This is a genomic window from Marseilla massiliensis, from assembly GCF_016899855.1.
GTDB lineage: Bacteria > Bacteroidota > Bacteroidia > Bacteroidales > Bacteroidaceae > Prevotella.
The window spans coordinates 57,672-115,342 of the sequence record NZ_JACJJG010000003.1; the positions used below are offsets into that span (position 1 = coordinate 57,672).

The following is a 57,671-nucleotide window of genomic DNA, read 5'->3' on the forward strand; positions in this document are numbered from 1 at the left end:
AAAGAGGAAGAATATACTGAAATGTTTGCAAATCCATACCAGGCTGCAAAATATGGATATATTGACGACGTTATAGAACCTCGAAATACACGCTTCCGTATTTGCCGTGCATTGGCTCAGTTGGCAACCAAGAGAGACGGACTGCCAGCCAAGAAACATGGCAATATCCCGATGTAATTGTTTTCAATCATTTTAAAGCAAAGAACAATGAACAAGAACGAAGTGTATGCAGCCATTGCACTGGCTTTGCATGAGTTCAACGGAAATAATGTGCATGACAAGGAAGCGGGAATCATCACCATCAAGAGCAAATATAGCGAATGGGAGATGCACTCGTTAAGCATGACACCTCATCCACAAAATATTAAGCAATGAAAGAATACAAATATACAATCAACGGCAATAAGTATGAGGTTACTATTGCCGGCATAGAAGATAACATCGCAAACGTCATAGTTAATGGCGAGGAATATAAAGTTGAAATGGAGAAAGAGCCGGAACCTGAAAAGAAGAAAGTTGTAGTAAAACCTGTGGCTCAACCGACTTCAGAAACCCAACCCGCAACTGGACACAGCGCAAAAGTAAATCTCAATAATGCAGTAAAGTCACCTTTACCTGGAGTTATAACCGAAATAAAGGTAGCTGTTGGAGATGAAGTTAAAGCCGGTGACACAGTTGTTGTACTCGAAGCGATGAAAATGGCCAACAATCTTGATGCTGAACGAGGCGGAAAAGTTACGGCTGTACTTGTAAGCGAAGGTGAAAGTGTCATGGAAGATACTCCATTGATTGTCATTGAATATTGAATAATCTAATTACACAATAAAAAGAGGCCCCGGAATAATTATTCTGGGGCCTCTTTTTATTTCTTATGATAATAAAGATTTAGCAAAATTATTTATCTTCATTATAAGGTTGTCTCTTTACTTTAGATTTAGACAAATGCTTTTTCTTGCGTAACCATTCAGCTTTACGTTTTTCATATTCTGCCTGATGTCTTTCAAGAAAATTATCTGCCATCGTTATGATTAAATTTACTATATACAACAGTCAAAGTTATCGGTGCATTGGGGTTTGCGCTTCCACCAACAAGACGTGTACTCGTAAGACTCATATCATGGACAACTTTAACAATCTGGCTTGAACTATTCGTTGTCACTGATACAGGAATTATTACTACCTTATTCCAATTCTCATGTTCATCAATCCAATTGGGATTATCTGCCAATCCCGTATTTTTCGCATTATACATTGACGATATCATGCCGGAAATATTATCAAATGTATAAGTATTGTAATTATGTGCGGAAGATGAAGATGCACCGTCATAAGTGGCAATGAACGATCTTTGGTAATCAACAATATCCTCGTTCTCAAAGAAACTGTTAATACTGTCACTTGGTATCATCAACAATGTAGTCGGGACATCCAAGGCATATTCACTGTGGGTCTTATTATTGAGTCGTGTAAGTACAAGTTTTGCAGTATTCAATGTATCGTTCTCGTGTCCACGTCTGACCTCATCCACTGGCAAAGTAAGTTCAGTGAATATTGCTGACGGTGTCTTAAGGTATGTACATGTGTTATCTTCGGCCAGATTATCTAATGATTTATCATCATTAACTATATTGGTTGTCTGCAGCACTTCTTCAGTACCTGCGAACGTAGAGGTACCTATATATGTTGAATCACTCTTGTATTTAAAATATATGTTCAACTGACTGACCGATACATATGCCATTGAACCCAATCCATCATTAATTTCAAAATAAAATCCGGGGCATACATTATGTATAAAATTATACGAATTCTTAAAATATTCGGGATTCTCATAATACTTGCGCATTATGTAAGTACCAAAATTATTATATGTCTTTCCGTTTTTGTCTGTGTACGGCTGATTTAAATTAATTTTGATATTTGGGGTATAAGAACTTTCGTCAGCCCTTTCATCGTCACTAATGCTGAGGTCAACAAGAGTATAAGTTTTGTTGATTTTCATGCCGTCATTACCGACATATTCCTCTTTAGGATCGAAATTAGAATAATATTTCTTATTCTCCTCCATTGGCTTGGACATCTCATAAGCCGTCATATTCATTGTGGCTAAAGAATCACCATAGTAGCTGGTATAAAAAAGGCGGATATGGCATGAATCTGCAACAATTTTATTTATCATATCCTCCCTTGAGTCATTTTCATTAAATGCTTCAGAAAGACTTGCGATGCTGTCAATTTCGGGCAGTTCATAATCCTCAAGTGTTCCAAATTGAGCCATAAAATCGCAGGTAATATAATTACCTGTTTCCGGATCCTTGATTTTTCCAAGATAGCCCGTCGTATTACGAGATAAAACAGAATCGACAACAACTGATTTTGAGGTGAGCTCAAAAGTATCAGTACTAACCTCAAGCATATCCATGTTATCCGTCAACGATGTACCTATTGTATCTGTAGTTTCGTCACATGCAGTAAACATCATCGCTGAGACAATTGTGACGACAGAAAAAAACTTTAACTTCATCTGGATTATTTAAATCTAATGAACTAATATAATTTATTTTCTATTTACCTTCAATTACCTTATCATAAAAATCATCATAAACTTGACATACTTCGTCATCTGCAGGATTCGTCATCACTGGTAAACCTTTTTCTTCTGCATACTTAATTAATTCAGGATTAACATTTTTACCAGCATTCACAACCCCGTCAGAATAGTCTATTGCAAGTTTTTCCAATTCCATAAAACCAAAATCACTTCCATACTTATCAAGTATTTCAGGAGTTACATTCCTGAATGCAATGCTCTGTCTGAAATTAGCTCCAAGACTATCGTGCAATTCTTCAGAAAACAAAGACGTGACCACTTTTGTATTGGCAAAAGAAGGTTCATCCTGATATGCAGTCTTTATGTATAAAGGTATTATTGAACACATCCATCCCTGACAATGTATGACATCTGGAATCCAACGAAGTTTTTTTACAGTTTCAAGCACACCACGCGCAAAGAACACAGCCCGTTCACCGTTGTCATCATATTCTTTGCCATTTTCATCAAAAGCCATGAGGCGCTTGGTGAAATAATCTTCGTTATCAATAAAATAAACCTGTATGCGAGTTGAAGGAATGGAAGCTACTTTAATAATCAGCGGATGGTCAGTCTCGTCAATTATAAGCATCATTCGTGATAAACGGATGACTTCATGCAATTGTCCGCGGCGCTCATTAATATTGCCCCATTTAGGCATGAATGTCCTTATCTCGTACCCTTTATCCTGAATAACTTGAGGTATCAAACGCCCTAAGTGCGACATCTCACTTTCAGGGACATAAGGGATAATTTCTTGATTTATAAATAATACCTTCTTTGCCTCCATGATATAATTTTTTATCCTTGCAAAGGTACGAAAAAAGTTCGGAAAATAGGTACATTTTTTTGATAATTAGACAAAACCAACACCTTATTGGCATATTTTTTTAATTATTCTTCTTTATTTAAGAAAATTGTTGTTATTTTGCACGCCAAAATCAAAAGCATCGTAACATATATTATAATGAAGCTTTTTCATACAATAGTCGAACTTCAGAATGCATTGTTTGACGACAGGAAAGAGGGTAAAAGCGTTGGACTTGTACCTACAATGGGGGCTCTCCATGAAGGTCATGCCTCATTAGTAAAAAAAAGTGTTGAAGATAATGACGTTACCGTTGTCTCGGTTTTTGTCAATCCGACACAATTCAATGATCCAAAAGATTTAAATTCATATCCGAGAGATCTTGATGCAGACTGTAAATTACTGGAGAGTGTGGGAGCAAATTACGTATTTGCACCATCTGTAGACGAGATGTATCCATCACCTGACAATCGACATTTCGAGTTTCCTCCAGTTTCAACCGTGATGGAAGGTGCACATCGCCCAGGTCATTTTAATGGAGTCTGCCAAGTTGTAAGCCGTTTGTTTTATATTGTCCATCCTGATAAGGCTTATTTCGGAGAGAAAGATTGGCAACAAATTGCAGTAGTAAAAGCAATGGTAAAGTCACTTGGTATAAATATAGAGATTGTTGAATGCCCTATTATTCGTGACAGTGACGGCCTCGCTAAATCATCCCGCAACACGTTGCTTTCTGCTGATGAAAGACGAATTGCACCGTCCATTTATAAATCATTGAAGGAAAGTGTTGATTACGCAAAAAATCATAGCGTGCAGGAAACGCATGACTATGTAGTCAATAAAATCAATGCGGTTGACGGACTTGATGTCGAATATTTTGAAATAGTTGACGGAAACACTTTACAAGATATAAAAAATTGGGAAGACTCTGATTATGTCGTTGGGTGCATAACCGTATATTGTGGGGCACGGCCTGTCAGGCTTATTGACCATATAAAATACCAATAATTTATACGTTACTGATATATAAATATAATAAGATGCTGATAGAAGTTTTAAAAAGCAAATTGCACTGTGTCCAAGTTACGGAAGCAAATCTTAATTATATGGGCAGTATAACTATTGATGAAGACTTAATGGATGCAGCGAATCTTATTGCCGGTGAAAAAGTGCAAATAGTCAACAATAACAACGGCGAGAGATTTGAAACTTATATTATAAAAGGCACACGCGGTAGTGGTTGTATATGCTTGAACGGTGCAGCAGCAAGAAAATGTCAGGTTGGCGACACTGTTATTATAATAGCGTATGCACTGATGGATTTTGAAGAAGCAAAAACATATAAGCCAACTGTTGTTTTTCCGGAAAATAACAGAGTGGTAAAATAACAAATGTAAAGTTTTAACACGAAAAAGACGGTTGTAGACAATCTACAACCGTCTTTTTTTTATAAATTGACTCAAACCTGAATTTATCTGTATGTATTCGGAAGATGGAATTCATAAGAACGGTCAAAAACGTCTTTCACTGTATTTATCTCCAAGAACGTAGTACCGCCACCTTTACCGAAACTTCCACTTAAATAAGCTATTTTATCTTCCATACGCAAATATCCTTTTTGACGAAGCATGCGTAGTGCTGCCAAAAACTGTTCCTGTGGACCTATCTGTTCATGCTGTGCAACAGGAATTACTCCATAACTCAGCGCTAACCACCTTTGCGTCTTTTCTTTATAGCATATTGCCAAAACCGGATTAGGCCCTCTAAATGCAGCCAGGTTTCTTGCTGTGAGTCCTGTCTTGCTATCTGTAATGATTCCTTTTACGCCAAGAACCTCGGTTGCTTCAATGGCATTTCGTGCCAAGAATTCAGTAACATCACAATTTTCACTAAGCTTAAAGTCAAAATCGTGATCATACATTTTGTCTTGCTCTGCCTGTTCCGCGATTGAAGCCATTGTCTTAACAGCTTCCACAGGATATTTGCCGGATGCAGTCTCACCACTCAACATTAATGCATCAGTTCGATAATAAATTGCATTTGCTATGTCGGTAACTTCAGCACGCGTCGGCCGAGGGTTGTTTATCATCGTATGCAACATCTGTGTAGCAACGATAACCGGCTTCTTTGCAAGTCTGCACTTGCGGATTATCATTCGCTGGATTCCTGGAATCTTCTCTATCGGCACCTCTATTCCCAAATCCCCACGGGCAATCATTATTCCATAAGAAGCCTCAATAATTTCGTCTATATTGTCAACCCCTTCCTGATTTTCAATTTTAGATATAATCTTGATGTCGCTATTATGCTCGTCAAGAATCTTCTGCACAGCGAGCACGTCTTCTTTATTGCGGACAAAAGAGTGTGCAATGAAATCTATATCCTCTTCTATTGCAAGCAATATATTGCGCTTATCTTTTTCCGTAAGCGCAGGAAGATCTATATGAACACCAGGTACATTCACGCTTTTATGCGATCCTAATTGGCCATCATTCTGCACTTGGGCAACGACAGCCGGGCCATTGATCCCAATGACTTTCATATCAATAGCACCGTCGTCAAACAGGATATCATCGCCGACATGTATGTCATCGGCAAAATTCTCATACGACAAATTGATAATATCGTGCTCAGTGTCCATTTCCGGACGCCCGAAAATCTTGACTACGTCTCCAGTCTTGTAATCTATTGGTGCGTCAGCTCCTGTTGTACGCACCTCAGGACCCTTGGTGTCGATAAGTATTCCCAAATGTCGGCTTACGGAACGTGTGTTTTTTATAATTTTACGGATTCCGTCGGGTGATGCATGGGCCGTATTCATTCTGACTATGTTCATTCCGGCATCAAACAACTGACGTATGAACTCGACGTCACACCTTTGGTCACTGATTGAAGCTACGATTTTTGTTTGTTTCATCTTATGGATTTATACTGTTCGCATTAAACTTGTTGCAAATTTACAAAACATATTCTATAAACACAAACTATTGTTATTAAAATCACACTAATCCTTAAACTCAAGCTCTCCTTCAATCCATTCTCCGCATCGTATGTCTTCGGGTGGATTAGATATGGCAAGCCCAATCAGTCTTATTGGTTTCGACGAATAATCTACTTGTGACATAAGTCTTTTTACAACAGGCAGAATATCCTCCTTGCCTTCAAACACCTTAGCCTGCGTAATGCTTCGTGTTATCTGGGAAAAATCATAAAACTTGATTTTCAGCGTTACTGTACACCCTCGGAAATTACTTTTACGCAATCGTTCAACCAATTCCGTAACAATATGATACAGCTCGATTATAACCGCTGACTTTTTGTTTAAATCATCAAGAAAAGTCTGTTCACATCCAACAGATTTGCGTAGTCTTACCGGTTCTACCGGCCTGTTATCAATACCACGGGAAAAGTCATAATATACCTTACCCATCTTGCCGAAAACCTCGGTCAAATGTGTCAATGAGCACATACGCAACTGTAAGCCGTTGAATATACCCATTTTATGCATTATCATAGCTGTTTTTGGACCTACGCCCCAAAACTTTTCAATAGGAAGCGCTGATAAAAACTCATGAGACTGTTCTGGAGTTATAACATATAGCCCATCGGGTTTGTTCATGTCTGAAGCAATTTTTGCTAAGAATTTATTGTATGAAACTCCCGCAGAGGCCGTTAACTGCAATTCTTCATGTATCTTAGCCCTAATTTCCTCGGCTATTTCCACAGCCGACATATCATTCCGTCCGTCCGTAACGTCAAGGAATGCTTCATCAATAGACAACGGTTCGATAATATCTGTATATCTGCTGAATATTTCATGCACCTTGGCAGATACTTCTTTATATCGCCGGAAATCCGATGGAACAATTATCAACCCTGGACATAGCCGTTTGGCTTTTGCAATGGACATAGCCGAATGTACTCCATATTTCCTTGCCTCGTAACTGGCGGTTGAGACGACGCCTCGCGGCCCGTCAAAACCAACGGCTATCGGCAGACCGCGAAGTTCAGGCTTGTCTCTTTGCTCTATTGACGCAAAGAAAGCGTCCATGTCAATATGGATAATTTCCCTTTCCGGCATTAATGTCCTTTTTGCTATGTCGTCATTTCCATCTCCAATGCTTGATTAACACTCTGCCGAACTTGCCAAGCACCACCGTTATACGGTTTAATGATATTGAGCCACCAAGTACTATCAGGATAACTGCTGAAAGAATCATCATAATACCGCAGCCCAAACGTGAAGTAAACTGTTCACCAAACAGCGTAACTCCAAGAACAACAGCCGTTAATGGCTCCAATGCCCCCATTACAGCTGTCGGTGTTGAGCCTATTTCGTGGACTGCGACCGTCATTAGGAGTAATGATATGACTGTGGGAAACAACGCCAGCATTGAGGCAAAAGCCCAAGTCCTCACGGTGGAAAGCATCTGAATACGCGCTGAATCACCTCCAAAAATAGAGTTTATTATAATCAAGATAATGCCAAAAGAAAGCACGTAAAACGTAAGTTTCAATGATGACATCCGTAGAAACGACTTGTTTAGAATAATAATGTACAAAGCATATGTCAAAGAAGACACCATCACAAGAAATACTCCTAATGTGTTTAGTGACACTCCGTCTCCCCCACGATATAACAGCGCAATACCGAAAAGTGCCATAACGATTGAAAAAGATGTCACTAAAGTAACTTTTTCCTTAAAGAATACGGCCATAATCACTGCGACCATTACGGGATATACAAACAACAGCGTACACGCAATGCCGGCATCCATGTAATGAAAACTGTCGAACAACGTAAGTGATGACATTGAAAATAATATTCCTAATGGCGCAAGAACTGACAGTTCTTTCAACGATACGGCAAAAGACTTTTTAGTCGACAACATAAACAGAGCCAGCAATATTACGGCTATGCCGTATCTGTAGAACAATACAGAATTGGTATTTATGCCGTCAGCATATAGCGGCAATGCACCTAAAGGATTCAGTCCGTAACTTACAGCTGCCCCGATACCGCACAAGGTCCCTTTTACTTTAGAATTCATGTCGTTATAGAACTTTTTATGTACCTTTATGAAAAGCGGTGCAAAAGTACGAATTTTACTTTGAATTAAAGACAATATCATTCTAAAAGAGAAAACAAAATGAGAACAATAACGTAACATTAAGACAACATGTTGATTTTCAACATGTTAATGATTTACGGCATTTTATCTGATAAAACAGCGTGTATTGGATGACAAAACACCGTATATCGGACAACAAAAAAGGCTCATTCTATAATTGAACAAGCCTGTTATATAAATCGGACAACTTATATTTACTCACTACCAATGCAATGGATCATTCATTCCCCGCAAGCTATTATCTTTTCTTTCGTTTTTTTCCTGCTGCCATTTTGAACATCTGTCGATGAAACCTATCTTCAGCATTCAATATATCATAGACTTTTTGTGCCGGCAATATCTGCATGAACTTTTCATGATAAGTACGTTGAATTTCCTTGATTTCGATTTCATACTCATCACGCTTCTTTATATTCTTTTTGCATTCAGAATCAGTTGTTGGCTTTATTCTTTTGAGATTCCTCATTTTTTTATGTATAGCACGTTGCTTGCTAAGCATTTCGGAATATACCGGAAAAAATTTTGAGGCCTCTTTAGGAGTTAGGCATGCCTTTTTCGTTATATATTGCTCCAATTCCGCCTGAAATCTCTCAGGAGTGAATCCATTGCGTTTATGTTGGGCTACAGCCTCCTGCATAACGAATAAAAGACAAAATACTAATATCAGCTGTTTCATGTCAAATACTTTATTCATCAGCCATTAATGAATATAAATCATCATTGTCCAACATTGCGAAATCTGACAATTCATCAACGATATTGTCATTATACGCCGGAGATAATTCGTCTGCATGCACACTTGCTACAACATCCGTCCCGACATTTGCATTTCTAAAATATACAAATGCTGATACAACTGCGATAGCGGCACAAGCTGCCCATGTTACAGGGCGCAACCATCTCCTTATTGGACGCTCCTCAGCAAATTTTTCAGCAGAGAACTTATTTATGATTTCGGCTTCAAACTGCTCAAAATATCCATCAGGAACGTTGAACGGTCTCGGCTTGCCGAATTTCTGTTCTAACAAATATTCTTCTTTCATAGTTAATCATCATTTACACTTATGACGTTTACTCGAATAAAAAGTTTAATCACAGACATTAATAAAATCATTCGTGTAAATGAAAATAGTCTGATATTTTTTTTACTGCAATATGGTATGAAGCCTTCAATGCCCCTTCAGACGTATTGAGGATGGCGCTAATCTCGCTATATTTCAGATTGTCAAAATACCTCAAATTAAAAACTGTTCTTTGCACGTCCGGCAGCAGGGCAACGGCCTGCATGAGCATAGCATGTATCTCATCGCCATCGAAATACTCGTCAGCCATAAGTTTATGGGCAATATTCATGTCATCAGTATTGCCTGCTCCTATAGAGTTCTTGCTTTTACGAAGATAATCAAGGGCTTCATTTATGGCAATACTATAAAGCCACGTCGAAAGTTTGGAATTTCCACGAAACGAGTCTATGTTACTCCAAGCTTTCAGGAATGTATTTTGAAGCACATCGTCTGCATCCTCATGTGTAAGCACTATATATCGGATTTTCCAATACAAGCATTTACTATATGATTTTACAATCATTTCAAATGCTTTTTTCTTGGACTTACCGGAAGCAAGCAATTCGCATATTTTATCATCATCGCCCATCATACTACTCAACAAAAGGTTTCAATTGTTTTTCCAAGGCTGCATCATAACCATAAACATCCTGATAATCAACAATATGGCCTGATTCATCGTAATAAATTGTATAATATGTAATGAATATTGGAACTGGCGGTTTCACATAAAGTGTCCTAACCATCTTTTTTTTATCGATATTCTTATTCGGGATTGAATCATTATCCTCAAACAAATTAACTGTCATCGAATATTTCAACTTATCAGCCAGTTCGTCATCCTCATCCTTCATTAAGAACAATGCAAGTTCATATGGCTTTTCAACCCTTATGCAACCATGGCTTACTGCCCTTCCGGCACGCTTGAATACACCTGGAGAAGACGTATCATGAAGAAATACTGAAAATCCGTTGTCAAAACGGAAAATAATCCTGCCGAGAGAATTTTTAGGGCCACCGGATTGGATGATATACTGTTCACCGTTCATCATTCTTTCATATGATGCTTGCTCTGGCGATAACCGCCCCTCTTTCTTGTCATAAACAAACATCCCCATCCTATGCATGTACTCCGGCCTATGTATAAAACCTTTGGCAATGCTTTTAGGAACAATCCACTGTGGGTTGATATCCATACGCATTACGTTGCTTGCCAAAAGTGGTGTCTTATGCTTTAATGCCCCACATGCCATACGCATATATAAAACATTGCCGTTATCAATGGCACGCACTGAATATGACGGAATGTTAGCTTCTATTCTTCTTTCGATTTCATTATCTGGAAATTTCGTCAACCTCCATCTGCAACGCTCAATATTACAAAGAAGCTTCATCCTGTATGCCGGTTTAAGATTTTGTTGTCCCAACAAATTTAAAAGACTTCTATATAATTTACTTTTAGGTTGAAGCGTAACGAAAAAATCATTAATACTATCATTTAAAGCTTTTGCTAAAGCTTGTTGGATGAATTCCGCATTAGGGCGTTCTATCTTCAAATCTGAAAGCTGACGATAACGTTCTGAAACAGAATCATTTTCGAGTTTCTCAAAATTATTGTAAAGATAATCCGGATTGGATATGCCAAACCGCAAAATAGATGAATAGCGTAAATACGACTTGGTCAGATTATATTCCAATCGTGCCATAAGCATATTTATATCACCACTTTCTGCATCTATTTGAAGGGTTCGCATGCGATACAAATCATCCTTAAGTTGCTTGACACGCAATATTTTTGTATTAACTCCACACGTTCCGGCGTTTTCCAATATTACGAGAAGAGAATCGGCACGCTTTTGAATCCCTAAACGATTGATCCATATATATGGTTTTTCAGATAAATAATAACCTCTAATCAACCTGTCGACAGGCAGCATTATGCCGTCAGCCTCAATAAGGCGAGCGATATTTTTGCGTATTTTTCTTGAATCCAGCTTAAATCTGTCGTCGCTCAATTTGGAGAAATCATCCAAAGTAAGTCCCTTATTTGGATTACGCACATTGTCAAGGCAAGAAGAGCACGTAATTAAAACAAGTATCAGAAAAAAAACTAGTCGTGGCAAAATAAAAGTCACTTATTTTATAGATATCTTTCTTGTTGTTTTACCTCCGACTTGAACTATATAGCAACCTTTCGGCAGGTTAAGCTCATAACGGCAGTCTTGGCCTGTTACTTTAACGCTCATAACCCGCACTCCAGCTACATTATAAATATTCAGCATCAAACCATTTGCTCCGGTTACATGCAATGTGGAAGCCTTGACGGATATTGTTATTTCCTGAAACTCTGTATCAATGATTTCAACAGCCATATTCGTACGGCTTACAGCTGGAACTGTAAACAGCATAACCAAAACAAAAGGTATTATAAGTAAAATCCTTGCCATACGCTCATCTTATTTATGCAAAGATACATCTATTTTATTACAAAACAAAATTATATAATATTTTTTTACTTATTCGACATCAAAAACTGACATTTCGTTAGCTAAATAAGTATTAGGAAATATATTACGGGCTTCATTGAGTATTGCGTTCTCGTTATCATAACGCGCAGAAAAATGACCGAGCAAAAGTGATTTTGCCTTAGCATTTAAAGCAACTGTAGCAGCTTGTTTTGCCGTACTATGGTAATATAACGATGCTCTGTTCTCGTTTTCACTACAATAAGTAGCTTCATGATAAATTAGGTTAACTCCATAAACAAGCTTATATAACTCAGGTAAATATTTTGTGTCAGAGCAATAAGCATAAGAACGAGGTGCCGCTGCAGGTTCTGTCAACCTATTATTAGGAATAACTTCGCCTTCAGGTGTTATCCAATCAGCGCCATTCTTAATATTGTTACGATAGCATTCAGGAATCCTGTAAAAATCTATCATATCACGCCTGATATGTGGCAACGTTGGTTTTTCACTGAACATATATCCACAACAAGCAATACGATGGTTAAGCGGGATTGATTTTACTATTACACTTTTATCTTCATAAACAATCCCCGCAACAGACGTGTCTACCTCATGAAAAGTAACTTCATATTCTAATCCGTTACAAAAAAAGTCCATTTGCAATTTTAATATAGGCCCAAGCTCTTTAGGAGCATATATATGCAAAGGAGCAGTACGCCCCAACATGCCCAAAGTCGAAATCAAGCCTATTAATCCGAAACAGTGGTCACCATGCAAGTGCGTTATAAAGATAGCAAAAATCTTGTTGAAATGTATCCTTGCCCTTCTTACTTGTATTTGCGTCCCCTCACCACAATCGACCATAAATGTTTTGTCCCTCACCTCGATGATTTGAGATGACGCAAAATGTTTTAATGTCGGCAATGCACTTCCACATCCTAAAATACGAATCTTAAACGGCTGCATGCTTATGGATGAATTTAACTATTTATTTGTATCATCAATTTTGTTGTCTATATTTTCATTGCGCACACGTTTATATCCGTATATTCCCTTGTCATTCTCCAGATACAATGAATCCGGGCCCAATGAATAAATATCAAACGTATCTGATGAAAGTACAAGCTTTCCGTTAAGTATTTTCCATTCTGTATATGGCTTTGGTTCTCCTGTATTGCTGACAACAGCGCCACCTTCACGTATTTCAAATCTTTTGTCAAGACTACTCCATAAGCCTAAAAGGGAGGTAAGATTAATAACCTTCTTAGCATACATTGCCTCGTTCAAGCCATTAACACGTTCACCTATTACAGCTATTCGGTCGCCGACGAATAATCCGCCCTGCACATCTGTACAAGTATCAACACCTTCAAGAGTATAGACAATTGTGTCATTCTTGTCTGTAACAAGTTCTAACGTGTGCATGGCCGTACCGTCACCACATCTGCCATAAACTGTTGTATCTACAACCGCACTATCAGCTGGTAAAATATCTATTACCGGTGCAGATCTTTTATTATTGCAACCTGCGATAATAAGTACACATAAGAACAGCAATGTGCTATTAAAGCTTTTCATAAAAATATGATTATTTATTATTCTCTAATCCTTTAGCTTCATTCCATAGTTCGTCCATTTCAGATAACGTCATATCTGTCAATGGCTTACCCGATTTTATTGAATGTTCTTCAATATAATTGAAACGTCTGATGAACTTTTGGTTTGTATGTTCCAAGGCATTGTCTGGATTCAAATGATAAAGACGTGCTGCATTTATCACGCTAAACAAGAAGTCGCCAAGCTCTTTTGTAGATTTCTCCTTATCACCCTTCTCCAATTCCGTTTCGAGTTCGTCTAATTCTTCACGCACTTTTTTCCAAACATCAATTCTATCTTCCCAATCAAATCCAACATTCCTCGCTTTATCTTGTATTCTATAGGCCTTAATTAATGAAGGCAAGGCATCAGGCACACCTGAAAGAACACTTTTATTGCCATCTTTTTCTTTCAATTTGATTTGTTCCCAATTCTCTGTTACTTGCTCGGCTGTTTCAGCTTCAACATTTCCGTAAACATGCGGATGCCTGAATATTAATTTATCAGCCTCACGATTACATACATCTGCTATGTCGAAATCTCCGGTCTCACTACCAATCAGCGAATAGAAGCACACATGCAATAAAACATCTCCCAGTTCTTTGCATATATTCTTCTTGTCATCTTTCATCAAGGCATCACACAATTCAAAAGTTTCTTCTATCGTATTAGGCCTAAGGCTTTCATTTGTCTGTTTTCTATCCCATGGACATTTAACACGCAATGTATCGAGCACGTCGATTAGTCTACCAAAAGCCTCTAATTTTTCCTCTCTTGTATGCATAAATAAGTATTTTAATATGCAAATGTAGATATTTTCCATGAATATTTTGTAAATTTGCAACGTTTTTTATTGAATAAAATAAAAATAATATAGGAAATGGAATTAGCAAGCAAATACGACCCAAGAGAAGTTGAGTCTAAATGGTATCAATATTGGCTTGACAACAAGCTTTTCAGCAGTAAGCCGGATGGCCGTGAGCCATACACGATAGTAATTCCCCCACCCAATGTTACGGGTGTACTCCACATGGGGCACATGCTTAACAACACCATCCAAGATATTTTAGTAAGACGTGCACGTATGGAAGGTAAAAACGCATGTTGGGTACCAGGTACTGATCATGCGTCAATTGCAACAGAAGCGAAAGTCGTAAACAAACTGGCACAGCAGAGAATAAAGAAAACCGACCTCTCACGTGAAGACTTCTTGAAGTATGCATGGGACTGGACAAACGAACATGGAGGAATCATCCTGAAGCAGTTAAGAAAACTTGGCGCAAGTTGTGATTGGGAACGCACAGCTTTCACCATGGACGAAAAAAGGTCTGAAGGAGTTATTAAAGTATTCTGCGACTTATATAATAAAGGACTTATTTATCGTGGTGTGCGTATGGTCAATTGGGATCCAAAAGCCCAAACGGCATTGAGCGATGAAGAAGTAATATATAAGGAGGAGCACAGCAAATTATATTACCTTCGGTATATGGTGGTTGAGGAGCCTGGTAAATACGCCGTAGTAGCAACCACGCGACCAGAGACAATCATGGGTGACACAGCAATGTGCATCAATCCTGATGACCCGAAGAATACATGGCTTAAGGGTAAGCATGTGATTGTTCCGTTAGTAAACAGGCAAATACCTGTTATTGAAGACACCTATGTAGATGTCGAATTTGGTACCGGTTGCTTAAAAGTTACGCCAGCGCATGATGTTAATGACCATGCACTTGGCCTGAAACACAACCTTGAGACTATTGACATATTCAATGATGACGGCACGATATCGGAAGCAGCCGGACTGTACGTAGGCATGGACCGAATGGACGTCAGGGAGAAAATCGAGCAGGACCTCAAGGCTGCCGGACTTATGGAAAAAGTTGAAGACTATACAAACAAGGTTGGATTCTCTGAAAGAACGAATGTCCCGATTGAACCTAAGCTTTCTACGCAATGGTTCCTGAAGATGCAACACTTTGCAGACCTGGCGCTTGCACCTGTCATGAACGACGACATCAAGTTCTATCCTGTTAAGTACAAGAACACTTACAGACATTGGTTGGAGAATATAAAGGACTGGTGCATTAGCCGTCAATTATGGTGGGGACACCGCATACCTGCATATTATCTACCCGGCAACGGCGGTTATGTAGTAGCCGAGACGGCTGAAAAGGCGTTGCTATTAGCAAAAGAGAAAAGCGGTAACGATAAACTCACGCTTGAAGATTTACGCCAGGACGACGACTGTCTTGACACTTGGTTCTCATCATGGTTATGGCCGATTTCCGTATTTGACGGGATAAACAATCCTGAGAACGACGATATAAAATATTATTACCCGACGTCAGACCTTGTTACCGGTCCAGACATCATTTTCTTCTGGGTTGCCAGGATGATTATGGCAGGCTACGAGTATCGTGGCAAAATGCCGTTCAAGAATGTATACTTTACAGGTATTGTTCGTGACAAACTCGGACGGAAGATGAGCAAAAGTCTCGGCAACAGTCCTGACCCGATTGAATTGATAGATAAGTTCGGCGCTGACGGCGTGCGCATGGGTATGATGCTGTCTGCCCCCGCCGGTAATGACATATTGTTTGACGAGAGCCTGTGCGAGCAAGGACGCAATTTCAACAACAAGATATGGAATGCGTTTCGTCTTGTTAAAGGCTGGGATGTTGCCGAAATAGAGCAACCCAACGCCAACAGAACGGCCGTAAAATGGTTTGAGGCTAAACTGAGAATCACTAATGCCGAACTTGACGACCTGTTCAGGAAGTACCGTATATCCGAGGCGCTTATGGTTGTATACCGCTTGTTCTGGGATGAATTCTCAAGTTGGTATCTCGAAATGATTAAGCCGGCGTATGGTTCACCGATTGACAGAACAACGTTCGACATGACACTAAGTTTCTTCAACGACCTGCTAAAAATGCTCCACCCGTTCATGCCGTTCATTACTGAAGAACTATGGCAGCACATTTACGACAGGAAGAGCGGCGAGAGCATAATGCTTGACAAACTTGCAATAGAAGCTCCGGACACATCTGACGTTTCTCTCGTAAACGACATAGAAACCGTAAAGCAAATTATAGGTAACATCAGGACGATACGTAACCAAAAGAATATTTCACCGAAGGAGACGCTTGAGCTTCATGCTGTAAACGCTAACAACTATGCCGCTTACGACGACGTAGTTATGAAGATGGCCAACCTGTGTGCTATCAGCGTTGTTGAGGATAAACCGGCCGACACAGTGCAATTTATGGTAGGCACCGACGAATACGCCGTGCCTGTAGGCAACCTCATCGACATAGCCGCAGAGATTGAGAAGCAGGAAGCCCAACTTAAGCACCTTGAAGGTTTCTTGACAGGGGTAATGAAGAAACTGTCCAACGAGAAGTTCGTGGCCAATGCTCCGGAGGCCGTTGTCGCGCTGGAAAGGAAGAAGCAAAGCGACTCCGAGGAGAAAATTGCCGCATTGAAAGAGTCGCTTGCCGAACTCAAGAAGAAGCAGAAGTAAATACACACCTAACGGTGCCGGAAAAGCATGTGCTTATCCGGTGCCGTTTTTTTAGTTATCCAAACAATACATCATGAAACTCCTTTCATCATTGACGCGCAAGCTTTTCGTGGCGCTGATAGCCGTTTCGCCGATTGCCATGTCTTCATGCGACGACAGCGACGATACACCCGGCGGCGGCACGGACCGATACAAACAAACCGTGATAATGTACATGCCTTGGTCCGGCAGCGGTATCTACAGTTATTTCAAGCGCAATATAGAGGCGTTCGAGACTGCCATAACGGACAACAGGGGACTGGATGGCAACTCACTTGTTGTGTTTATATCTGAGAACGGTTCATCGTCGCACCTCATCAAGATATCGTATGACGACGGACAATGCTTGCGCGACACGCTGAAAAGCTACGACTTCGCCACATATGACTATACTGCTCCAGACGGCATTGCGCAGGTGCTCGGCGACGCTATGGCATGCTCGCCGTCAGACACGTATGCATTGGCCATAGGCTGCCACGGCATGGGATGGATACCGGCAGGTACAAACGTGGAGACACGGGCCGCCAGGGACGCCGCAGCGGCTGGACAGGTGCACCAGACAAGGTACTTCGGACACTCGAGCGACGTGACCTACCAGACGGACATAACGAGCCTGGCCGAAGGAATAAGCCGCACGGGGGTGAAGATGAAATACGTACTGTTTGACGACTGCTACATGTCTAATATTGAAACGGCATACGACATGCGTGGCGCGGCTGACTACCTGATTGCCTCCACCTGTGAGATTATGATCGAGGGCATGCCGTACGCCGAGATTGGCATCGACCTGCTTGAGAATGACCTCCAAGGCGCTGTGCAGGGCTTTTACGATTTTTATTCGGCCTTTAGCGTACCCTGCGGCACCATAGCCGTTACCGACTGCAGCCAAGTGGAGGCCATGGCACAGGTAATGCGTGACATTAATACGGCGTATCCCGACGGGATTGACGGCACGGACGGCTTACAGGACCTTGACGGATACACGCCCACCATATTCTTCGACTACGGCGACTATGCAGCCCATCTGTGCCGCGACGAGTCACTGCTGGCCGCCTTCAACGAGCAGCTGGACAGACTCGTGCCATACAAGGCCTGCACGCCTACTTACTACTCGTCGATTACGGGAAGGCAAACGGCTATCGATACATTCTCGGGGCTCACCATAAGCGACCCTACGGAGAATCCCGCCGTTACGGCCGCCAAAGCCACGACGGCATGGTATAAGGCTACGCATTAAGCACGCAACGGTACTGCCGCAATAGGCACAAGCCGTCGCCCATATTCCGGGCGGCGGCTTTTTTCATGTCGGGAAACGATTTTACGCAGTATGGCAGATTATCATGCAAAAGCATGTAAATGGTTACAAAACGTCATAATGAAAAGTTCATGCTCCCGGCGTAATCTGGAAAAGGATTTCCGGAAAATGCCATGCAGACTTAGCAAAACGGCTCTTCTGTTTGTAAAGAATTATTTGTTAAATAGAGTAAGCTATGCTTTCTCGTTGAGAAAACTATCTTTCCTCAATGAAAAAGCTATCTTCCCTCAACGAGAAAGCATAGCGGACTCAACGAAAAACATGGCTTTTCTGCATAAAAAAGGCCGTTTTTCATTGCACAAAAAACGTCTGGCGTGTATAACCGCAAGTACTGTAATGATTTATGGCTGCACACGCCAGATTGGCGTATTTAAGTTGACGGAAAGAAATTTTTGGCTGCGCCCGTTCTACGGCGTCAACGTTTTTCAAAGTGCAAGCGGTTAGGCCGTTATAGCCGCCATAGTGTCAATCACGCACATCCAAGGCGCACGCAGTCCTGGCCGTTGCAGCCCATGCCACGCGCAGACCTTACGCCGTAGGTAGTCAATGGCCGAGGCGTGCGAGAAAGTCCATCGACATATCCCTATAACGCGACAGTCTGCCGTTTACTTCATCCCATTGTATTCCACCGCTTACGAGCGCCTGCACGTCAGGCGAGGCCTCTTCGTCCAGCAGGCGGGACTCAAGCCCGAACATAGACAAAAGCGAGCGGAAACGCGACACACCGCGCCCTCGGTTGGCGACGGCAATGAAAGGCTTGTTGAAAATAATCGAGAAAACACAAGCATGGAACGAATCGGTTATGACGAAGCGTGAGTCGATAAACCCTCTGAGCCATTGCTCTACGGGCGGCTGCACCCGCTCGGCCAGCGGAGCGTTGATGTCCTCCACCCTTGAGTTTACCCTGAATGGCTGAAGATTCAGGCTTTCTGCCACGCTGGCGGTAAGCGCGGCCTTCCACGGAGTGTCGTCGAGAATGTAGCACATCATGCCTCGTTTGCCATCATGCATGCCGCAGCTGCCGGCCAGCAAAGCATAATCGTCGGCGTGGAGCAGCATTGTAGGATCAAGTACGTGCTCTGCCTCCACGCCGAAACGTTCACGGCACAAGTCTACACCTGAGTCCTCGCGCACCGATACATAGTCAAAACGCTTCAACAGCCTTGCGCATTGAGCCGTGAGCAGCCTGCCGTACTCCCATCGGTCCGTACCGAAAGAGGCGGCATAAGCCATGCGCCGTATCTTCCACCCTGACGTAAAGTCGAGGTAGGCGGTGCGTATGTCGTCGAAATACTGTGGCCGCCACACCTGGTCACTGCCCACCACGATTGCGTCGAAGTCGCCTTCGCGTATCGAACCATAGCCTTCGTAAACGGCCGGCTTTATATACCGCCTGATGAACTTATCCGTGTGCTGTCTGACGATGGGTTTCTCACGGTTGAACTTACGCTCGTAAAATATAGGATAAGGGTGGCCCTTCAAGTTTCTCAACAACCTTCTTGCGTACTTTACGGGCATTCGCCAGACTGGTAGCCGTAATGGTTTGTCAGCCAAGCTGATGACATAGGCATCATGCCCCATGCGCTCCAACACGGTCTGGAGCGCGTACGCCTGCAGTATCCCACCGTAGTTAGTGTGTAGCGGAAGCGTCAATATTCCTGTCTTCATCATTAGTTCGTTTAAAGATTATCCGCCTTACAGCCTTCCTCAAGCCGTGCAGTGCGGTATTGTACCATGGCTTTGCCAGCGCGGAATTCAACGCTGCTGAAAAGCTCCGACCATCACCAAGCTCATGGAAAAACGTCCGTCTTCGCCAGCCTTCGCGCAACACGGCCTTCATTCCACCATTGTAACGCTCAAGCCCATTGATGTTGGCCGCGCAAAAGTCCATGTCCAGCCTCTCGGCGGCAGTCTTTCCCTTGTCTGTATTCACGAATACAAGGCTTACGCCCCTGTTGTCCGCAAAGTCGGGCAACAAAGTCTTCACGCCCCAATAGTCGGCCAACGTAATGTCACTGCCGCTCACCCCACCCTTGCACTTGCAGCGGTAACAGCTCGGGCGCAGATAAACATCATTGAGAAACCCCTTCATAAAAGGATTGTCCACATAAACATCGGACATCAAAACCGCGCTTTCTCCTGTCACGGCAGTGCTTCCCCTCACAACAAAACAGTACTTATCCCAACCGTATATACGCTTATCCCTAAAACTTATGCCCGTAATCACCATACGGTTCGTATCTTCGCACGGTCTTGTCGTACCGCCTGCACTACGGCGTATCTCGTCCAGATACATGTGCCACACACCTGGCCCCGGTACTCCATGACAAAGAAAATCAACCGATAAAAGATTCGGGTAGCTTTTGCGTAAGTAACGGTTCAACCCCGCAACCTGGCACGGTGTACCGGTGAACAGAACTATGCGGCCATCCTCCAAGAAGCGTTCCGCCTTGATATATGAATCATTAATGTCGCTCTGAACATACTTGCTGCCCATCATAGCCCAGACTCCATCAATTGAATCGGCATACGTATGGACGACGTTCCAGCTCCCGTCGAACACTGCGCCGAACACTATTCCACCTTCAGCAATGACATTACGGGCCAAATTAATGAACACCCCTCCTGAAGAACTGCCAAGAAGCTCATCCTCATTACGGTTCTTTGCCCCGATAACCTCCATCCAGTGCTTTGGGTTGCCAGGGTTTGCCAACGGGCATACACGTTCGCATAATCCGCAGTCCACACACGCATCTGTATCGACCTCGGGATAAAAGAAACCTTCGGAATCCTCGCGCATGGTGATGCAATGCCTCGGGCATCTCTGTTGGCAAGCGGAACAGCCGCAACAATCATGCTTGTCCTTTATCTGTATCATCGCCTAAACTTATTTCTTAACGTTTTCAACCTATCGACAAAAAAAGCTCGCTCTTTATCAACCAATCCGAATATATATACAGAAACAACGACCGAGATGAACGAGACCACACACACAGTAACGAAACGTGACAATGACTGCAACATACAGACACGTATCACCATAGGTATAACAAGCGAGAAGACCGTCACCAAAAACATTGGCAATAAGGCTTTACGAAAATACTCCGACAACGAAAGATTTACCAAAGTACGCAGCATCCAGACACGTGCGAACAAGGCGACACAAAACACTATAAGCTGAATAATGAACACACTCTCAGGAGTAGAGCCGCATTTCAGCGCAATGTAAGATATCGGTAAGATCATTATTAACATCGTACCAACTACCGATTGGTACTTTCTTATCTTGCCTGTAGCCGAGGCTGCTTGTATTAATGGGTTTGCCAAACTGTCTATCATTGATATCACAAGAATCAAACGAACGAACACTACAGTATGTGCAGGCACGACTTTAAGCCACCATTGGAGTATCAAGTCAGTCTCAAACATTACCGGCAACGAGATAAAAAGTAACAAAAAGTATGAGAATTTGGAACTTGTAAACACCAGGTTGTGCATATATGGCATGTCACCGGATGCATACGATTTGGTTATCTGGGGATTAAGTGCCGTCTGGAAATTTATACAAAATCCCTTGATTGCATTCTGAACCTGCACGGCAATCCCTCGTGCCGCATTCAGCGCCGGTCCGAAAAACATGTTCAGCAGCACGTTGAGGCCTTGCGTAAACGCAACGGCGGCAATATTGCCGAAAAGGCTCCATCCTGCAAACCCTGTCATCTCCTTGAACAAGTCCTTGTCCCATATCCAACGATAACGTGTTTCAACAAAATGGCGGCCGCTATAATTACCGTATATAAAACGTATCAGCAATTGGATAAGCAACATCAGGATTGCATATAACTTCAATTTGTCAATATCGGAAATAACGAGCAGATATACGATAAGAAGTTTCAACACTACCTCCAATACGGATATATACGCAAAAGCGCCCATACGCTCATGTGCTATTATCACGGCATTATATGGTATGCTCATAACCATAACTATAGTTGCCAACACTGAAGCATGATAAACCCATAATGCGGCCAAGAACCGGTCAGGCGGAATATTCAAATGAGTATATACGAACCACAACCCGATTGTTTCAGAAAGTAACAGTATGATAACGGATATTAAGGCATGTATGTTAATGCTGGTACAAAACACCTTGTGTAACCGTTCCTTGTTACCACAGCCTAACTCGAAATTAAGAAAACGTTGCGTGGCTGACGCCATAGCGCCATTAAGAAACGTAAACATCGACACAAAACCTCCAACAACATTATATAAGCCATAATCCTCAATACCAAGCGTATTTAATACAACACGGCTGGTATAGAGGCTTACGGCCATGGTAAACAGCATTCTTACATAAAGTAAAAACGTGTTCTTGGCAATGCGTTTGTTTGTTTCCGATGTTTTCTCCATCAGCAATCCTTTGTGCCGCTTCTAAATCATCGCAACTGTAAGACCTGCCATTACAATACTAACCATCGACATCAATTTAATCAAAATGTTAAGAGATGGTCCTGATGTATCTTTAAACGGATCGCCGACAGTATCACCTACTATCGCCGCTTTATGACAAGACGAGCCTTTGCCTCCAAAGTTACCTTCCTCAATCATCTTCTTAGCGTTATCCCATGCCCCACCAGAATTTGCCATGAATACCGCAAGCGTGAAACCTGTAGACATTCCACCGACCAACAATCCTAACACTCCTGCTACGCCGAGTATCATACCGACTACCACAGGAATTACTATTGCCAATAACGAAGGAAGCACCATTTCATGAAGTGCAGAGCGAGTAGATATACTAATGCAACGACCATAATCCGGCGTTGCGTTACCATCAAGGATTCCCTTAATCTCCCTGAATTGGCGCCGTACCTCTTCTACCATTGCTCCGGCAGCACGCCCTACGGCGCCCATCGTTATGCCACTGAACATAAACGCCGCCATAGCACCTATAAAGACACCGACAAGAACATTGGGATTCATTAAATTTACCTGGAAGAAGTCTATCATATCCAGCAATCCAGCATTCTCAGGATTAAACGTGTTGCCAAGATTGTCTATGAATGTAGCACCTTCATTAGCGGCTCTTACCATATTGATTTTTATCTCTTCAATATATGAGGCTAACAAAGCTAATGCGGTAAGCGCCGCACTACCAATGGCAAATCCTTTTCCAGTAGCGGCCGTAGTGTTGCCGAGGGCATCGAGGGCATCTGTACGCTTACGCACTTCAGGATCTAAACCGCTCATTTCAGCATTTCCACCGGCATTGTCAGCAATAGGCCCATAAGCATCGGTCGCAAGTGTAATGCCAAGCGTCGAAAGCATGCCTATCGCGGCAATGCCTATTCCATAAAGTCCCTTAGATATGCTTTCTGAACTCATTGATAAATCAAAACCATTGGCACAAAGATAGCTTGCCATTATTGCCACTGAGATGGTAACGACAGGGACCATTGTAGATATCATACCTGTACCAATACCTTTGATTATGACTGTGGCAGATCCTGTTTCCGAGGATTTGGCGATGCTTTTCGTTGGCTTATAGCTTTGACTGGTATAATACTCCGTTGCCATGCCTATAATCACACCAGCCGCAAGTCCGCTGATAACAGAGAATGAAACTCCGACCCAATTCTCAATACCGAGCAGATAAAGTATTATGAAAGTAGCAACTGCTATCAATCCGGCAGAAACGTTCGTTCCAAGGCTTAACGAATGTAACAAATCACGCATTGAAGCACCATCTTTCGTCCTGACCAAGAATATTCCAGCCAACGATGAAAAAATTCCTACCGCGGCGATTAGCATAGGCGCTATGACGGCTTTCAGCTGCATGTCTCCATTAATGGCAAAAGCCGTTGCGCCAAGGGCTGCAGTACTGAGAATACTTCCGCAATAACTCTCGTACAAATCGGCTCCCATACCAGCAACATCACCTACGTTATCTCCAACATTATCTGCTATCGTGGCAGGATTACGCGGATCATCTTCCGGAATGTTGGCTTCCACTTTTCCGACAAGATCTGCGCCTACGTCAGCCGCCTTTGTGTATATACCTCCGCCGACACGGGCAAACAACGCTTGTGTTGACGCCCCCATACCAAAAGTAAGCATAGTTGTTGTTATTGTAACAAGGGCTGTATTCTCTCCTTCATAAAACATGCTGAGCAAAATAAACCATAAAGCTATGTCCAACAGGCCAAGACCAACTACAACCAATCCCATCACTGCACCACTTCTAAATGCTATACGCAGCCCTCGGTCAAGGCTTTTACTTACGGCATTTGCCGTTCGGGCTGACGCATATGTTGCCGTCTTCATACCAAAGAAGCCACAAAGCCCAGAAAAGATACCGCCTGTCAAAAACGCGAACGGGACCCATGGATTCTGCACTTTCAAAACGTATGACATAAAAGCGAACACCAGACACAATATAACGAAGATTATGGCAACAACTTTATACTGTTGCTTAAGATAGGCCATAGCTCCAATACGCACATACCCGGCAATCTCTTTCATACGAACCGTACCTTCGTCTTCCTTCATCATGTATTTAAAAAAATACCAAGCCATTGCCAAAGCGCATAACGAAGCAAACGGCACCAGCCAAAATACTACTGGAATATTCATAGTTTATGGTTTTAAAGTTAATGTACTTTCTCTTTATTCAATCTTTCATGATTTATCAGTTTAATACTGTCAAAACCTGAACGACAGCTGTGTATCTATCATGTTATAGTTTTGATGTGCCAATGAGCGGTCGTTTACAAAGGCGTATTCTACATTTACTTGCAGATTTTTCGTAAACAGATAGTCCATGCCCACTTCATAAAACGTCTTGCTTGTATTCCATTCTGCTTGTGGCCGATATAAATCATAACGTGCCTTTACATGCAGTTTTTTCTTTATTATCGGAGCAATAGCCAAGGCGTAGAAGCCGTCAGCCTTATCACCTGCCGAATAATTTATCTCATCCGCTTTAGCATCTTCATCGGAATTATAAGTCGTCTTGAAACCGAAACCTGTTGAATGGATATACTCTGAACGGAACGTCCAGTCGTCAACGACATACTCACCGCTTATTGCATACCTGCGTTTTGGCAGGCTTACCACTCCGTTTTCACCCTTACGGGCATATGAACCGGTCCATCCAAAAGCTCCGATACGCAAGCCTGCAACAGGCATAACCCATAAACCGCCGATAACATCCTTCTGGTTATCGACATCCTTAGTATTGATACCTTGCCCATTGAATACGCCAACCTGGTAATGAACAAGTGGACGGCCGGATGATGTCTTGAATAAATCACCCTGAAGCTGTACGCCTATATCCCGGCCATTGGAAGAATGCTCTCCCACCCTGTCCGTAAATCCAGACAGTTTCATTATGTTCTGGCCATATCCCATAAATCCCTGGTCTATAGGATTCATTGGGTTTTCAAACGTAAACGGGCGCTTAAACTGGCCGACCTTAATCTTCAAAAACGGCAGCTTCTGCCATTCGATATACACATCTACCATTCTCGGACTTTCTCCCAATGTCGATGTGTTGCCGTTAATCTGGCCCTGCAGTTTATAAGCGAAGTCTCCAAGAATACGTCCATCGAGAGAAACGCGCACCATGCGCAAGTTGAAAGAGTTGCTTTCCGCATCATGCTGGCTGCTATACTGATATTGTCCTATGGCATAACCGCTGAACTTAGGTTTACTGAACAACGGCTTTTTCTCCTGTGAATACAGACTTGAAAAACTGAAGAAACACAATAATAAGGCACAAATACTCTTTACCTTTAAACCTTTAGTCAATATAAAATCCAACATTTCTATAATGTAATTTACATAAATCCAATACCAACGATTAGGTAGAAACTAATTGTACGTTCCCGTAATAGTATCAAGTCAGTCATTATCCTTGTCCCTCAATTCCAAAAGTACAACGTTCTCCACATGAGGAGTATGGGGGAACATGTCTACTGGCTGCACGGCCATAACTTTGTAATACGAATCAAGCAATGCCAAATCGCGTGCCTGCGTAGCCGGGTTACAACTAACGTAAACAATCCGTCCAGCCCCTGTCCGTATTATGGTATTGACCACATCCTGATGCATTCCTGCACGCGGAGGGTCGGTAATAATAACGTCTGGCCTTCCGTGTTCCGCAATAAATCCATCCGTCAGAATATCCTTCATGTCGCCCGCGAAGAACAATGTATTGTCTATTCCATTAATTTCAGAATTTACCTTGGCATCTTCGATAGCCTCAGGCACATATTCTATGCCGACCACTCGCTTTGCGTATCTGGACACGAAATTGGCAATGGTTCCCGTGCCGGTATACAAATCATAGACAAGCTCGTCTCCGGTAAGCCGTGCAAAATCACGTACTACCGAATAGAGCCTAAACGCCTGTTCTGTATTTGTCTGGTAAAAACTCTTCGGACCAACCTTGAACTTTAGACCGTCCATTATCTCATATATATAGTCATTACCTTTAAATACCTGTATTTCAAGGTCATTGTAAGTATCGTTAAACTTTTGGTTGTCAACATACAACAACGAAGTTATTTCAGGGAACATATCCGCGATATGCTTCATTAATGCTTTTGCCTGTTCGTCGTCTCCCGGTTCGTCATAATGGAACTGTACTAAAACCATCCATTCTCCTGTATCTGAATTGCGTATAACAATATCACGCAAAAGGCCATGTTTATTCCTCAGGTTGAAGAATGTCATGCCGGTTTCATAAGCATAATCACGTATGGCGTTACGGATACGGTTGTGCAGGTCGTCCATAAGCCAACATTTTTCTATCGGAAGGATTTTGTCGAATGCCCCGGTAATGTGGAATCCGATGGCATTCATCTGCGTATAATCCGTATCCATGGATATTTCGTCTCTAGTCAGCCAACGCTTGTCTGAACACCCGAACTCAAGTTTGTTACGGTATCCGAATATTTTTTCCGAGCCAAGAATCGGCATTATTTCAGGCAATTCCACCTTGCCAATCCTCGTAAGCTGGTCATACACTTGGCGCTGCTTCATCTTCAGCTGCTCCCCGTAGGGTGTATTCTGCCACTTGCAACCGCCACATATGCCGAAATGTGCACATCGTGGCTCAACCCTTATTTCGCTCGGTTTGACCATTCTTATTATTTCAGCCTCGCAATAACTGTGTTTCTTTCGCCGTACCTGCAAGTCAACAACATCACCAGGAACGGCAAAAGGAACGAATATTACCATGTCGTCAACTCTTGCAAGAGCCTTTCCCTCGGCCGCATAGTCGGTTATAGTAACGTTCTCCAATATTGGCAACGGTTTTTTCTTCCTGCTCATATAAAGTATTTTGTCATTATTTATCGTTGCATGAAACAACTGTCAGACATACGCCACACAGCATAATGTCGTACGCATACATCCAAGCTTGCTGTTTCATGAATAATTTGGTACAAAAGTAATATAAAAAAATGAATCAGTAAGGATAATCTGCTGATTTTAAATCGAAATGTTTGTGAAAATAAAACATGACATTATCCTTGTAAGCCAGATAATAATCTGAATACAATAAAGCATGGGCACACACGCAAAAATATTGTCTGCGTGGACGGAACATGATTTTACCTGTTATTCAAAAGGCCACCTATTGACTTGTGAAAGACCGTCTATTACGTGGTAAAAGAGCGCGTTTTACGACATAAAAGGCCGCCTATTAAAAATCAAGCCTGATCATAATACAGTAAGTTCCAGCCGCGGAACAATATCTGGCGACACTTAACTCCATTCTTCACCGTCGCTTCTTAGAGGCTTTCTTACGGTCGGACATTATGGCGTCCATATTCTCCATTGCCCATATTATCAGGGTGTTAATATGCGGGAGCAATGATTTGGCCCTTAACGTCAGTGCGTATTCAACGTGCGGAGGCACCTCCGGATATACCGTACGTGTAACGTAGCCATCCTCCTCAAGCGTACGCAACGTCGCGGTCAACATCTTCTGGGATATATCCGGGATTTCCCTTTGTAGTTCCTTAAAGCACATTGTGCTCTTTCCCGACTTATGAATGGTAAATATAATAAGCAATGACCACTTGTCGCTTATACGTGACAATATGTTGCGTATTGGGCAGTCGGGAAACATTTGCAGTCCTTTTTCCGCTCTGTTCATAATTTGTATTATTTATCTTTGCGCCGCAAAGGTAAATAATTTTATTATTTGCAGCAAAAAACTTTTTTCAAAAAAGTTTTTATCGTAAGTCTTTCATTTACAGCATTGGTCACCTCAACGTAACTATCTGACATTCAAGTACCTACTTGTATGCATGAAAAATCATTACTAACTTTGCGGCACAAAAGGAAAGAAAGTTTCTTTTTGAGACCTACAACATTAATTATTAATAATAAAAAAACAAGAACGATGAAAAAAGTATTATTTGTTTTGTTTAATCTTTTAACATTAACAACCATGGCAGAAACAAAAGGACGCTTTGAAATCTACGATTTCGACAATTTCAAACTGCACGTCTATTACACAAACGACGCCCTTGGTGACGCAAGTTACGTTATCGAAGGCAAAAACGAATTGGTTACAATGGAACAACCATTGTTCAAGGACAACGTTGCGGAATTTGACCAATATGTAGACAAACTCGGCAAGCCTGTGGTCCAGCGCATTACCGACTACCACTTAGGAGGCACCGGTAGCCACGATATTATAATGGCAGAAGGTATGCCGGAATTTACCAAGGGCTCGGTTTACGGAGGAATGATGCAGGGTTTTGCAGATACATTCGGCGACGCACTCACCGCCATGCCGACAGGAAAGGCTACCGAGGTGGCATTTGGAACGGTGCATACTTGGGCAGGAGTGACATTCGAGTTCAGCCACGGAGCGGCAACCGACTTTCCCGGTGCAAGCATTTTGATAGGCAACAAAGTTTATTACACTCATTGGACACCCGCAAAATCACATGCCGTAAACCTGCAAATATCGTCACGTGCGGCAATAGACGGAGAAATTGAGGAAGCAGAAAAATCATTGGGAACAAGTGCGGAACTCTTTATCGGTGGCCACGGCGGTGCAGCTGAACGTGACGCGGTAAAATTTAAAGTCGCTTACTTGAAAAAGATGAAAGAACTACTTGCCTCAAATACTACTCCACAGACATTCATTGAAGCTATGAAGCAGGCTTATCCTGGACTACCCGGCGAGGGAGGACTTGCAGACTTGGCAAAGGCCCTCTACACCGCCCAATAGGATGAAAACAGATAAATGAAAAGCAACGGATGAATTTCTCATATCATTGTTTTATTTAATAATGTGTGAATTATTCATCCGTTGCCCTACATTAATAGATTATCCGCAATAAAAAGACTCACGGACAAGTTTGTGCATAAGCGTATTATCTTTTTCCGCCGATGACCTTAAACTCGTATCATTGAAGCTGCGCAGCCTATCCTTGACACCGTCTATCATACGGGGTGAGAACACTCCGCGGGCCTCATAAATACCGCGCTGCCTTTCAAGCCAATCTGCCGAGGCCGCACATGAGTCGGGAAGTTGCTCGAACCGGTCATCATTTCCACTCTCACCAGGCCCAACGTATTTATCTGCGGCAATGGCCAGGGCTTCGTTTTCCGACATTTCCAATCCATGCCTACAAGCAACACACAGACCAGCCATTAACTGGTAAATGTCCGCCGAAGCGTCAGGTGAACGCATTTCGACCGTCTGCTTAGGATTGTCTGATGGCAGACTGTCCATGCCATTTGACGGATGACAGCCGTGAACACCGTGCTTGAAATTCCATCCCAACGGAACCCGTACAAGTACCGAACGGTTACAATCGCCCCAGCATACACTTGTTGGAGCCTCTTGATGAGGTACAAGGCGGAAATATGATACCGGAGTCTTGTTGCCAAAAGCTGTAATTGATGGAGCAAGAGTCATCATTCCCGCTATCGCGCGGCGTGCTTCCGTCGACAGATTGCCACCACTAACCATGCAGTTATGCCCGTCTTTCATCATGCGCATGTGGATGTGCAGCCCGGAGCCGGCTTTGCCAACTGTTATTTTAGGCGCAAACGTTACGTCGAGACCTAACGAATAAGCCAAGTTTCTTATCACCCATTTGGCCAGCAACAGCTGGTCTGCAGCGCTTTCCACCGGACATGGCAGAAACTCTATTTCGTTTTGTTCATACACTTTGCCGTCTGCCGTAAAATTACCGACCTCAGAATGGCCGTATTTTATTTGCCCTCCGGTTTGCGCAATATACGCCATGCACTTCTTACGGAACTCGTTGAACTTGGCAAATGGGCCTGATTCATGATATCCACGCTGGTTAACGGCTGGAAACATACCGTCGTCTTCCGCTATAACATAATATTCAAGTTCTCCCATTGCCTCGAAAGTCATGCCGGTAGACTCGGTAAAGGCCTCGGCGGCGCGATGTAATGTCTGCTCCGGCGAACTGTCAAAAGGTTGTCCATCTTTATCAAGGAAAGAACAAAGCAAGCACAAAGTGGGGATTTCAGAAAACGGATTGACAAACGCTGTACTATAACGCGGCACAACATAAAGGTCGCTGCTTTCCGCCTCTACGAACGAAGGGTACAGGCTTGAACCGTCAACACGCTCGCCGTCAGTAAGGATTGTTTCAAGATAAGCAAGATTGTTTATCATGAAGTTCAATGTCTTAACACGACCATCCTCGGCAGGATACATGAAATCGACCATCCTTATACCTTTTTCACGGATAAAAGTGATAATATCCGTCTTGGTCAATCCGGATGCCGGTTTACCGAAAAAAGCAACCAATTCGTTGGCACTCATTTCAACAGTCTTGTCCATAGCAATAGAAATTTAAAATCAATAACATGTTTTTCGATTAACAACAGAAATTGCAAATATACCGATATGCACGGCATTATTATGCGTTTACAAAAATAAGACATTTTATTGTTCACTACAAATTAAACACATTATATTTTCATAAAAATACATTTAATATTCCAACATAACGAAAACGGCAATAAGTACATAATGGTACGAATCATTATTTTACACTTACACTTTGACTTTATCAAACCCGTTAGAATTGCGATATCCTGATTTTATTTCAATACAACCGGGAATATGGCAAAAATCGACGTGCAAAATTAAGTTCATGATACACAGAACGTTACATAATTTTCAGCCATGTGTGTGTGCAATTTTAATAGTCATAATCAACCGTTAATCATTATATTACAGACATGATTGACGGCCTTTCGTCTTGCTTTCAACGGCTTTTTCCATCTTTAAAGATGGCCTTTGCATTGCTGATTTGCCACCTTTTACACTTCCTAAACATGTATTTTTCTGCATAAAGACCATTATAATCACACACAAACGCCAGTTTTTCAATGTTCCACGCTTCTATTTTCAGAAAAAAGTCGAACACTTTTAATTTTACTTTATGCTAATAATACGAGCCAGTTCTGAGCATTATGATAAAATCACATTTGCCCTGCAGCATACCTGAATAAAGCTCAAATACATTCAACAAGACATATTATCTGAATCAGACAACCATAAGCTAACGTAAAAGGAAAAATTCTACAGTCATGCAAAATCATACAAAAAATATTTGTTAATTAATCAAATTTAAGTATATTTGCAGACAAACTGATATCCGTAATAACTATACGTGAAAACCTTACTTAATTATGACAGAAAAAAGAGTTTACACCTTCGGCAACGGTAAAGCCGAAGGAAAGGCAGACATGAGAAACCTCCTCGGAGGCAAAGGCGCCAATTTGGCTGAAATGAACCTTATAGGCGTTCCCGTTCCTCCGGGTTTCACAATTACCACAGACGTATGCAATGAGTATTTCGAGAAAGGTAAAGAAGCTGTCGTTGCACTTTTAAGCGACGACGTCGTAGCTTCTGTGCACCATGTAGAGAACTTGATGAACTGCAAGTTTGGCGACGCGACCAATCCTCTGCTCGTCAGCGTACGTTCAGGCGCCCGCGCTTCTATGCCGGGAATGATGGACACAATTCTGAATCTCGGACTTAATGATGAAGTTGTTGAAGGCCTTGCGAAAAAGACCGGAAACGAAAGATTCGCTTATGACAGCTACCGCCGTTTCGTACAAATGTACGGAGACGTTGTGCTGGGAATGAAGCCCGTGAACAAAGACGACATTGATCCATTTGAGGCTATCATACAAAAAGTAAAGGCAATAAGAGGTATTAAGCTCGACAACGAAATGAGCGTTGACGAACTTAAGCAACTCGTTACATTATTTAAAGAGGCTATCAAGAAACAGACAGGCAAAGATTTTCCTAACGATCCGATGGAACAGCTATGGGGAGCAATCTGCGCCGTATTTGACAGTTGGATGAACGAGCGTGCCATCCTTTACCGCAAGATGGAAGGGATACCCGCAGAATGGGGAACGGCCGTAACCGTCATGGCCATGGTATTCGGTAACATGGGACCTACGTCGGCTACCGGCGTATGCTTCAGCCGCGACGCTGCAACGGGCGAAAACAGTTTCAACGGCGAATATCTCGTAAATGCGCAAGGTGAGGATGTGGTAGCAGGAATACGTACTCCGCAACAAATAACCAAGGAGCGTTCTATCAGATGGGCTCAGCAACAAGGAATATCTGAGGATGAGCGTGCGTCAAAATACCCGTCGATGGAAGAGGCAATGCCTGAAATTTTTGCGCAGCTTAACGATCTCCAGCAAAAACTTGAACACCATTACCACGACATGCAGGACATGGAATTCACCGTTCAGGAAGGGAAACTATGGTTCTTGCAGACACGTAACGGTAAACGTACCGGTACTGCAATGGTGAAAATCGCCATGGATTTGCTCCATGAAGGTGAAATAGACGAAAAGACGGCACTGGAGCGCTGCGAGCCTAACAAACTTGACGAACTTCTCCACCCTGTATTTGACAAGGAGGCACTTAAATCGGCTAAAGTTCTGACACGTGGTCTGCCGGCATCGCCTGGTGCAGCATGCGGTCAAATAGTATTCTTTGCTGATGACGCCGCAAGAATGCATGCTGAAGGCCATAGAGTTGTAATGGTGCGTATAGAGACGAGTCCTGAAGACTTAGCAGGTATGGCGGCAGCAGAAGGCATTGTTACCGCACGTGGCGGCATGACGTCACACGCGGCCGTCGTTGCGCGCGGAATGGGTAAATGTTGCGTTTCAGGAGCTGGCGCACTGAATGTCGACTACAAAGCACGTACCGTGGAAATAGACGGAACAGTACTGAAAGAAGGCGACTACCTGTCAATCAACGGTTCTACAGGCGAGATTTATCTTGGTGAAGTGAAGACAAAACCTGCAGAGGTTACAGGTGACTTTGCCGACCTGATGAGTCTGTGCGACAAATACACTAAGCTCGTTGTACGCACAAATGCAGATACTCCACGCGACGCAAAAGTGGCACGCAATTTCGGTGCTGTAGGTATTGGTCTCTGCCGTACTGAGCACATGTTCTTCGAGAACGAGAAAATTAAGGCTATGCGCGAGATGATTCTTGCGGATACCGTAGAAGGCCGTGAAAAGGCTTTGGCTAAACTATTGCCCTATCAAAAGCAAGATTTCTATGGCATTTTGAAGGCTATGGACGGATATCCAGTCAACATACGTCTGCTCGATCCCCCACTCCATGAGTTTGTTCCGCATGACATTGAAGGACAGCAAGCTATGGCAGAGGAAATGGGTGTAACCGTCCAGGAAATTCAGCAGCGTGTAAACAGCCTGAGCGAACACAATCCAATGCTTGGCCATCGTGGTTGCCGTCTTGGCAATACATATCCTGAAATCACGGCCATGCAGACACGTGCGATACTCGGTGCAGCTATACAGTTAAAGAAGGAAGGTCTTGATCCCCGTCCCGAAATAATGGTTCCACTGATCGGTATTGTCAATGAATTTGATGTTCAGGAGAAAGTCATACGCCAAACAGCAAAAGAACTTTTTGAAGAAGAAGGTATCGAAATACCGTTCCGTGTTGGTACAATGATTGAAATTCCACGTGCTGCGTTAACGGCTGATCATATAGCAGAAAAAGCTGAATACTTTAGCTTCGGAACAAACGACCTAACACAGATGACGTTCGGATACAGCCGCGACGATATCGCCAGCTTCCTGCCTGTTTATTTGGACAAGAAAATCCTTAACGTTGACCCGTTCCAAGTACTCGACCAGAACGGTGTAGGCCAACTTATCAAGATGGCAGTAGACAAGGGACGCTCAACACGTCCGGAACTTACTTGTGGTATCTGTGGCGAGCACGGTGGTGAACCTTCGTCTGTTAAGTTCTGCCACAAAGTAGGTTTGAATTATGTCAGCTGCTCACCGTTCCGCGTGCCAATAGCCCGTTTGGCTGCGGCGCAGGCTGCTGTTGAGGAATAATTCCTTAGAATACTATTCTTATATCAGGCTGTAATTACCGGTTTTGCGGTGGTTACAGCCTGATTTGCGCTTGGACGGTTCGTACACTTGACCGCAAAAAATGAGCCAAATGAACGTATTTGTTTTACTCTATGTTTACCCCAAAAAACGTCATGTTTACCCTTGTTTACCCCAAGAAAAAACGTTTTTAATCTTATAAAGCAAGTAGTATGACAACATTCAAAGCAACGGTTAAGAAACCGAGAAGTGATGGCTTCTACACTGTCTACATCAGAATCACCCACCAGCGTAAGTCGAGCTACATCAAGACTAATAAGATAGTGGATGCAGCCCCATGTCACAAAAAGCGGAGAGTTGAAAGACCCTGTGGTAAATGAGTACTGTTCAATGCTTATCCGGCAATATAACGACCGATTGAACCGCGTTGACGCATCCCGATGGGAAATTAGAGAGGTTATAGAGTATCTGCTCAAAAATGACCAGGGCGTATGTTTCAGTGATTACGCAAGGCATTTCATCGACAAGATGATTTCTGACGGTCACGCACGCAATGCAAAAAATTACCAGCTTGCGGTGAACCATCTGGAGCGTTTTGTCGGCTCAAACCAATTGATGTTTTCCAGCCTGACTTCCACCACGCTTAACAACTGGATAGATTATCTGTCTGTAACCAACCGTGCCAAAGAAATGTATCCGACCTGTGTCCGGCAGATATTCAAAAAGCCATCATGGAGTTGAACGATGAAGAACGCGGTATCATTCAAATCAAATTTAATCCGTGGATGAAAGTAAAAATCCCCAAGTCTGATACCACTATGAAACGGGCTATCAGTGCTGAAGCCTGCAGAGAATTTTTTGCTTTTCCTCTGCCTGAAAGTAACATGAAGTATCCAAGAACTGAATTAGGAAGAGATGTCGCCCTCCTTTCATTGTGTATCGGAGGCATCAACACGGTTGACCTATACGAGCTGAAAAAGAAAGACTACAACAATGGCATCATTGGCTACAAGAGGGCAAAGACCAGACACAGCCGTAAGGACGAGGCATATATGGAAATGAGGATTGAGCCGTTCATACAGGACACGTTCAACAAGTATCTTTCAAAAGACGAGAATGACGAGTACCTGTTTGTTTTCCACAGCCGTTACCGTGACTATGACAGCTTCAACGCCAACGTCAACGGCGGCATCCGGAAAATATGCAAGGCTATGGGTATGGCAAAGGAAGACTGCTATTGTTATTATACATTCAGGCATACCTGGGCTACCATTGCCCAGAACGACTGCGACGCCAACCTGTATGAAGTGGCTTTCGGCCTGAACCACAGCCACGGCATGAACGTGACGAGGGGCTATGTCAAGATAGACTTCTCCCCTGCCTGGCGGCTCAACGCCAAAATCATTGACTTTATATTCTTCAGCAATAAAAAGAGCAAGCAAGGCAAGGCTCGTGATTTGGAAGCTCCGGCAGACAAGATGTTCCGCATAACGCCAAAGAAGATGATATACGGACGTGCCTATTTCAAGGGCGATGTGATTGCAGAATTGACAGATATAGGTTTCAACACTGTTGACGATGTAATAGCAGCTTTGGTTAAGCTGTTACCTAAGAATATTCCAACAGGTTGTAATGTACAGTTCCGCCTAACCAACTGTGATACGCAACAAGAAGCAGTCTATGAAAGAAGCAAGGGAAAAGGGTTTTAGTTGACATTAAACAATGGCCGCATTTGCCGGAAAAGCAAGTGCGGCTTTTTCGTGCACGTCATTGCCTGCCGCAACGCCGTGTGGAAGCCCTATCTCCAATGACAAAGGCGAATGCAGCCGCAAGCATCCGGCCTAAAATCAGGAATATTTTTTTGACCAGCCAAAATACGAACCTGAATGCCGTCCTGACAATCCAAACTACGAGTTTGAAAAGCAGCAGGGCTATCATCAGCAGCGGCAAAAGATATATGAGCAACAATAATTCAAACATAAAATAACATCAAGAAAAGGTAGTTTCATTATGTAAATATACTAAAAATCAGCGACATATGCAAATATTACGGTCTATATTTCCTGACTTATCCAGTTCATTTCCAAGTATATATATATTCCCAGTTGCCAGCACTTCCCCCCCCTAAACTTCAATGTCAGGAGATACGGTTTTCCTGACACACGAACAAATATTCCCGAACCGGTCATAGCCCTAAATCACCCGACAACTTCTTTTCCCTACCGTCAGATACCAAGAACATCAGTTTTTTACATCCCAAATTTTCAAAACACGGCACCCACATTTCCAAATTCTAAGTCTCTCATTTACAATAACACAGGAACTAATAATCACGGAAGTTTACATCATTGACGTTCAAGAGTCTGTCAATCATAGTCAACAGAATACGTATGCCCCAGCCATCCAATAACGCAGTCCCCGAAGTCACAGAGGACAGTCACATAAAATCCGAAACTGTCAATCCCGTATATCTGGATAAAGAGACTTCATTCCACAAATTTCTGAGAGCCAGTAACCGAAGAATGCGGGCGTGATGAAATCCGGGTATGCCACGCCATGCAGTTTTGTGTTGCGCATTTCCCCGCATGGCGGGCTGTCAGCATATATTTGTCGCATTAAAGTGCCCGGGAGCATATTGCCCTGCTTTGCAGGAGTTGTCAAGCAAGTTGTACTTTTGTTGCCACAAAAGTGACTTGCCGGACGCCATGCGCCGGAGCGGTAAGACCGCTGTTCCGCCACCGGCGGAAGTATGTCCCGGAAAACCACGACAAGTCGCTTATATAATGAAAGAGAAAAGAACAAGGTACATCAAGATTAGAATGACCCGGGAAGAAATGGAACGGATAAAGGAGAAGTCCGCCTCCTACACTTCCGTAAGCCATTTCATACGTTCGGCAGTGGCCGAACACTCCGGCGTAGATGCAAAGCAAAAGCTCGAACTGATAAGGGAACTCGGAGGCTTCTACCGCGAGTTCAGGAGCGGATTGTCCCATGTCGGCGGTAACTTGAACCAGTCGGTCAGGAGGGCCAACGAACTCTCGGCGGCAGGGCTTCTACCGCCCAGCTACGTCACGGAAGTCCTCATGCCCGCAATCCTCGAAACCCGGAATACTTTGGACGGGATAAAGAAGGAGCTTGACGCTATAACCCGAAAAGCCGTGAAACTCTGAACGCCGAAAATCCAAACACTGATAATCCAATAACACAAAATGATAGCCACCATATTACCCGGAAGCACGAACTTCCACACCGTCGGCTACAATGAGCGGAAAGTCGCGAATGGCGCTGCCCGGCTCATCGAGATGCGCAACTTCGGCGCACTCGGGACATTCGGCAGGCCGACCGCCGACGAACTGACAAAATACCTCATGGAATACAGCTCCCGGAACGGCAGGATACGGAAAGCACAGTTCCACGTCGCCATATCGTGCAAGGGCCACGAAATGTCGGAAGCCGAACTGCTGGAGTTCACGCACCGCTACCTTACGGAGATGGGATACATGGAACCCGGACAGCCCCTGCTGGTCTATTCCCACCACGACACCGACAACACCCACCTGCACGCCATCACCTCACGAATCGCACCCGACGGCAGGAAGATAGCCCATAGCCACGAGCGCAGACGCTCGCAGGAGGCGATAGACCGCATACTCGGCACCGACAGGAGGCAAAAGACGGACAAGGACATCGAAAATGCCAGGCAATACACCTTTTCGTCTTTCGCGCAGTTCAAGGCCATCATGTTCTCAATGGGCTACGAGACCTACAGGAAGGACGGCACCGTGTTCATAAAGTACGGCGGAAAGGTGCAGCGGGAAATCCCGTTGGCGGAAATCGAAGCCCTGTACAAAAGCGGACGCAGGGACAGGATGCGGTGCCGGAAGTTGAGAAGCATACTCCTCAAATACAGGGACACCTGCACGGACAAGGAAGAGCTGCGCAAGGAGATGAAAGAAAAGTTCGGTGTGGACCTTGTTTTCTTCGGCCGCAGGGATAGGCCTTTCGGCTACATGGTAGTCGACCATGCGAAAAAGACCGTCATACATGGGGCAAGGGTGCTTTCCGTGGAGGAGCTGCTCGACTTCGCCACGCCGGAGGAACGCCTTGACCGCGTGGAGGACTTCATCGACCGCCTGCTGACGCTCAACCCCAAGACGACGCAAAGTGAAATATACGCCAAGATAAGGAGGCAGCACGCCTATATAAAGAAAGGCGTGGTCTATTTCGGCGGCACGTCACGCCCGTTAAAGCCGTTCATGGCCGAAGCCATAGACCGCAACAACCGCATCGCGTGGGTGGAAAGGTTCCGTCCGGCCACGGAAGCGGAAAGGGACATGCTCTGCCGCATCTTCAAGGTCAGCCGCCCCGACCTCGTCACCCTAACGGCGGAAAGGACGGGAGACTATAATGAGGCCGTCGAACGCCTGCGTGAAATTTTCGCTGACGATACTGTCTCCGTAAAAGCGGGCATGTATGCGGCAGGCTTCACCCTGCGTGAACAGGACGGGACGGCATTCGCCATAGACTTCAGGCGGCACATTATCGTCAATCTGACGGACGAGGGATTTGACACGAAAAGGCTAAGACGGAAAACCACTTCAAAACAGATGCAAACCCCGTCAAGAACAAAGGCGACGCACAGGCCGTTCAGACTTACGGGATTGAAGGATGCCGGAGGCGGCAGCCAAAGCGAAAAGCGTGAATGGGAAGTCGGCCGCAAGGACAATACCGACGACCTTGACAACAGCCAGCAGTTGAAACGATAAAACCTCAAACTATGTAAGCTTCAATCATGGAAATACTGAATCAAGACCGTTTTTTCTAAAATCCCGATACTGAAAAGTGTTGCGCATTTCGTTTCCCGGACTCCCGTAACTGTAAATTTGCGCATCACAAAACACAGGGAACTGAATGATACATACACCGGCCATAGTGACATTCGCCAACCAGAAGGGAGGCACGGGCAAGACGACGCTCTGCGTCACCTTCGCCAACTACCTCGTGACGAAAGGCGTCCGCACCGTCGTGGTGGACTGCGATTTCCAGCGTTCCATCGCCAAGTGCCGGAACGCCGACATCAGGAAGTACGGGGAGGAACACGCCCCCTACGACGTGGCGGCGTGCGGCATCGACGACAGGGATGCGGTGAACGCCGTCATGGAGAAACTCCACAACGACCCGAGCATAGACGTGGCACTCATCGACACGCCCGGAAGCCTGAAAGCCGCCGGACTCGTCCCCCTGTTCGTCAACTCGGACGTCATCGCCGTGCCGTTCCACTACGACTTAGTGACCGTACCCTCGACCGCCGCGTTCCTGCTGTTTCTGGAGAGGCTGCGCAAGGCAGCGGCCGGACGGATGGACGCGAGGCTGTTCATCATCCCCAACCTGCATGACGGCAGGGTCGGCAAACGCTCCGAGCTTGCCCTGTGGAAAAGCGCGAGGGATACATTCTCCAACCACGGCTTCGTGACGGAGAAGATACCCCGGCGTGCCGACATGGAGCGTTTCAGCACGATGGCCGCCCTCGACATGCAGGGAAGCATCGTCGCCCCGGCGTTTGAGAACATCTACACGGAGATTTTCGGCACGTCCGAACCCATAAGGCAAACGCGGCTTTCCGGAATACAGCTCACGGAGAACGCCTTTCCGAAGTACGGGAAGAAGAAAGCCGGGACAGGCAAAGAGACAGTAAAATAAATGGCAACCATTAACCGAGCATAGCACAATGGCAAATGAAATACCCGAACTCGACGACCTGCTGAAAGGCGTCAATGGCCCGGACACGGGCACAAAACTGTCCGATGCGGACATTACAGTTACACAAGCTGTCGGCCAATCCTCTACGGACGGCTGCTGGGACAGGTTCCTGGCCTGCATTGAATCCACCAAGCCGCAGGACAGGGACGGCCGCCTTGCGTGCAAGATAGACCGCGACCTTGCAGATACGCTCGACGACTGCGACATTCGCGGCCGCTGCCGTTCCGACCTCGTGAACGCCATCGTCCGCGCGTTTATCGGGGCGTACCTCCCACGCCTCGCGGACTACCGCAGGGAAAAGAAATCACTTTTCGACGGCTTCAGGGAGGATGAGCCGCAGGACAACAAAAAAACACAATAATGCAATACGGACAGATAGTATCCATCCTCGCCGTATGCTTCCTGCTGTACTACGCCTTCATGGTCGTATCCGACATCCTGAAGGCAAAGGCCGCCCAGACTGCCGGACAGGAAGACAAGGGCGAGGAGGACATAGACATATCGGACGAGGCCGGTACGTTCAAGCCGGTCATGGTCAGCCGTGACGAACCGCAAAGAGACGGAAACGGAACCGCCGGGAAAGAAAGACAGGCCGGACAAGAAAACGGCGAGGGAGCGGAAAAGACTCCGCACCGCCCGGGCTACCGCGAAGCCGTCATGACGGACGGCATCCTCGTGGAGGACCTCATGGAGGAGGTCAACAGGCTGGCCGAGACCGGTTCCGGCGACCTCGGGCTTGTGATATACACCTGCGAGAACGCAAGGTGAGACATAAACTATTCAAGGGGTTGCACAACAGCCCCGCCGTTCCTTTGGCGACACCTGTTCCTTTGGCGATGAAACCCGTTAACACACAACCTGAAAATGCAACACTTAAAGAGAAAGTGCCTGCGCGCCTCAGTACGCCTCAGGCATTCAGAGATTTACCGCAAGTCCACTATGGCCGTGCTGGCCCTCGCCGTGTCGGCGGGCGAGGCGATGGCTTCAAGCAAGGGAGCCGCCGGCTTCACCAAGGCCACACAGGAAGTCTCGTCCTACCAGACACCCGTTTCCAACCTCATGAAGGCCATCGCGGCGGTCATCGTGCTTGTCGGTGCCTTCAATGTCTATTTCAAGATGCGTGCGTCCGTAATGGTTGCGTGATAAATACTTCTTTGGCAAGAAGTTAGGATAGTGTTCCATGTAGAATGGACGGTCCAATTTTAGTAATTAACCTCTACTAACATGTAGATAACAAAGATTAACTGTATGTTTTACAACATCCTAATCCCATCAGCTATACCCTGCGGAGAAATCTATAAGGGGAAAACAGCAGGCTGGAAAAGTGGCAAGTCGGCGAACTGCAAAGCCGAGACGCAGCTGCAAGGGATAAAGACTGACATGAGGATGAAGCCTGATTGGTTTAACGATAATCCAACGGTATTTGAAGTGACTATGGCGGAAAGCAGTTACATACGCCATATTGCGGTACTGTGCCAACCTGCATTTATTGGTACAGCAGGAACTTGCCGCAACGTAACCGCAGTAAGCGGAGAAAAGGGTGTAAGTCGCATCCGACAGTCAGTCGTGCCAACAGTTATCACGCAAACTAAACGGAGATTGCCTAACCCGAAATGCCAACTGGCTATGAACAAAGGTTCTGAATATTCGGTACGGCAACGGAGTTCCCATAGTAGTCCGAGGAAGGGAAAGCCTTCTACATGGCGAAGGGGAACAGTTATTGATTTCAATAGTATTAACGGATAACGTGAGAGACGTATGAGAAATCCCGAAATAATATTGAACACTTTAAGCTCACACAGTAAAGTTTCAGATTACAGGTATGAGCGTATCTACCGTATTTTCTTCAACGAGGAAATGTTCATGCTTGCCTACGAGCGGATTAAGTCCAAGCCCGGCAACATGACTCCCGGCACGGATGGCCTTACCATTGACGGAATGACCATCGGCCGTATCGGAAAACTCATCGAGAGCTTGAAAGACGAGAGCTACTCTCCCAAGCCTGCCAAGAGGGTCTACATTCCCAAGAAGAACGGAAAGAAACGTCCTCTTGGAATACCGACCATCGACGACAAGCTGGTGCAAGAGGTAACGAGAATGATTCTTGAAGCCATCTACGAGGGACACTTTGAAAGTACCTCACACGGGTTCAGACCATTCAAGAGCTGCCATACAGCACTCGCCAGCATCAAGAAAACGTTTACCGGAGTGAGGTGGTTTATTGAGGGGGACATTAAAGGATTCTTCGACAATATCCACCATGCCACGCTGATAGACATTCTGCGGATGCGTATAGCGGATGAGCGTTTCATCCGGCTGATATGGAAGTTCCTGAGGGCTGGTTATCTTGAAGAGTGGTATTTCAACAAAACTTATTCGGGCACACCTCAAGGAGGGATAGTCAGTCCAATATTGGCTAACATCTACCTTGACCGGTTCGACAAATACATGAAAGAATATGCCGCCCTCTTCGATAAAGGAGAAAGCAGGAAGATACGAAACGAATACACGAACCTGAACATGCGTACTGTAAACAGGCGAAAGAAAAGAAAGGCTGCAAAAGACCCCGTCGAAGCAGCCGCTCTTGATGCAGAAATCAGACAACTGCAGAAACAGTTGCGCGGCATGCCCGTAAGGGATGAGATGGACGGGAACTACCGCCGTCTCAGATACGTAAGGTATGCCGACGATTTCCTTATCGGCGTGATTGGCTCCAAAGAAGAATGCGAAAGAATCAAGGAGGACATCACCGACTACATGCGTGACAGGCTCAGACTTGAACTTTCCGCAGAAAAGACGCTAATCACCCATGCAAGGGAGAAAGCCAGATTCCTCGGCTACCGGATAACCGTCAAGACCTCGGATGCAATGAAAAGAAACCGCAAAGGAATCCTCTCACGCGCGTTCAGGGGTAAAGTCCGGCTGTCGCTTCCATCGGAGACTGTGAAAGAGAAGCTGGAGGGCTATGGTGCGGTAAAGTTCACCGAACAGGACGGTAAAACGGTATGGAAACCACGGTCAAGAAGTAACCTGATTGGCATGGAAAGCCACCGCATCCTTGCAAAGTTCAATTTAGAGATAAGGGGATTCTACAACTATTACTGTATAGCTGACAATGTATCTGCAACCTGCTCAAAATTCGGCTACATCATGCAGTACAGCCTTTACAAGACATTGGCTCAGAAGCTGAACACCACGATGCCAAAGATTGTAAGGAAGTACAGAAAGGACAAGGAATTCAAGATTGAGTACACCGACAAAAAGGGCAATCGGAAATACCGTGTCCTCTACAATGGTGGATTCGCACAAAAACAACCTAATAAAATGGCTGATTGTGACAACTTACCTCACGTCAGCTTCCCGAAGCGTTCACTGGCTGAACGTCTGAGAAGCGAAACCTGTGAGCTCTGCGGAAGGCATGACAAGCTCATCATGCACCACGTCCGTACTTTGAAATCACTTGATGACAAGACGGAATGGGGCAAGATGATGTTGCGTCTGAACCGTAAGACCATTGCTGTATGCGGAAACTGCTATGCCGAAATCAAAGAGAAAGAACATGAGAAATAAAGCGCATTCAATAACGGAGAGCCGTATACATGGAGACGTGTACGTACGGTTCGGGGGCAGGTTTGGAGAGACCTGCGGCAGCAATGCCGCAAGGCGCTCCGGACCGAGCCTACAGAACAGCGACCAGGACGTGAAAAAGACCATCATGCTGACTATCGGCGGATGTATCGCATTCATTGCGCTGTCAGAGGCCCTGCCGCTCTTCTTCACGTAAATCATGGAGGATAAGAGTAACCAGGACGGGTTCCCCGTGTTTAAGGGACTGCAGAAACCGCTGGAGTTCATGGGCATCCGGGGGCGTTTTCTCACATTGGCGGCCGCAGCCATAGGAGTGTCATTCGTGGGCTTCATCGTTTTCTCGATAGTCCTTGGCAAGCTGGCGGGCTTCATCGCCATGCTGGCGATGGCCGCCGTAGGGCTGGCCGTCATATTTGTCAAACAACGTGGCGGGCTGCACAACAAGAAACGGGCGAAAGGTATCTACGTCTATAAGAACATCCGGAAAACAAATTGAAAACCAACAAACAGAAAGCAACCGATGGCAAAGAACAGGAAACGGGCATTTGAGGGACTTTACGCTGGGCTGGAAGAGACGGACGGCCATATCGTCCTCTTTTCCGCCAGGGGCGAGCCTTCGGTCATTTTCGAGATGGCCAACCCCGTGCAGCAGCTATGTACGGACGCGGAGCAGTACCTGCGTTTTCAGGACGTGCTCTCGAACCTTGTGCAGACCCTCGGCGAAGGCTATGCCCTGCAGAAGCAGGACATTTTCAGCAAGCAGACCTACCACCACGACGTGCCGGAAGATGCGGAGTTCCTGACGCGGAGCTATTTCCGCTACTTCGAGGGAAGGGAGTACACCGAGATACGCACTTTCCTTGTCATCACGCAGGAGGCACAACGCAGCCAGTTCGTGCAGTACGAGCCGAAAAAGTGGCTGGAGTTCCATTCCAAGGTGAGCAAGGCGGAGGATATACTTAGCGAAAAGCACATCCGTCACCGGCGGCTGACAAAAGGCGAGGTGGACGAGTACTGCCACCGCTTCATGGCCTTCCGCTTCCGCCACGGCCCGTTCTCCATGACCAACTTCAAGGCCTCGGACGAATACCTGAGGCTGGGCGGCCGCGTGGTGCGTTCCTATCCGCTGGTGGACATTGACGAGATAAACCTCCCGTCATGGGTCAGGCCTTACACGCAGGCCGGTGTCAACGGCTACGGCATCGCCACCGACCTTTTATCGTTCCTGACAAGCGTTCCCCATACGGATTGCGTGGTGTACAACCAGGTCGTGCAGATACCGGGCCAGCGGAAACTGCTGAGGAAACTCCAGGCCAAGGCCAAACGGCACGGCTCCATGCCCGACCCGAGCAACAGGATAGCCAAGGCCGACATCGAGGAAGTGCTGGAGCGGCTTGCCGTGGACAGTTCGCTGTTGGTATACGCCAACTTCAACATCCTGGTGAGCTGCCCTGCGGACAAGGTCACCCCAGTCACTTCCTACCTTGAAACCAAGCTGTACGGATGCGGCATCATGCCGTCGCGCACCGCATACAACCAGCTGGAGCTTTTCACTGACAGCTTCCCCGGCAACGCATACGCATTCAACCCTGACTACGACCTGTTCCTGACACTTTCCGATGCCGCCCTGTGCTTTTTCTTCAAGGAACACCTGAAAGAATCGGAGGACACGCCCCTGACCACGTACTATACCGACCGACAGGGGCTTCCCGTCTGCATAGACATCACGGGGAAAGAGGGCAAGGTAAAGATGACGGACAATTCCAACTTCTTCTGCATCGGGCCTTCAGGAAGCGGCAAGTCGTTTCATATGTATTCCACATGGAGAAAAACAGGACAAAATGGGAGCAAGCGGCTGCAAAATTCAGTGTTGTAATTACCTGATTTTCAGCTAATATGTTTTAACAAACGAGAAATTCGACTATTGGCGTTTAGTCCTTATTGGAGTAATTTTGTACCACGATTGTACCTCGCAGGAGGGGGCGCACGGTTCGATTTCCTTTCAGCAGCGTGCAACAGCGTTCAACAATGTGCAACAAAATTTCTTCGATGATGGACCGTCAAAATGAACACAAATTAACAGGTCAGCCCGACTTCGGTCGGGATATGCCAAACAAGCCGTTCCTCACCATTGGGGAGGTGGCGGACATACTGCAAGTGAGCAGCCGCACCGTGTATAACCTGATTTACAAGGGTACGCTCCGGGCTTGCAGGATTACGTACCATATTACGCTAATCACCAGGGAGGATTTCTTCCTGATGATTAAGGAAACCACCTACTGCAAGCGGAGCGTCTCGCTATTCGCCAAGCAGGGGAAAAAGACAAAGAAGAAAATGAATGGAGAAAGACAAAAGAATGGAGAAGTAGCTCTCATCCGACAAGAGGGAAAGAAAAAGACAAAGGGCAGTCCGGCAAAACGGCGGCTCATTCCGGCGGACAACTACAAGCAGTCTGTGCGTGACACGTTCACGGACAGGGAGAGTGTCGGCGGTGACCTTTATACGATGGCGGAGATATGCCAAAAGTTCAATTACACCTACGGACGGTTCTACAACCTCCGTATGCGGTACTCGATACCGTGCATCAAAGCCAATTCCACCAAATGCTTCCCGAAAGCGGAAGTGGACAAGGCGATGGCGGAAGAGGACGAGCGGCTGGGCAACAACCTTTCGGAACATTGGTATTCGTGCTTCGACATCATGCGCCTGTTCGGGCTGGGCAAAACCCAAGTCCGCAGGTTTGCCCTCACGCACGGGGTACGGACGAAGCGAATACACGGCAACCGGTTGTACTACCTGAAAGCCGACTGGGATGCGGCACGTAAGGAAGCGGAGCGGAAAAGCGCAAGCACGAAAGCCAAAAGGGAGGAATGAACATTTATAACCAATTAAACACATTAGCGATATGACAAACATTTGTACGAAAGTGACGGTCAGGAAACGACCTATCAAGAACGGGCAGTTGTCACTCTACCTTGACTTCTACCCTCCTGTCAGACACCCGAAAACTGGCAAGCTGACAAGGCGTGAATACCTCGGCATCTACATTTATGCCAATCCGACAGAGAAGTTTGAGGCGGAGTTTAACAAGACCATGCTGCGCAATGCCGAGCTTATCAAGTGCAGGCGGACGGAAGCCATCATTAACGAAGAGTTCGGCTTCCTCGACCGCAACAGGGGCAAAGAGAGCTTCTTGGAATATTTCCGCTCCAAAATGGCGGACGATGACAATTTCAGGAATTGGAACACCGCCTACAAGCACTTCGAGAAGTATTGCGGCGGAAGCTGCACCTTTGATGACTTGACGGTGGAATACTGCCAGGGATTTCTCACCTATATGCTCTCGCTCACCACGCAAAACAAAAGCAAGATGATGGCTTCCACCGCCAACAACAACCTGAACAAGCTGAAATGCGTTCTGCGCCAAGCTTACGAGGAAAGGCGGATTAAGGAGAACATCGCCCCACGGCTGAAACACGCAAAGGAAGCCAATACAAGGCGTGAGTTCCTGACGCTTGACGAGGTGAAAATGCTTGCCAACACGCCCTGCGAGAAGCCAGTCGTAAGGTCTGCGGCTCTGTTCTCCTGCCTTACGGGATTGCGCATCAGCGACATCATACGTCTGCAATGGGAGAACATCATCAGGGCGGCGGATGGCGGCTGGTGTATGCACATCGTCACCAAAAAGACACGGACGGAAGCCATTTTGCCACTGTCAGACGAAGCACTTGCACTCTGTGGCGAGCGTTCCACGGGGCAGGTGTTCAAGGGTATGACGCAAGCATTGCTTCCCTTGTACCTCAAGGATTGGATTAAGTCGGCGGGCATTACAAAACACATAACCTTTCATTGCTTCCGGCATACCTACGCAACCCTGCAACTCGCCGCAGGCACCGACCTCTACACCATATCAAAAATGCTTACGCACAGCAACGTGGCGACCACGCAGGTTTATGCCGATGTGGTGAGCGACCTGAAACGCAAGGCTTCCGAACAGATTACACTCAAATAAACATTATGCTTATGGATAAAATCACATTTGAACAACTGCCGCAGGCTGTCTCCCTCCTGATTGAAAAGGTGGGGCAGCTTGCGGACAAGGTGGACGAGGCGTTGGGCAAAGCCACGCAACAGAAAGGCAGACGGTTGCTTGCCTTGGATGATGTCGCCGCTTTGCTTGGCAAATCCGCTTCCACCATCTACGCAATGACTTCCGAGAAGCGCATACCGTATCACAAGAGGGGCAATAAGCTCTACTTCTTCGAGGATGAAATCATCGGCTGGATTGAGCAGGGAGGGACATCGGGAACAGGCAGCGAGGAAGATTTCAACAGACGGCTTGAAGCCTTGCGTGGCGGCAAGAAGCACAAGCCAAGTTCATTACAGACAAAGCAGGAATTATGAGGAAAGAGGACTTGATACCCGTCATTGCAAGGCATGACCCGATATTGGCCGATGCGGTCAGCCGAATGGTTGACTACATTCAAGACCGATGGGCGGCACCGTACCCATCAAAAGAACAGACGGAAGCGGTGAACGCCTACCTCCGTTCCATCCATGCGGACGGCGGCGGCACGATGAGCGAAACTGACATTGCCCACCGCAGGATTGCCACGCAGAAGATAACCATCAACGCTATCCGTGTGCTTGACCATGACCAGCTCGACCGTTTGCAGGATGTGCTGAACCACATAGCGGCGGACAGGGAGTATTACATGCCCGAACGGCGGCAAGGCATGGGCAGGTAGCTGACCGGTGTAACACCTAAATATCATAGACTATGTGCAAAAACAAACAGAGCATACATTACTGCACCATCCTTTCGGACGAGCAGTGGAATTTTATTTTGGAAGGCAGATTTTCCGCCCAAAGGCAGAAATGCCTGCACAGGCTGATGACCCACGCCGTGCGGACAAAGACCGTTTGTAACATCAAGGGCATAGGAATAGCCTTGGAGGTGGGAGAAGTCGCAGCTTCCGATGTGGAACTTGCGGAATATTTGGGTTGCAACCGAAAGACGGTCGGCAAACTCATAGACAGTTTTAACAGGCTCGGTGTGCTGACCACCCGAACCAACAACCGCACTTCCATACACACCCTGCATTTCCTTACAGGCTGGTATGTCGGTGGTGTCCTCCTGACCAATCCCCATTATGTCAAGCCATCAGCTAATGTCAAAGAACTGGCGGACGGAAAGCGGACACCTCTTTCTAATGATACGGCTTCGGATAGCAAGCCGTGTACCGTGCAGGACGGTTGCCAAAGTCAAGGGCAGGAAACGGACACCACGGAAAGCGGTGCAGCACCTCTTTCTTCTTCCCTTTGTTCCTCCGTGGCTTGCGACCATCGGACTGGCATACAAAACAACGAGGGTGAAACAAACCATTTCCTTATCATAGAGAACAGCAACCTGCCGTTAGCCGAAAGTTCCGATGAGAGCCGCAAAGAAGCGCATGGCGGCATGATTGGCGTTGTGGATGATACCGACACAGGCACGGAAAAATAACAGGCGCAACAGACGGATTTCAGCGGTACTCCGTTGTTGTGGCGTTGGCTGACTGGGCTTGCCCAGATATAGCCCACTATAACTTCTCCGCTGCGCTCCGAAGTTGTGGGCTCTCCCGAGGGGCTGGGCGTTGCCCCGTCCCACTTATGGCTCTGCCCTAAGAACCCGACAAGGACTTTCAGCCCTGTGCAACCCGACCAAAGAGTGACCCCCTCTTTGGAAACTCCGCTCAGTGGCTTTTGCCCCTGAGAACCCCAAGCAGGAAGTGACCCTCTCCCTGCACCCTCCGATTAAGGCGCAGCCCTAATAACCCATCGTTAAACTCACAAACAGACAAGCATTATGGCACAGAAGACATCCATCAACATCAAACCGTGCAACATCGGCAGCAGCGAGGCGCACAACAGGCGAACAGCTGAATACCTCGCCAACATCCGCAAGGAGAAGTTCTACATCCGTACCGACCTCATGGCTGGAAACGAGACATGGGTCGCACCTGATTTCAGTGAAGCCACGCTCACCGACCGATACAATCAGATAGCCGCAATGGTCAAGGAAAAGACAGGCCGTGCGATGCAGACCAAAGACCGTGAACGGGTAAACAAGAAGACTGGCAAGGTGACCATCGTCCGTGGCAGCACTCCGCTCAAGGAGGGCGTGGTTGTCGTCAAGGAAGATACCACGATGGAGCAGTTGCGAAAATTCTGCAAGGTGTGTAAGGAGCGTTGGGGTGTCACAGCCTTGCAGGTGTTCATCCACAGGGACGAGGGGCATTACGGAACGCCCGGCGACAATGCCACATGGAAGCCCAATCTGCACGCCCACATCGTATGGGATTGGATGAATCACGATACGGGCAAGTCCTGCAAACTGGATGAGAAAGCCATGAGCGAGATGCAGACCATTTTGGCCGAGTGCCTTGACATGGAAAGGGGCATCTCAAAGGCGGTAACGGGCAAAGAGCATTTGGAGCGCACGGACTTCATTCTTGCCAAACAGAAACAGGAAGCGGAACGAGCTAAAGCTGAAAGGGAAGCAGCCCTTGCCGCCAAAGAGGAAGCCGAAACGGAACGGCAGTTCATTGAGGGCGAGAACAAGGCGAAAGAGAAATACCGCCAATCCCTTGACAATGACATCGCCGACAAGGAACGTCAGTTAAGGGATGAGCGCAAGGCGAAAGTGGACAGCATATTGGACAGCGTAAGCAGTTTTGTCGGGGTGGGCAAATCCGCAGCAATCGAAAAGGAAAACGCCAAGCTGAAAGCCGAGAACGAGCGTATGAAGAAAGCCTTTCCCGATGCTGTCAAGAACAAGGTGGAGGAATTGACAAAGGCATTGGTTACAGAGAAGCAGAAAGCCGAAACCGAGCGTGGCAGGGCTTTGGTGCAGAGCCGTTCACTTGCTATTGAAAGGGACAAGGCGGTACGGCAGCTTCAGGAGCAAGAGGACGGCGAGCGGCAGCGCATTAACTTTGCCGTAAGTCGTGCTACGGCGGAGAAAGACAAGACCATCCGTTTGCTGCAAAGTGCGCTGAAAGCGAGCAGGCATATTCTGAATGTGCTTGCCGATATTCTTTATAAAGCAAACGAGGTCTTTAAGCGAGCCATTGATGCGATTATCCATTTCGGCACGGAGCAGCACCAATCGTTCTTTGCCCCATCCGAAGCTGCTGACATCAAAAGCGTCATGCAGGAGTACGGAGAAACAATCGAACAGCAGAATGCGGTCGGCGCATGGCTTTGTGATTATGCGGAGAGCCGACAGCCTTTTGACGAAATAAAACATCGCCATACACTCAAAGAGGTTGGCGATGTCGCAGAGGGGGCGTATGATTGGAAAATTGAGAATATGCAACAAGGATTGCAAAGATGATATATCTCACTCAATGAGTTTGCAAACGTTTTAATTACGAGGCCATTTTAATCTATGATTTCAAAACGTACCAGCATGGAATAGTTCTTCTTGATGGTGCGGAAGTTGTCGAATGAGGCAGCATCGGATGACAGGACATTGCTTTGCGCAAACGGAAAGGCATTGCTGCTCCCTTCTTCCACAATGCGTATCACGTCACCCAATTTCTTGCCCAGTGCTTCTACCAGATAAGTCGCTTTCTTTTGAGCGGCTTTCAATGCTTCAATTTTTCCCTTTTGGTGATAGGCAAGCATGTCTTTGTTCTCCAATTCACCGATGCGCATGGTGTGGATGCCTTTCGTATCTATGTGCTTGATTATCTCATTTATCTGATTGAAGTCAGTCAGTGTGATGTCGAATTTCTTGGACACTAAAAAGTCCTGCCCTTGCTGCCGCCAATAGTCACCGATTTCTTGCGTGCGAATAGCATTTTGTGGAATGTCTGCGTTGGCAAGGGCTTCTCTCAGTCCTTGTTCTATCTCTGATAAAGGTACTTTGGTGCGGTATTCTTCAGGTTTCGATTTCCCGTCGAATTCTTCCTCGAAGTATTCACGGATTTCAATCAGATAATGAATCTTGTCGGGCACGATTTCTATTTCCGATGTGCCCGTCACTTCAATGTACCGTTCGTTGGTTTGCGCTTGCAGAGAAAGGATAGCCAGCAAGCAAATAGTTAACAATAAGACTTTCTGTTTCATATACTATCATTTTACTTCAAATTCTGTATCCATATAAATTTCCAATTGTAGGCCTATTTTATATTTTCCTGGCAACAATTTTCCAGACATGAACCGCTTTTTATAGTTCTTATCTGTAATTCGGTTTATGTCCCATGAGATAGGGATGGTGAACAACATCGCTTCTCCACCTTTTAAACGAGCACAGTTTCTCATATAATCGGCCTCACCACTCCAACCAGAACGGGCAAACGGATGCGCCATATACAATTCATCTGTACCTACACTTGGCAAGAAAACGGGTTGAACATCCAGATTCGTATGGTTCTCAAACAGAATGCGAATAGAGTCATTAGCTGATGGCAAAACCTTGAAAATAAAAGCCCCGTCCATTTCTGTCTCCTTTACAGGCATGATGTTTCCGTTTGTCAGCTCACAATAAGTGTATATGTTGGCTAACACATAAAAATTCACTTGATACTTATTCTGCTTTAATGGATATTTGAATTCAGACACGTGAATATATTCGGGTAACGTGTCACCTTTGGATAAATTCCTGCCTACGCCAGCAAAGCCGAGATTGTCTATAAAGGGGAAACTGACCCATTGTCCATTTTTCCATTGTTTCAGATGATGGTATGCCAGTTCTGCCGTTGGTCCGTTCACATTGATTACATCAACCACAATTCGTTTTGTCTGCGGTGAATAAACGGGTTGCTGTGTTTTAATTCGATAAGCATCAGCATGGGTGATATTAACATCGGAAAGTCGTTGTATACGAATGCGGCTTTCATACTTCTCTATTTCCGATTGCGATAAGGGGAAATCAATGTCTTGGGACTGTAATGGGAGGAAAGCCAGTAAACTAATAACTGACAGTAATACTTTCATTCTCATATTCTCATCTGTTTAGGGTGTTATTTCATTATGATTGACAGCCAATCACGGTTTATCTTGTCTACTGGAACATCTTTGTGCAATGTTACCCAGCCCCTGCCTTTTACATATTGCTTTTCAGTGAATAAAGGCGGTTGTTTAGAGGCTCTGAAAGTCTGGGTCAATACGGCTGTCTCAATAAAATGACCTTCAATAAACTCAAAGCGCTTGTAGCTGTAAGATGCAGCCGAGATACGCGATGAAGAAAACACACATCTCTTCTCGTTGTTTATTTGTGGATTTTCTATCTGCCTAAAACTTTCATCTTTACAATATTGCCCCTTAGTTTCATCCCACACAAAGCAATCATAATATTGTATCATTTGATTGCCATACTGACCAAGATTGACAAGTATATCGTCTTTACCATCAAAACTAACGTCTTGTAAGTTAACCCAAACATCGAGATTGTTGGCAAATTCAATGTCAGGAGGATATGAGTAGGATATTTCTTGGGAAATTTTTCTTTGCTTACCAAATATAGTGATTTGCAACCCTTTCAAACTCCTACCACTTCTGATGGCCGCATATTTTATCATTTTATCGCCTTTGTGATCAATAAGTTGCCATTCATCTGATTTCCAAAAAGAATGTTCTCCATCATTAATTGCGTCCCCGCTTGTTGTGGCTTGTGCTTTTCCGTTTTCAAATGATGTGGCAAATTTGAATTGAGGCTTAATAACCACATTGCCCAATGAATCGGCAAACCCTATCAGTCCGTTCTCATCCATTATGCGGAAAAGTCCTTCACTGATATAATCGGGACCGTTGTCACATTTGAACACATAGAACAATTCTTTGCCTTGATTGTCTATACAGACTATCCGTGCGTTCTGTTTGTTCTCATACACAAAACCTATGTTTCGTATGGTATCCGTTTGGCAGAACTTGTATCTGCCGTATGGTACAATGGTATCGCCTCGTTCATCCAGATAGCATACAGGAACGCCGACCTCAAGATGTTTATCCATAGTAAATGCAACCAACATTTTTTGTGCTGGGAGCAAATAGAAATTCATGAGTAAAAGCAATATACACAGAAACTTTTTCATAATCTATCATCTTAATGACACTCAAAGATAATGAAAAGGAATAACCTAACCAATTATTAGACTATTCCTTTCCCGTTAGGTTTAAGCAAATTAACTCTTATTAGACTTTATATAGATTAATTTATTATATGACTCATTTTGTGCGTGATTCTGAAGTTGTGTAATCCACAAGCAATAAGAATCACCATATCTTCGAAACCGAATTTATGGCATCTGAATCGTTCTTTAACAATACGGCATTTTTTCATACCACCTATGGCATGCTCCACTTTAATCCTGATTCCGGAAATCCGCTTGTTCTCTTGTTTTTCAACAGTAGTAAGCTCTTTTCCTTTAGGTTTCTTCTTGGGCATGCATATTTCAGCTCCATCCGGTCTGTGTCCGGTGAAGCCTGTATCTTGCCAAAGCCTGATACCTTTGGGGAGTAGAAGAGGTTCTTCATCACAAATCTTTTTGTCATGGACATGACCTTCGTATGTGGAACTCAGCCATACAATCCTAAGATTGTTGGTACATAGCAGGTTATTCTTTATGCTATGAGTTTTTTTTACCACTATAGCATGCGGACTGCCTGTCTTCATCCAAAGGGCGTTGAATAGGCCGCTCGGTTCCGTCCAATAAGACTTCTTCGCATCCTTGAAGAATGTGTATCAGACGTTTGGAGTTACGGTCCGGCAATTCACCAAGCGTTTTCAATGTACGCCGGAGAATCTCCGAAAGAAGGTGAATCCATCTATTGGCCTGGGGCTGGGTCATCTCAAACTGAATGGCATGGAGTTCCTGAAGGGGATTGGTCTTCAGATATACCAATATGAAGAACATTTTGTCCTGAATCAGAGGCAATACACTGGTCTTCCTGTTGTAAGATATGCGTTGACGCACTTTACCTTCCAAGGTAAAATGGCTGTAATATTCATCCCAATGGTACTTGAAAGTTATTAGCAAGGCATCAAACTCAGCAGGAGTTAATCCTGTCGCTGCAAGCACTTGGCTATAACGGTGGCGAATCTTGTCGTAATACATCAATTGAACCTTTTAGACCACAAAGATAAGTCAAAGAACGCTTTAATCAATTATTCGATATAAACTCTATTGTCGAAGTCCTTTTCTGTTGTTTCTGTTGTGAGGAGATATAACATTTTTCATATAGACATATTATAGTTGTAGCAAATCATTTCATGTAGCTTATAGATAAAGTTTGTACCCTTATTGGTTCATAATTTACTTAATGCATTAACTTTCAAGAATACTAAATAATTCCCCGACAATTCCTTTGTGGTTTTGACCTCATTCCGAACGGCCATCGGCAAAGTATAAAAATGCCTGCCGTTTGTTAAGTTTATGTTAAATCTTCATCTTAAACCAACCTTTTTCTTTTCCTCTTTGCTTCTCCCCAAAACGGCTTTTTCACCCTATTTCTTACAGCGATTATTTTTGTACCGATATTTTCTTATATTGCTGATAATCAACAACAAATACTCTCTCATATGAACAGCGTGGTGCGCCAGCTCCTCGAACAGGACACGGATGTCGTAATGGTCGACACGGGCGACTCCTACGAGGGCATCTGCGGCTACTTTGGCGGCACGTATATCTCCTATTCCAAGGAGAAGCCCATCTCCATGAACCCCTTCAAGGTGACTCAGGAGGAATACGCGCAGAACTTCGGCGAGAAGAAGAACTTCCTCAAATCGCTCATCTTCCTCATCTACAAGGGAAACGCTTTCCCGACCAAGATAGAGGACATGATAGTCAACCAGACCATCGTGGAGTATTATGACGCCTACTTCCATCCGTTCGAGAAGTTCACCGAAGAGGAACGCGAGACCCTCCGCCGGAAACTGCTCCTGGAGGCGAAGATGGAGGACGGCCACGGCAAGAGCGACCGCGACATGGAGGACATCGACCGGCAGATAAACGCGAAGGAGCCGCCGGAGGAAAGGACATCCATGCTACCCGCACTCCCCTCGGAGATAAGGCGCATGAAGCTCATACGGCAGTGCCGCTCGCTTGTCGCCCTCATGCGGGACAGGGCCGCCTCCGAATCCGAGAAGGAACACGCCGCGCGCATCGTGGAGAAATACCGCAAGGAACTGTACGAGAACACTATGCTCATCCGGATAGAGAAGCGGATAGACCGCATGGAGAAACAGAAGCAGCGCCTGAAAGTCAGGGAACTGTCCTTCAACTCCTACTACGAGTTCGCGCTGGAGCGTATCCCGCAGATAACGGCACAGGAGAAGATAAGGTTCAACATCCGGGACTTCGCCGCCATACTCAAGCAGTTCTACCGGGGCGGCGAGCTGGAGACGACACTGAACGCCGACATGGGCGTCAACCTTTTCGACGAGCGTTTCATTGTATTTGAAATTGACAAGATAAAGGACGACCCCGTTCTTTTCCCCATCGTGGTGCTCATCATCATGGACGTGTTCCTGCAGAAGATGCGCATCAAGAAGGGGCGCAAGGCACTGATAATCGAGGAGGCGTGGAAGGCCATCGCCTCGCCCACGATGGCGGAGTACATCAAGTACCTGTACAAGACCGTCAGGAAGTTCCACGGCATCGCCGGCGTGGTCACGCAGGAGCTGAACGACGTGATAGACTCGCCCATCGTCAAGGAGGCCATCATCAACAACTCCGACGTGAAGATACTCCTCGACCAGTCGAAGTTCAAGGACAGGTACGAGGACATCGCCGCCATACTCGGCCTTACCCCCGTCCAGCGGCAGCAGATCTTCACGGTCAACGCACTGGACAACCACGACGGGCGCAACTACTTCAAGGAGGTGTGGATATGCCGCGGCCAGGTCTCCGACGTGTTCGGCGTGGAGGAGCCGCCCGAATGCTACTGGGCCTACACCACGGAACGCACCGAGAAGGAGGCACTGAAGATATACCTGAAGCACTACGGGACGGTGCAGGAGGCCATCACGCGCATCGAGGCCGACCGCAGGCGCGCCGGAAGCCCCAAGTACCTCGAATTTGCAAGGAAAGTGAACAGGCAACAGAAAGTAATGGAACTATGGGAAAGTTAAGATACATAATCCTGACGGCGGCCGTGGCAGCCACGGTAAACGCCTCCGCAGCATGGAGGGTGGTCATCGACCCATCCTGCATAAAGGCCGTAGCGGCCAACTTAGCCTCGCAGAAACTCATCGAGGATCAACACAACAAACGGCTGGACTCCATCGCGGCGAGGAAACAGAAGGTGGAGCTGTACACCGTGAGCATGGCCACCATCAAGGAACTGTACAGGCTGTCGGTGGAGAACGTCTCCA

The 57,671-nt window shown here is 45.4% G+C and carries 53 protein-coding genes and 5 pseudogenes (2 of these 58 cut by a window edge); 30 read left to right on the plus strand and 28 right to left on the minus strand.

Going from position 1 to position 57,671, the window contains the following annotated elements:
- The 3 genes in view from H6A34_RS01470 to H6A34_RS01480 are tightly spaced (at most 30 nt apart) and all read left to right on the plus strand, a layout consistent with a single transcriptional unit that may run on beyond the window.
- A protein-coding gene (locus H6A34_RS01470; RefSeq protein ID WP_021948092.1) for an acyl-CoA carboxylase subunit beta crosses the window boundary here: on the plus strand, positions 1-177 show its 3' end. The gene continues 1,377 nt to the left of window position 1, outside the view; 177 of the gene's 1,554 nt are visible here — the last part of the coding sequence; its start codon lies off the left edge, out of view; the stop codon is at positions 175-177.
- A 30-nt stretch (positions 178-207) separates the two neighbouring features.
- A complete protein-coding gene (locus tag H6A34_RS01475) occupies positions 208-375 on the plus strand; it encodes a hypothetical protein (RefSeq protein WP_021948093.1) in 168 nt (55 codons plus the stop codon).
- Entirely contained in the window at positions 372-806 is a 435-nt protein-coding gene (locus H6A34_RS01480; protein ID WP_205103018.1) for a biotin/lipoyl-containing protein, read from the plus strand. Before H6A34_RS01475 ends, H6A34_RS01480 begins: the two co-directional genes overlap by 4 nt.
- 88 nt (positions 807-894) lie before the next feature.
- On the opposite strand, the gene H6A34_RS01485 is transcribed toward H6A34_RS01480, so the two are convergent.
- The 3 genes from H6A34_RS01485 to H6A34_RS01495 are packed head-to-tail and all read right to left on the minus strand — an operon-like array spanning position 895 to position 3,380.
- Positions 895-1,020: a dehydrogenase gene (locus H6A34_RS01485; protein ID WP_205103020.1), complete on the minus strand. Its 126-nt coding sequence runs from the start codon at positions 1,018-1,020 to the stop codon at positions 895-897.
- On the minus strand, positions 1,010-2,524 hold the full coding sequence (locus H6A34_RS01490) for a DUF4270 domain-containing protein (RefSeq protein WP_205103023.1): 1,515 nt from the start codon (positions 2,522-2,524) through the stop codon (positions 1,010-1,012). Before H6A34_RS01490 ends, H6A34_RS01485 begins: the two co-directional genes overlap by 11 nt.
- Positions 2,525-2,564: 40 nt before the next feature.
- Positions 2,565-3,380: a glycogen/starch synthase gene (locus tag H6A34_RS01495; protein ID WP_205103025.1), complete on the minus strand. Its 816-nt coding sequence runs from the start codon at positions 3,378-3,380 to the stop codon at positions 2,565-2,567.
- A 177-nt stretch (positions 3,381-3,557) separates the two neighbouring features.
- Here H6A34_RS01495 and panC point away from each other — a divergent pair, with 177 nt between their 5' ends.
- Both panC and panD read left to right on the plus strand, forming a co-directional pair.
- The gene (gene panC, locus H6A34_RS01500) at positions 3,558-4,406 is read left to right on the plus strand and encodes a pantoate--beta-alanine ligase (protein ID WP_205103091.1); all 849 of its coding nucleotides are present in this window, start codon (positions 3,558-3,560) and stop codon (positions 4,404-4,406) included.
- Between the two features lie 32 nt (positions 4,407-4,438).
- Positions 4,439-4,786, plus strand: a complete 348-nt coding sequence (gene panD, locus H6A34_RS01505; protein WP_021948099.1) for an aspartate 1-decarboxylase — start codon at positions 4,439-4,441, stop codon at positions 4,784-4,786.
- 83 nt (positions 4,787-4,869) lie between these two features.
- On the opposite strand, the gene pyk is transcribed toward panD, so the two are convergent.
- The 11 genes from pyk to mazG form a co-directional block, all read right to left on the minus strand.
- A complete protein-coding gene (gene pyk, locus H6A34_RS01510; protein WP_021948100.1) occupies positions 4,870-6,315 on the minus strand; it encodes a pyruvate kinase in 1,446 nt (481 codons plus the stop codon).
- Between the two features lie 87 nt (positions 6,316-6,402).
- A complete protein-coding gene (gene dinB / locus H6A34_RS01515) occupies positions 6,403-7,479 on the minus strand; it encodes a DNA polymerase IV (RefSeq protein WP_205103033.1) in 1,077 nt (358 codons plus the stop codon).
- 22 nt (positions 7,480-7,501) lie between these two features.
- A complete protein-coding gene (locus H6A34_RS01520) occupies positions 7,502-8,449 on the minus strand; it encodes a DMT family transporter (protein ID WP_205103035.1) in 948 nt (315 codons plus the stop codon).
- 319 nt (positions 8,450-8,768) lie between these two features.
- Positions 8,769-9,206, minus strand: coding sequence for a hypothetical protein (locus tag H6A34_RS01525; RefSeq protein ID WP_205103037.1), 438 nt, complete (start codon positions 9,204-9,206; stop codon positions 8,769-8,771).
- A 10-nt stretch (positions 9,207-9,216) separates the two neighbouring features.
- The gene (locus H6A34_RS01530) at positions 9,217-9,573 is read right to left on the minus strand and encodes a hypothetical protein (protein WP_205103039.1); all 357 of its coding nucleotides are present in this window, start codon (positions 9,571-9,573) and stop codon (positions 9,217-9,219) included.
- Between the two features lie 67 nt (positions 9,574-9,640).
- Positions 9,641-10,186: an RNA polymerase sigma factor gene (locus tag H6A34_RS01535; RefSeq protein ID WP_205103040.1), complete on the minus strand. Its 546-nt coding sequence runs from the start codon at positions 10,184-10,186 to the stop codon at positions 9,641-9,643.
- 1 nt (position 10,187) lies between these two features.
- Positions 10,188-11,627, minus strand: coding sequence for a L,D-transpeptidase family protein (locus tag H6A34_RS01540; protein ID WP_205103042.1), 1,440 nt, complete (start codon positions 11,625-11,627; stop codon positions 10,188-10,190).
- 102 nt (positions 11,628-11,729) lie between these two features.
- The gene (locus H6A34_RS01545; RefSeq protein ID WP_021948107.1) at positions 11,730-12,041 is read right to left on the minus strand and encodes a T9SS type A sorting domain-containing protein; all 312 of its coding nucleotides are present in this window, start codon (positions 12,039-12,041) and stop codon (positions 11,730-11,732) included.
- A gap of 69 nt (positions 12,042-12,110) precedes the next feature.
- Positions 12,111-13,028 carry a ribonuclease Z gene (locus tag H6A34_RS01550; RefSeq protein ID WP_205103044.1) on the minus strand — a complete coding sequence of 306 codons (918 nt, stop codon included), beginning with the start codon at positions 13,026-13,028 and terminating at the stop codon, positions 12,111-12,113.
- An 18-nt stretch (positions 13,029-13,046) separates the two neighbouring features.
- The gene (locus H6A34_RS01555) at positions 13,047-13,640 is read right to left on the minus strand and encodes a lipocalin-like domain-containing protein (protein WP_205103045.1); all 594 of its coding nucleotides are present in this window, start codon (positions 13,638-13,640) and stop codon (positions 13,047-13,049) included.
- A gap of 10 nt (positions 13,641-13,650) precedes the next feature.
- A complete protein-coding gene (mazG, locus tag H6A34_RS01560; protein ID WP_205103047.1) occupies positions 13,651-14,442 on the minus strand; it encodes a nucleoside triphosphate pyrophosphohydrolase in 792 nt (263 codons plus the stop codon).
- Between the two features lie 96 nt (positions 14,443-14,538).
- On the opposite strand from mazG, the gene H6A34_RS01565 reads away from it, so the two are divergent.
- The 3 genes from H6A34_RS01565 to H6A34_RS01575 all read left to right on the plus strand — a co-directional run bounded on the left by H6A34_RS01565 (position 14,539) and on the right by H6A34_RS01575 (position 18,979).
- Positions 14,539-17,181, plus strand: a complete 2,643-nt coding sequence (locus H6A34_RS01565; RefSeq protein ID WP_205103054.1) for a valine--tRNA ligase — start codon at positions 14,539-14,541, stop codon at positions 17,179-17,181.
- Between the two features lie 73 nt (positions 17,182-17,254).
- Positions 17,255-18,457 (plus strand): clostripain-related cysteine peptidase, encoded by a 1,203-nt coding sequence (locus tag H6A34_RS01570; protein ID WP_205103056.1) that lies wholly within the window; start codon positions 17,255-17,257, stop codon positions 18,455-18,457.
- Between the two features lie 90 nt (positions 18,458-18,547).
- Entirely contained in the window at positions 18,548-18,979 is a 432-nt protein-coding gene (locus tag H6A34_RS01575) for a hypothetical protein (protein ID WP_205103058.1), read from the plus strand.
- 99 nt (positions 18,980-19,078) lie between these two features.
- Here the strand turns inward: H6A34_RS01575 and H6A34_RS01580 are convergent, their stop codons facing one another.
- The 7 genes from H6A34_RS01580 to H6A34_RS01610 all read right to left on the minus strand — a co-directional run bounded on the left by H6A34_RS01580 (position 19,079) and on the right by H6A34_RS01610 (position 28,700).
- Entirely contained in the window at positions 19,079-20,203 is a 1,125-nt protein-coding gene (locus tag H6A34_RS01580; RefSeq protein WP_205103060.1) for a polysaccharide pyruvyl transferase family protein, read from the minus strand.
- Entirely contained in the window at positions 20,166-21,413 is a 1,248-nt protein-coding gene (locus H6A34_RS01585; RefSeq protein WP_205103062.1) for a Coenzyme F420 hydrogenase/dehydrogenase, beta subunit C-terminal domain, read from the minus strand. The genes H6A34_RS01580 and H6A34_RS01585 overlap by 38 nt, the downstream gene beginning before the upstream one ends.
- Positions 21,410-22,945, minus strand: a complete 1,536-nt coding sequence (locus H6A34_RS01590) for an MATE family efflux transporter (protein WP_205103064.1) — start codon at positions 22,943-22,945, stop codon at positions 21,410-21,412. The genes H6A34_RS01585 and H6A34_RS01590 overlap by 4 nt, the downstream gene beginning before the upstream one ends.
- 21 nt (positions 22,946-22,966) lie before the next feature.
- Positions 22,967-25,168: a sodium-translocating pyrophosphatase gene (locus tag H6A34_RS01595; RefSeq protein ID WP_205103065.1), complete on the minus strand. Its 2,202-nt coding sequence runs from the start codon at positions 25,166-25,168 to the stop codon at positions 22,967-22,969.
- 69 nt (positions 25,169-25,237) lie between these two features.
- Complete coding sequence (locus H6A34_RS01600) at positions 25,238-26,359, minus strand: porin (RefSeq protein ID WP_205103067.1); 1,122 nt, start codon at positions 26,357-26,359, stop codon at positions 25,238-25,240.
- Between the two features lie 78 nt (positions 26,360-26,437).
- Positions 26,438-27,871 (minus strand): 23S rRNA (uracil(1939)-C(5))-methyltransferase RlmD, encoded by a 1,434-nt coding sequence (gene rlmD, locus H6A34_RS01605; protein ID WP_021948119.1) that lies wholly within the window; start codon positions 27,869-27,871, stop codon positions 26,438-26,440.
- Positions 27,872-28,319: 448 nt separating this feature from the next.
- Positions 28,320-28,700, minus strand: a complete 381-nt coding sequence (locus H6A34_RS01610) for a winged helix-turn-helix transcriptional regulator (protein ID WP_205103069.1) — start codon at positions 28,698-28,700, stop codon at positions 28,320-28,322.
- Positions 28,701-28,997: 297 nt separating this feature from the next.
- Between H6A34_RS01610 and H6A34_RS01615 the strand changes: the two genes are divergently transcribed.
- Positions 28,998-29,789, plus strand: a complete 792-nt coding sequence (locus H6A34_RS01615) for a hypothetical protein (RefSeq protein ID WP_338088578.1) — start codon at positions 28,998-29,000, stop codon at positions 29,787-29,789.
- A 99-nt stretch (positions 29,790-29,888) separates the two neighbouring features.
- Here H6A34_RS01615 and H6A34_RS01620 read toward each other — a convergent pair whose 3' ends face one another.
- A complete protein-coding gene (locus H6A34_RS01620) occupies positions 29,889-31,385 on the minus strand; it encodes a glutamine synthetase family protein (RefSeq protein WP_021948122.1) in 1,497 nt (498 codons plus the stop codon).
- An 857-nt stretch (positions 31,386-32,242) separates the two neighbouring features.
- Here H6A34_RS01620 and ppdK point away from each other — a divergent pair.
- The 19 genes and pseudogenes from ppdK to H6A34_RS01715 all read left to right on the plus strand — a co-directional run bounded on the left by ppdK (position 32,243) and on the right by H6A34_RS01715 (position 51,686).
- On the plus strand, positions 32,243-34,963 hold the full coding sequence (ppdK, locus tag H6A34_RS01625; protein WP_205103072.1) for a pyruvate, phosphate dikinase: 2,721 nt from the start codon (positions 32,243-32,245) through the stop codon (positions 34,961-34,963).
- 209 nt (positions 34,964-35,172) lie between these two features.
- Positions 35,173-36,669 (plus strand): annotated as a pseudogene (locus H6A34_RS01630) (tyrosine-type recombinase/integrase).
- A 1,074-nt stretch (positions 36,670-37,743) separates the two neighbouring features.
- A complete protein-coding gene (locus tag H6A34_RS01635; RefSeq protein WP_205103074.1) occupies positions 37,744-38,130 on the plus strand; it encodes a plasmid mobilization protein in 387 nt (128 codons plus the stop codon).
- A gap of 39 nt (positions 38,131-38,169) precedes the next feature.
- Positions 38,170-39,726 carry a relaxase/mobilization nuclease domain-containing protein gene (locus H6A34_RS01640; RefSeq protein ID WP_205103076.1) on the plus strand — a complete coding sequence of 519 codons (1,557 nt, stop codon included), beginning with the start codon at positions 38,170-38,172 and terminating at the stop codon, positions 39,724-39,726.
- 145 nt (positions 39,727-39,871) lie between these two features.
- Positions 39,872-40,660 (plus strand): ParA family protein, encoded by a 789-nt coding sequence (locus tag H6A34_RS01645; RefSeq protein ID WP_205103078.1) that lies wholly within the window; start codon positions 39,872-39,874, stop codon positions 40,658-40,660.
- Positions 40,661-40,688: 28 nt separating this feature from the next.
- Positions 40,689-41,081: a hypothetical protein gene (locus tag H6A34_RS01650; protein ID WP_205103080.1), complete on the plus strand. Its 393-nt coding sequence runs from the start codon at positions 40,689-40,691 to the stop codon at positions 41,079-41,081.
- Positions 41,081-41,488: a hypothetical protein gene (locus H6A34_RS01655; RefSeq protein WP_205103082.1), complete on the plus strand. Its 408-nt coding sequence runs from the start codon at positions 41,081-41,083 to the stop codon at positions 41,486-41,488. The genes H6A34_RS01650 and H6A34_RS01655 overlap by 1 nt, the downstream gene beginning before the upstream one ends.
- Before the next feature lie 96 nt (positions 41,489-41,584).
- The gene (locus H6A34_RS01660; RefSeq protein ID WP_205103083.1) at positions 41,585-41,863 is read left to right on the plus strand and encodes a DUF4134 family protein; all 279 of its coding nucleotides are present in this window, start codon (positions 41,585-41,587) and stop codon (positions 41,861-41,863) included.
- A gap of 105 nt (positions 41,864-41,968) precedes the next feature.
- The gene (locus H6A34_RS01665; RefSeq protein WP_205103085.1) at positions 41,969-42,466 is read left to right on the plus strand and encodes a hypothetical protein; all 498 of its coding nucleotides are present in this window, start codon (positions 41,969-41,971) and stop codon (positions 42,464-42,466) included.
- A 12-nt stretch (positions 42,467-42,478) separates the two neighbouring features.
- Positions 42,479-44,290, plus strand: coding sequence for a reverse transcriptase/maturase family protein (locus tag H6A34_RS01670; RefSeq protein WP_205103086.1), 1,812 nt, complete (start codon positions 42,479-42,481; stop codon positions 44,288-44,290).
- 109 nt (positions 44,291-44,399) lie between these two features.
- A pseudogene (locus tag H6A34_RS01675) lies at positions 44,400-44,504 on the plus strand (DUF4134 family protein); the annotation flags it as partial.
- A gap of 3 nt (positions 44,505-44,507) precedes the next feature.
- The gene (locus H6A34_RS01680) at positions 44,508-44,804 is read left to right on the plus strand and encodes a DUF4133 domain-containing protein (RefSeq protein ID WP_205103088.1); all 297 of its coding nucleotides are present in this window, start codon (positions 44,508-44,510) and stop codon (positions 44,802-44,804) included.
- A gap of 24 nt (positions 44,805-44,828) precedes the next feature.
- Entirely contained in the window at positions 44,829-46,184 is a 1,356-nt protein-coding gene (locus tag H6A34_RS01685) for a TraG/VirB4 family ATPase (RefSeq protein ID WP_262896346.1), read from the plus strand.
- Positions 46,185-46,360: 176 nt separating this feature from the next.
- Entirely contained in the window at positions 46,361-47,182 is an 822-nt protein-coding gene (locus tag H6A34_RS01690) for a helix-turn-helix domain-containing protein (RefSeq protein ID WP_022040911.1), read from the plus strand.
- A 31-nt stretch (positions 47,183-47,213) separates the two neighbouring features.
- The gene (locus tag H6A34_RS01695) at positions 47,214-48,320 is read left to right on the plus strand and encodes a site-specific integrase (protein WP_022040912.1); all 1,107 of its coding nucleotides are present in this window, start codon (positions 47,214-47,216) and stop codon (positions 48,318-48,320) included.
- A gap of 11 nt (positions 48,321-48,331) precedes the next feature.
- Positions 48,332-48,712, plus strand: coding sequence for a helix-turn-helix domain-containing protein (locus tag H6A34_RS01700; RefSeq protein ID WP_022040913.1), 381 nt, complete (start codon positions 48,332-48,334; stop codon positions 48,710-48,712).
- Complete coding sequence (locus H6A34_RS01705; RefSeq protein WP_204432467.1) at positions 48,709-49,056, plus strand: hypothetical protein; 348 nt, start codon at positions 48,709-48,711, stop codon at positions 49,054-49,056. Before H6A34_RS01700 ends, H6A34_RS01705 begins: the two co-directional genes overlap by 4 nt.
- A gap of 32 nt (positions 49,057-49,088) precedes the next feature.
- Positions 49,089-49,814, plus strand: a complete 726-nt coding sequence (locus H6A34_RS01710) for a hypothetical protein (protein ID WP_022040915.1) — start codon at positions 49,089-49,091, stop codon at positions 49,812-49,814.
- Between the two features lie 342 nt (positions 49,815-50,156).
- Positions 50,157-51,686 (plus strand): plasmid recombination protein, encoded by a 1,530-nt coding sequence (locus H6A34_RS01715; protein WP_022040916.1) that lies wholly within the window; start codon positions 50,157-50,159, stop codon positions 51,684-51,686.
- A gap of 47 nt (positions 51,687-51,733) precedes the next feature.
- Here H6A34_RS01715 and H6A34_RS01720 read toward each other — a convergent pair whose 3' ends face one another.
- From H6A34_RS01720 to H6A34_RS01740, 6 genes and pseudogenes are all read right to left on the minus strand, one after another.
- Positions 51,734-52,423: an SIMPL domain-containing protein gene (locus H6A34_RS01720; RefSeq protein ID WP_022040917.1), complete on the minus strand. Its 690-nt coding sequence runs from the start codon at positions 52,421-52,423 to the stop codon at positions 51,734-51,736.
- A gap of 6 nt (positions 52,424-52,429) precedes the next feature.
- Positions 52,430-53,299 (minus strand): hypothetical protein, encoded by an 870-nt coding sequence (locus tag H6A34_RS01725; RefSeq protein ID WP_239464656.1) that lies wholly within the window; start codon positions 53,297-53,299, stop codon positions 52,430-52,432.
- Between the two features lie 20 nt (positions 53,300-53,319).
- Positions 53,320-53,877, minus strand: a complete 558-nt coding sequence (locus H6A34_RS15510; protein ID WP_420870788.1) for an XAC2610-related protein — start codon at positions 53,875-53,877, stop codon at positions 53,320-53,322.
- Positions 53,875-54,324: pseudogene (locus H6A34_RS14880) on the minus strand (WG repeat-containing protein); the annotation flags it as partial. The pseudogene H6A34_RS14880 and the gene H6A34_RS15510, both read right to left, overlap by 3 nt.
- A 182-nt stretch (positions 54,325-54,506) precedes the next feature.
- Positions 54,507-54,971 (minus strand): transposase family protein, encoded by a 465-nt coding sequence (locus H6A34_RS15515; protein WP_204435065.1) that lies wholly within the window; start codon positions 54,969-54,971, stop codon positions 54,507-54,509.
- Complete coding sequence (locus tag H6A34_RS01740) at positions 54,925-55,413, minus strand: helix-turn-helix domain-containing protein (RefSeq protein ID WP_204435066.1); 489 nt, start codon at positions 55,411-55,413, stop codon at positions 54,925-54,927. Before H6A34_RS01740 ends, H6A34_RS15515 begins: the two co-directional genes overlap by 47 nt.
- A 461-nt stretch (positions 55,414-55,874) precedes the next feature.
- Here H6A34_RS01740 and H6A34_RS01745 point away from each other — a divergent pair.
- Together H6A34_RS01745 and H6A34_RS01750 are read left to right on the plus strand one after the other, a co-directional pair.
- Positions 55,875-57,428: pseudogene (locus tag H6A34_RS01745) on the plus strand (TraG family conjugative transposon ATPase); the annotation flags it as partial.
- A pseudogene (locus tag H6A34_RS01750) lies at positions 57,416-57,671 on the plus strand (hypothetical protein) (its annotated part continues 44 nt past the right edge of the window); the annotation flags it as partial. The pseudogenes H6A34_RS01745 and H6A34_RS01750, both read left to right, overlap by 13 nt.

Excerpts from the sequence above, each read along its gene's own strand:
- H6A34_RS01590 (WP_205103064.1), bottom strand. The coding sequence starts at position 22,945 with ATGGAGAAAACATCGGAAACAAACAAACGCATTGCCAAGAACACGTTT.
- H6A34_RS01545 (WP_021948107.1), bottom strand. The coding sequence starts at position 12,041 with ATGGCAAGGATTTTACTTATAATACCTTTTGTTTTGGTTATGCTGTTT.
- H6A34_RS01520 (WP_205103035.1), bottom strand. The coding sequence starts at position 8,449 with ATGAATTCTAAAGTAAAAGGGACCTTGTGCGGTATCGGGGCAGCTGTA.
- H6A34_RS01655 (WP_205103082.1), top strand. The coding sequence starts at position 41,081 with ATGCAATACGGACAGATAGTATCCATCCTCGCCGTATGCTTCCTGCTG.
- H6A34_RS01685 (WP_262896346.1), top strand. The coding sequence starts at position 44,829 with ATGGCAAAGAACAGGAAACGGGCATTTGAGGGACTTTACGCTGGGCTG.
- H6A34_RS01580 (WP_205103060.1), bottom strand. The coding sequence starts at position 20,203 with ATGAAGACAGGAATATTGACGCTTCCGCTACACACTAACTACGGTGGG.
- H6A34_RS01710 (WP_022040915.1), top strand. The coding sequence starts at position 49,089 with ATGTGCAAAAACAAACAGAGCATACATTACTGCACCATCCTTTCGGAC.
- H6A34_RS01635 (WP_205103074.1), top strand. The coding sequence starts at position 37,744 with ATGAAAGAGAAAAGAACAAGGTACATCAAGATTAGAATGACCCGGGAA.
- H6A34_RS01475 (WP_021948093.1), top strand. The coding sequence starts at position 208 with ATGAACAAGAACGAAGTGTATGCAGCCATTGCACTGGCTTTGCATGAG.
- H6A34_RS01640 (WP_205103076.1), top strand. The coding sequence starts at position 38,170 with ATGATAGCCACCATATTACCCGGAAGCACGAACTTCCACACCGTCGGC.
- H6A34_RS01530 (WP_205103039.1), bottom strand. The coding sequence starts at position 9,573 with ATGAAAGAAGAATATTTGTTAGAACAGAAATTCGGCAAGCCGAGACCG.
- H6A34_RS01660 (WP_205103083.1), top strand. The coding sequence starts at position 41,585 with ATGCAACACTTAAAGAGAAAGTGCCTGCGCGCCTCAGTACGCCTCAGG.
- panC (WP_205103091.1), top strand. The coding sequence starts at position 3,558 with ATGAAGCTTTTTCATACAATAGTCGAACTTCAGAATGCATTGTTTGAC.
- H6A34_RS01550 (WP_205103044.1), bottom strand. The coding sequence starts at position 13,028 with ATGCAGCCGTTTAAGATTCGTATTTTAGGATGTGGAAGTGCATTGCCG.
- H6A34_RS01595 (WP_205103065.1), bottom strand. The coding sequence starts at position 25,168 with ATGAATATTCCAGTAGTATTTTGGCTGGTGCCGTTTGCTTCGTTATGC.
- H6A34_RS01575 (WP_205103058.1), top strand. The coding sequence starts at position 18,548 with ATGGCAGATTATCATGCAAAAGCATGTAAATGGTTACAAAACGTCATA.
- H6A34_RS01570 (WP_205103056.1), top strand. The coding sequence starts at position 17,255 with ATGAAACTCCTTTCATCATTGACGCGCAAGCTTTTCGTGGCGCTGATA.
- H6A34_RS01740 (WP_204435066.1), bottom strand. The coding sequence starts at position 55,413 with ATGTATTACGACAAGATTCGCCACCGTTATAGCCAAGTGCTTGCAGCG.
- H6A34_RS01665 (WP_205103085.1), top strand. The coding sequence starts at position 41,969 with ATGTTTTACAACATCCTAATCCCATCAGCTATACCCTGCGGAGAAATC.
- H6A34_RS01480 (WP_205103018.1), top strand. The coding sequence starts at position 372 with ATGAAAGAATACAAATATACAATCAACGGCAATAAGTATGAGGTTACT.
- mazG (WP_205103047.1), bottom strand. The coding sequence starts at position 14,442 with ATGCATACAAGAGAGGAAAAATTAGAGGCTTTTGGTAGACTAATCGAC.
- ppdK (WP_205103072.1), top strand. The coding sequence starts at position 32,243 with ATGACAGAAAAAAGAGTTTACACCTTCGGCAACGGTAAAGCCGAAGGA.
- H6A34_RS01600 (WP_205103067.1), bottom strand. The coding sequence starts at position 26,359 with ATGTTGGATTTTATATTGACTAAAGGTTTAAAGGTAAAGAGTATTTGT.
- H6A34_RS01490 (WP_205103023.1), bottom strand. The coding sequence starts at position 2,524 with ATGAAGTTAAAGTTTTTTTCTGTCGTCACAATTGTCTCAGCGATGATG.
- H6A34_RS01700 (WP_022040913.1), top strand. The coding sequence starts at position 48,332 with ATGGATAAAATCACATTTGAACAACTGCCGCAGGCTGTCTCCCTCCTG.
- rlmD (WP_021948119.1), bottom strand. The coding sequence starts at position 27,871 with ATGAGCAGGAAGAAAAAACCGTTGCCAATATTGGAGAACGTTACTATA.
- H6A34_RS01725 (WP_239464656.1), bottom strand. The coding sequence starts at position 53,299 with ATGAGAATGAAAGTATTACTGTCAGTTATTAGTTTACTGGCTTTCCTC.
- H6A34_RS01650 (WP_205103080.1), top strand. The coding sequence starts at position 40,689 with ATGGCAAATGAAATACCCGAACTCGACGACCTGCTGAAAGGCGTCAAT.
- H6A34_RS15510 (WP_420870788.1), bottom strand. The coding sequence starts at position 53,877 with ATGATAAAATATGCGGCCATCAGAAGTGGTAGGAGTTTGAAAGGGTTG.
- H6A34_RS01715 (WP_022040916.1), top strand. The coding sequence starts at position 50,157 with ATGGCACAGAAGACATCCATCAACATCAAACCGTGCAACATCGGCAGC.
- pyk (WP_021948100.1), bottom strand. The coding sequence starts at position 6,315 with ATGAAACAAACAAAAATCGTAGCTTCAATCAGTGACCAAAGGTGTGAC.
- H6A34_RS01720 (WP_022040917.1), bottom strand. The coding sequence starts at position 52,423 with ATGAAACAGAAAGTCTTATTGTTAACTATTTGCTTGCTGGCTATCCTT.
- H6A34_RS01535 (WP_205103040.1), bottom strand. The coding sequence starts at position 10,186 with ATGATGGGCGATGATGATAAAATATGCGAATTGCTTGCTTCCGGTAAG.
- H6A34_RS01615 (WP_338088578.1), top strand. The coding sequence starts at position 28,998 with ATGGCAGAAACAAAAGGACGCTTTGAAATCTACGATTTCGACAATTTC.
- H6A34_RS01585 (WP_205103062.1), bottom strand. The coding sequence starts at position 21,413 with ATGATACAGATAAAGGACAAGCATGATTGTTGCGGCTGTTCCGCTTGC.
- H6A34_RS01620 (WP_021948122.1), bottom strand. The coding sequence starts at position 31,385 with ATGGACAAGACTGTTGAAATGAGTGCCAACGAATTGGTTGCTTTTTTC.
- dinB (WP_205103033.1), bottom strand. The coding sequence starts at position 7,479 with ATGCCGGAAAGGGAAATTATCCATATTGACATGGACGCTTTCTTTGCG.
- H6A34_RS01555 (WP_205103045.1), bottom strand. The coding sequence starts at position 13,640 with ATGAAAAGCTTTAATAGCACATTGCTGTTCTTATGTGTACTTATTATC.
- H6A34_RS01680 (WP_205103088.1), top strand. The coding sequence starts at position 44,508 with ATGGAGGATAAGAGTAACCAGGACGGGTTCCCCGTGTTTAAGGGACTG.
- H6A34_RS01670 (WP_205103086.1), top strand. The coding sequence starts at position 42,479 with ATGAGAAATCCCGAAATAATATTGAACACTTTAAGCTCACACAGTAAA.
- H6A34_RS01485 (WP_205103020.1), bottom strand. The coding sequence starts at position 1,020 with ATGGCAGATAATTTTCTTGAAAGACATCAGGCAGAATATGAAAAACGT.
- panD (WP_021948099.1), top strand. The coding sequence starts at position 4,439 with ATGCTGATAGAAGTTTTAAAAAGCAAATTGCACTGTGTCCAAGTTACG.
- H6A34_RS01645 (WP_205103078.1), top strand. The coding sequence starts at position 39,872 with ATGATACATACACCGGCCATAGTGACATTCGCCAACCAGAAGGGAGGC.
- H6A34_RS01565 (WP_205103054.1), top strand. The coding sequence starts at position 14,539 with ATGGAATTAGCAAGCAAATACGACCCAAGAGAAGTTGAGTCTAAATGG.
- H6A34_RS01705 (WP_204432467.1), top strand. The coding sequence starts at position 48,709 with ATGAGGAAAGAGGACTTGATACCCGTCATTGCAAGGCATGACCCGATA.
- H6A34_RS01495 (WP_205103025.1), bottom strand. The coding sequence starts at position 3,380 with ATGGAGGCAAAGAAGGTATTATTTATAAATCAAGAAATTATCCCTTAT.
- H6A34_RS01610 (WP_205103069.1), bottom strand. The coding sequence starts at position 28,700 with ATGAACAGAGCGGAAAAAGGACTGCAAATGTTTCCCGACTGCCCAATA.
- H6A34_RS15515 (WP_204435065.1), bottom strand. The coding sequence starts at position 54,971 with ATGAAGACAGGCAGTCCGCATGCTATAGTGGTAAAAAAAACTCATAGC.
- H6A34_RS01690 (WP_022040911.1), top strand. The coding sequence starts at position 46,361 with ATGGACCGTCAAAATGAACACAAATTAACAGGTCAGCCCGACTTCGGT.
- H6A34_RS01525 (WP_205103037.1), bottom strand. The coding sequence starts at position 9,206 with ATGAAACAGCTGATATTAGTATTTTGTCTTTTATTCGTTATGCAGGAG.
- H6A34_RS01695 (WP_022040912.1), top strand. The coding sequence starts at position 47,214 with ATGACAAACATTTGTACGAAAGTGACGGTCAGGAAACGACCTATCAAG.